General features: G+C 57.6%; 57 protein-coding genes (1 of these 57 running past the window's edge). 23 read left to right on the plus strand and 34 right to left on the minus strand.

Features of this window, described 5'->3' with window-relative positions; translation table 11 throughout:
* Positions 1–329: 329 nt before the first annotated feature.
* Together glpK and ACESQ2_RS03180 are read right to left on the minus strand one after the other, a co-directional pair.
* A complete protein-coding gene (glpK, locus tag ACESQ2_RS03175; protein WP_004126722.1) occupies positions 330–1841 on the minus strand; it encodes a glycerol kinase GlpK in 1512 nt (503 codons plus the stop codon).
* A 21-nt stretch (positions 1842–1862) separates the two neighbouring features.
* Entirely contained in the window at positions 1863–2714 is an 852-nt protein-coding gene (locus tag ACESQ2_RS03180; RefSeq protein ID WP_004855525.1) for an MIP/aquaporin family protein, read from the minus strand.
* A gap of 442 nt (positions 2715–3156) precedes the next feature.
* On the opposite strand from ACESQ2_RS03180, the gene zapB reads away from it, so the two are divergent.
* From zapB to ACESQ2_RS03200, 4 genes are all read left to right on the plus strand, one after another.
* Entirely contained in the window at positions 3157–3402 is a 246-nt protein-coding gene (gene zapB, locus ACESQ2_RS03185) for a septal ring assembly protein ZapB (protein ID WP_009652751.1), read from the plus strand.
* A gap of 151 nt (positions 3403–3553) precedes the next feature.
* Entirely contained in the window at positions 3554–4543 is a 990-nt protein-coding gene (locus ACESQ2_RS03190) for a sulfate ABC transporter substrate-binding protein (protein WP_004126718.1), read from the plus strand.
* 197 nt (positions 4544–4740) lie between these two features.
* Positions 4741–5496: a CDP-diacylglycerol diphosphatase gene (locus ACESQ2_RS03195; RefSeq protein WP_009652756.1), complete on the plus strand. Its 756-nt coding sequence runs from the start codon at positions 4741–4743 to the stop codon at positions 5494–5496.
* A gap of 73 nt (positions 5497–5569) precedes the next feature.
* Positions 5570–6874 carry an SLC13 family permease gene (locus tag ACESQ2_RS03200; protein WP_046876809.1) on the plus strand — a complete coding sequence of 435 codons (1305 nt, stop codon included), beginning with the start codon at positions 5570–5572 and terminating at the stop codon, positions 6872–6874.
* 94 nt (positions 6875–6968) lie between these two features.
* On the opposite strand, the gene tpiA is transcribed toward ACESQ2_RS03200, so the two are convergent.
* On the minus strand, positions 6969–7736 hold the full coding sequence (gene tpiA, locus ACESQ2_RS03205) for a triose-phosphate isomerase (RefSeq protein ID WP_004855521.1): 768 nt from the start codon (positions 7734–7736) through the stop codon (positions 6969–6971).
* Positions 7737–7844: 108 nt separating this feature from the next.
* Positions 7845–8444 (minus strand): DUF1454 family protein, encoded by a 600-nt coding sequence (locus tag ACESQ2_RS03210; protein WP_046876808.1) that lies wholly within the window; start codon positions 8442–8444, stop codon positions 7845–7847.
* Positions 8445–8556: 112 nt separating this feature from the next.
* Here ACESQ2_RS03210 and ACESQ2_RS03215 point away from each other — a divergent pair, with 112 nt between their 5' ends.
* On the plus strand, positions 8557–8985 hold the full coding sequence (locus ACESQ2_RS03215; RefSeq protein WP_004126694.1) for a DUF805 domain-containing protein: 429 nt from the start codon (positions 8557–8559) through the stop codon (positions 8983–8985).
* Here the strand turns inward: ACESQ2_RS03215 and fpr are convergent, their stop codons facing one another.
* The 7 genes from fpr to gmk form a co-directional block, all read right to left on the minus strand.
* A complete protein-coding gene (gene fpr, locus ACESQ2_RS03220; RefSeq protein WP_046876807.1) occupies positions 8986–9732 on the minus strand; it encodes a ferredoxin--NADP(+) reductase in 747 nt (248 codons plus the stop codon).
* A 96-nt stretch (positions 9733–9828) separates the two neighbouring features.
* Complete coding sequence (glpX, locus tag ACESQ2_RS03225; protein ID WP_373170156.1) at positions 9829–10839, minus strand: class II fructose-bisphosphatase; 1011 nt, start codon at positions 10837–10839, stop codon at positions 9829–9831.
* Between the two features lie 53 nt (positions 10840–10892).
* A complete protein-coding gene (gene recG / locus ACESQ2_RS03230) occupies positions 10893–12974 on the minus strand; it encodes an ATP-dependent DNA helicase RecG (RefSeq protein WP_224259896.1) in 2082 nt (693 codons plus the stop codon).
* Between the two features lie 2 nt (positions 12975–12976).
* On the minus strand, positions 12977–13666 hold the full coding sequence (gene trmH, locus ACESQ2_RS03235) for a tRNA (guanosine(18)-2'-O)-methyltransferase TrmH (protein ID WP_004855515.1): 690 nt from the start codon (positions 13664–13666) through the stop codon (positions 12977–12979).
* 164 nt (positions 13667–13830) lie between these two features.
* Complete coding sequence (gene spoT / locus ACESQ2_RS03240) at positions 13831–15951, minus strand: bifunctional GTP diphosphokinase/guanosine-3',5'-bis pyrophosphate 3'-pyrophosphohydrolase (RefSeq protein ID WP_004855514.1); 2121 nt, start codon at positions 15949–15951, stop codon at positions 13831–13833.
* An 18-nt stretch (positions 15952–15969) separates the two neighbouring features.
* Positions 15970–16245: a DNA-directed RNA polymerase subunit omega gene (gene rpoZ / locus ACESQ2_RS03245; RefSeq protein ID WP_004106927.1), complete on the minus strand. Its 276-nt coding sequence runs from the start codon at positions 16243–16245 to the stop codon at positions 15970–15972.
* A 54-nt stretch (positions 16246–16299) separates the two neighbouring features.
* Complete coding sequence (gmk, locus tag ACESQ2_RS03250) at positions 16300–16923, minus strand: guanylate kinase (protein ID WP_004126677.1); 624 nt, start codon at positions 16921–16923, stop codon at positions 16300–16302.
* Between the two features lie 257 nt (positions 16924–17180).
* Here gmk and ligB point away from each other — a divergent pair, with 257 nt between their 5' ends.
* A complete protein-coding gene (gene ligB / locus ACESQ2_RS03255) occupies positions 17181–18857 on the plus strand; it encodes an NAD-dependent DNA ligase LigB (RefSeq protein WP_046876805.1) in 1677 nt (558 codons plus the stop codon).
* 5 nt (positions 18858–18862) lie between these two features.
* On the opposite strand, the gene ACESQ2_RS03260 is transcribed toward ligB, so the two are convergent.
* The gene (locus ACESQ2_RS03260; protein WP_014227255.1) at positions 18863–19480 is read right to left on the minus strand and encodes a trimeric intracellular cation channel family protein; all 618 of its coding nucleotides are present in this window, start codon (positions 19478–19480) and stop codon (positions 18863–18865) included.
* Between the two features lie 274 nt (positions 19481–19754).
* On the opposite strand from ACESQ2_RS03260, the gene ACESQ2_RS03265 reads away from it, so the two are divergent.
* Positions 19755–21014, plus strand: coding sequence for a chloride channel protein (locus ACESQ2_RS03265; RefSeq protein ID WP_049069646.1), 1260 nt, complete (start codon positions 19755–19757; stop codon positions 21012–21014).
* 73 nt (positions 21015–21087) lie between these two features.
* Here ACESQ2_RS03265 and ACESQ2_RS03270 read toward each other — a convergent pair whose 3' ends face one another.
* Positions 21088–21951 carry a YicC/YloC family endoribonuclease gene (locus ACESQ2_RS03270; protein WP_004855510.1) on the minus strand — a complete coding sequence of 288 codons (864 nt, stop codon included), beginning with the start codon at positions 21949–21951 and terminating at the stop codon, positions 21088–21090.
* A gap of 123 nt (positions 21952–22074) precedes the next feature.
* On the opposite strand from ACESQ2_RS03270, the gene rph reads away from it, so the two are divergent.
* Positions 22075–22791, plus strand: coding sequence for a ribonuclease PH (rph, locus tag ACESQ2_RS03275; RefSeq protein ID WP_004106921.1), 717 nt, complete (start codon positions 22075–22077; stop codon positions 22789–22791).
* 65 nt (positions 22792–22856) lie between these two features.
* Positions 22857–23498, plus strand: coding sequence for an orotate phosphoribosyltransferase (pyrE, locus tag ACESQ2_RS03280; RefSeq protein WP_004855508.1), 642 nt, complete (start codon positions 22857–22859; stop codon positions 23496–23498).
* A gap of 152 nt (positions 23499–23650) precedes the next feature.
* Here pyrE and slmA read toward each other — a convergent pair whose 3' ends face one another.
* The 3 genes from slmA to coaBC all read right to left on the minus strand — a co-directional run bounded on the left by slmA (position 23651) and on the right by coaBC (position 26072).
* On the minus strand, positions 23651–24247 hold the full coding sequence (slmA, locus tag ACESQ2_RS03285; protein WP_004855507.1) for a nucleoid occlusion factor SlmA: 597 nt from the start codon (positions 24245–24247) through the stop codon (positions 23651–23653).
* A 177-nt stretch (positions 24248–24424) separates the two neighbouring features.
* Positions 24425–24883 carry a dUTP diphosphatase gene (gene dut, locus ACESQ2_RS03290; RefSeq protein ID WP_004855506.1) on the minus strand — a complete coding sequence of 153 codons (459 nt, stop codon included), beginning with the start codon at positions 24881–24883 and terminating at the stop codon, positions 24425–24427.
* Positions 24861–26072 carry a bifunctional phosphopantothenoylcysteine decarboxylase/phosphopantothenate--cysteine ligase CoaBC gene (gene coaBC / locus ACESQ2_RS03295; protein ID WP_014227252.1) on the minus strand — a complete coding sequence of 404 codons (1212 nt, stop codon included), beginning with the start codon at positions 26070–26072 and terminating at the stop codon, positions 24861–24863. The genes dut and coaBC overlap by 23 nt, the downstream gene beginning before the upstream one ends.
* A 175-nt stretch (positions 26073–26247) precedes the next feature.
* On the opposite strand from coaBC, the gene radC reads away from it, so the two are divergent.
* The 4 genes from radC (at position 26248) to mutM (ending at position 28563) form a co-directional block, all read left to right on the plus strand.
* Complete coding sequence (gene radC / locus ACESQ2_RS03300; protein WP_004126657.1) at positions 26248–26913, plus strand: DNA repair protein RadC; 666 nt, start codon at positions 26248–26250, stop codon at positions 26911–26913.
* Between the two features lie 216 nt (positions 26914–27129).
* The gene (rpmB, locus tag ACESQ2_RS03305) at positions 27130–27366 is read left to right on the plus strand and encodes a 50S ribosomal protein L28 (protein WP_002436699.1); all 237 of its coding nucleotides are present in this window, start codon (positions 27130–27132) and stop codon (positions 27364–27366) included.
* 20 nt (positions 27367–27386) lie between these two features.
* Complete coding sequence (gene rpmG, locus ACESQ2_RS03310) at positions 27387–27554, plus strand: 50S ribosomal protein L33 (RefSeq protein ID WP_003024094.1); 168 nt, start codon at positions 27387–27389, stop codon at positions 27552–27554.
* Positions 27555–27753: 199 nt separating this feature from the next.
* The gene (gene mutM / locus ACESQ2_RS03315) at positions 27754–28563 is read left to right on the plus strand and encodes a bifunctional DNA-formamidopyrimidine glycosylase/DNA-(apurinic or apyrimidinic site) lyase (protein ID WP_014227251.1); all 810 of its coding nucleotides are present in this window, start codon (positions 27754–27756) and stop codon (positions 28561–28563) included.
* A 123-nt stretch (positions 28564–28686) separates the two neighbouring features.
* On the opposite strand, the gene coaD is transcribed toward mutM, so the two are convergent.
* The 7 genes from coaD to rfaQ form a co-directional block, all read right to left on the minus strand.
* Positions 28687–29163: a pantetheine-phosphate adenylyltransferase gene (coaD, locus tag ACESQ2_RS03320; protein WP_004106901.1), complete on the minus strand. Its 477-nt coding sequence runs from the start codon at positions 29161–29163 to the stop codon at positions 28687–28689.
* Positions 29164–29165: 2 nt separating this feature from the next.
* Positions 29166–29936, minus strand: coding sequence for a glycosyltransferase family 2 protein (locus ACESQ2_RS03325; RefSeq protein WP_038423862.1), 771 nt, complete (start codon positions 29934–29936; stop codon positions 29166–29168).
* Positions 29936–31210 carry a lipid IV(A) 3-deoxy-D-manno-octulosonic acid transferase gene (gene waaA, locus ACESQ2_RS03330; protein WP_014227249.1) on the minus strand — a complete coding sequence of 425 codons (1275 nt, stop codon included), beginning with the start codon at positions 31208–31210 and terminating at the stop codon, positions 29936–29938. Before waaA ends, ACESQ2_RS03325 begins: the two co-directional genes overlap by 1 nt.
* A gap of 92 nt (positions 31211–31302) precedes the next feature.
* Positions 31303–32292 carry a glycosyltransferase gene (locus tag ACESQ2_RS03335; RefSeq protein WP_014227248.1) on the minus strand — a complete coding sequence of 330 codons (990 nt, stop codon included), beginning with the start codon at positions 32290–32292 and terminating at the stop codon, positions 31303–31305.
* A gap of 30 nt (positions 32293–32322) precedes the next feature.
* Positions 32323–33417, minus strand: a complete 1095-nt coding sequence (locus tag ACESQ2_RS03340; RefSeq protein ID WP_373170157.1) for a glycosyltransferase — start codon at positions 33415–33417, stop codon at positions 32323–32325.
* 2 nt (positions 33418–33419) lie between these two features.
* Positions 33420–34547 carry a glycosyltransferase family 4 protein gene (locus ACESQ2_RS03345; protein WP_102803687.1) on the minus strand — a complete coding sequence of 376 codons (1128 nt, stop codon included), beginning with the start codon at positions 34545–34547 and terminating at the stop codon, positions 33420–33422.
* Positions 34544–35620 (minus strand): putative lipopolysaccharide heptosyltransferase III, encoded by a 1077-nt coding sequence (gene rfaQ, locus ACESQ2_RS03350; RefSeq protein WP_025107815.1) that lies wholly within the window; start codon positions 35618–35620, stop codon positions 34544–34546. Before rfaQ ends, ACESQ2_RS03345 begins: the two co-directional genes overlap by 4 nt.
* A gap of 111 nt (positions 35621–35731) precedes the next feature.
* Here rfaQ and ACESQ2_RS03355 point away from each other — a divergent pair, with 111 nt between their 5' ends.
* On the plus strand, positions 35732–36694 hold the full coding sequence (locus tag ACESQ2_RS03355) for a polysaccharide deacetylase family protein (protein WP_046876800.1): 963 nt from the start codon (positions 35732–35734) through the stop codon (positions 36692–36694).
* Positions 36695–36715: 21 nt separating this feature from the next.
* Positions 36716–37798: a glycosyltransferase family 9 protein gene (locus ACESQ2_RS03360; RefSeq protein ID WP_046876799.1), complete on the plus strand. Its 1083-nt coding sequence runs from the start codon at positions 36716–36718 to the stop codon at positions 37796–37798.
* Positions 37799–37824: 26 nt separating this feature from the next.
* Here the strand turns inward: ACESQ2_RS03360 and ACESQ2_RS03365 are convergent, their stop codons facing one another.
* The 5 genes from ACESQ2_RS03365 to rfaD form a co-directional block, all read right to left on the minus strand.
* Positions 37825–38991, minus strand: coding sequence for an O-antigen ligase family protein (locus tag ACESQ2_RS03365; RefSeq protein WP_345911806.1), 1167 nt, complete (start codon positions 38989–38991; stop codon positions 37825–37827).
* Entirely contained in the window at positions 38969–39877 is a 909-nt protein-coding gene (locus tag ACESQ2_RS03370) for a sugar glycosyltransferase (protein WP_014839787.1), read from the minus strand. The genes ACESQ2_RS03365 and ACESQ2_RS03370 overlap by 23 nt, the downstream gene beginning before the upstream one ends.
* Positions 39877–40848, minus strand: coding sequence for a lipopolysaccharide heptosyltransferase RfaC (gene rfaC, locus ACESQ2_RS03375; RefSeq protein WP_025107811.1), 972 nt, complete (start codon positions 40846–40848; stop codon positions 39877–39879). Before rfaC ends, ACESQ2_RS03370 begins: the two co-directional genes overlap by 1 nt.
* A gap of 3 nt (positions 40849–40851) precedes the next feature.
* Complete coding sequence (gene rfaF, locus ACESQ2_RS03380) at positions 40852–41910, minus strand: ADP-heptose--LPS heptosyltransferase RfaF (RefSeq protein ID WP_014227240.1); 1059 nt, start codon at positions 41908–41910, stop codon at positions 40852–40854.
* A 115-nt stretch (positions 41911–42025) separates the two neighbouring features.
* Positions 42026–42970, minus strand: a complete 945-nt coding sequence (rfaD, locus tag ACESQ2_RS03385; protein WP_014227239.1) for an ADP-glyceromanno-heptose 6-epimerase — start codon at positions 42968–42970, stop codon at positions 42026–42028.
* Between the two features lie 340 nt (positions 42971–43310).
* Between rfaD and kbl the strand changes: the two genes are divergently transcribed.
* The 3 genes from kbl to ACESQ2_RS03400 all read left to right on the plus strand — a co-directional run bounded on the left by kbl (position 43311) and on the right by ACESQ2_RS03400 (position 46498).
* Positions 43311–44504 carry a glycine C-acetyltransferase gene (gene kbl / locus ACESQ2_RS03390; protein WP_014227238.1) on the plus strand — a complete coding sequence of 398 codons (1194 nt, stop codon included), beginning with the start codon at positions 43311–43313 and terminating at the stop codon, positions 44502–44504.
* A gap of 9 nt (positions 44505–44513) precedes the next feature.
* Positions 44514–45539 (plus strand): L-threonine 3-dehydrogenase, encoded by a 1026-nt coding sequence (gene tdh / locus ACESQ2_RS03395; RefSeq protein WP_004855475.1) that lies wholly within the window; start codon positions 44514–44516, stop codon positions 45537–45539.
* A 161-nt stretch (positions 45540–45700) separates the two neighbouring features.
* Positions 45701–46498 carry a glycosyltransferase family 2 protein gene (locus ACESQ2_RS03400; RefSeq protein ID WP_049069640.1) on the plus strand — a complete coding sequence of 266 codons (798 nt, stop codon included), beginning with the start codon at positions 45701–45703 and terminating at the stop codon, positions 46496–46498.
* On the opposite strand, the gene ACESQ2_RS03405 is transcribed toward ACESQ2_RS03400, so the two are convergent.
* From ACESQ2_RS03405 to gpmM, 3 genes are read right to left on the minus strand one after another with little or no spacing between them, the layout of a single operon-like run.
* Positions 46495–47430 (minus strand): divergent polysaccharide deacetylase family protein, encoded by a 936-nt coding sequence (locus tag ACESQ2_RS03405; protein WP_025107809.1) that lies wholly within the window; start codon positions 47428–47430, stop codon positions 46495–46497. The genes ACESQ2_RS03400 and ACESQ2_RS03405 overlap by 4 nt on opposite strands.
* 3 nt (positions 47431–47433) lie before the next feature.
* Positions 47434–48705 carry a murein hydrolase activator EnvC gene (gene envC, locus ACESQ2_RS03410; RefSeq protein WP_025107808.1) on the minus strand — a complete coding sequence of 424 codons (1272 nt, stop codon included), beginning with the start codon at positions 48703–48705 and terminating at the stop codon, positions 47434–47436.
* Between the two features lie 9 nt (positions 48706–48714).
* Positions 48715–50259, minus strand: coding sequence for a 2,3-bisphosphoglycerate-independent phosphoglycerate mutase (gene gpmM, locus ACESQ2_RS03415; protein ID WP_014227235.1), 1545 nt, complete (start codon positions 50257–50259; stop codon positions 48715–48717).
* 245 nt (positions 50260–50504) lie between these two features.
* Between gpmM and ACESQ2_RS03420 the strand changes: the two genes are divergently transcribed.
* The 5 genes from ACESQ2_RS03420 (at position 50505) to cysE (ending at position 53744) form a co-directional block, all read left to right on the plus strand.
* Positions 50505–50936, plus strand: a complete 432-nt coding sequence (locus ACESQ2_RS03420; protein ID WP_004126582.1) for a rhodanese-like domain-containing protein — start codon at positions 50505–50507, stop codon at positions 50934–50936.
* Positions 50937–51047: 111 nt separating this feature from the next.
* Positions 51048–51299 carry a glutaredoxin 3 gene (grxC, locus tag ACESQ2_RS03425; RefSeq protein ID WP_004106850.1) on the plus strand — a complete coding sequence of 84 codons (252 nt, stop codon included), beginning with the start codon at positions 51048–51050 and terminating at the stop codon, positions 51297–51299.
* Positions 51300–51358: 59 nt separating this feature from the next.
* Positions 51359–51826, plus strand: coding sequence for a protein-export chaperone SecB (gene secB / locus ACESQ2_RS03430; RefSeq protein WP_004106849.1), 468 nt, complete (start codon positions 51359–51361; stop codon positions 51824–51826).
* A complete protein-coding gene (gene gpsA, locus ACESQ2_RS03435; RefSeq protein WP_004855462.1) occupies positions 51826–52842 on the plus strand; it encodes an NAD(P)H-dependent glycerol-3-phosphate dehydrogenase in 1017 nt (338 codons plus the stop codon). The genes secB and gpsA overlap by 1 nt, the downstream gene beginning before the upstream one ends.
* Positions 52843–52922: 80 nt before the next feature.
* Positions 52923–53744, plus strand: a complete 822-nt coding sequence (cysE, locus tag ACESQ2_RS03440; RefSeq protein ID WP_004106845.1) for a serine O-acetyltransferase — start codon at positions 52923–52925, stop codon at positions 53742–53744.
* A gap of 104 nt (positions 53745–53848) precedes the next feature.
* Here cysE and trmL read toward each other — a convergent pair whose 3' ends face one another.
* From trmL to lldR, 3 genes are all read right to left on the minus strand, one after another.
* Positions 53849–54322 (minus strand): tRNA (uridine(34)/cytosine(34)/5-carboxymethylaminomethyluridine(34)-2'-O)-methyltransferase TrmL, encoded by a 474-nt coding sequence (gene trmL, locus ACESQ2_RS03445; RefSeq protein WP_286115227.1) that lies wholly within the window; start codon positions 54320–54322, stop codon positions 53849–53851.
* Between the two features lie 125 nt (positions 54323–54447).
* The gene (gene lldD / locus ACESQ2_RS03450) at positions 54448–55683 is read right to left on the minus strand and encodes an FMN-dependent L-lactate dehydrogenase LldD (protein WP_373170186.1); all 1236 of its coding nucleotides are present in this window, start codon (positions 55681–55683) and stop codon (positions 54448–54450) included.
* On the minus strand, positions 55683–55874 hold the 3' end of the coding sequence (gene lldR / locus ACESQ2_RS03455) for a transcriptional regulator LldR (RefSeq protein WP_049069638.1). The gene runs 582 nt beyond the window's last position; only the last 192 of its 774 coding nucleotides appear in the window; its start codon lies off the right edge, out of view; the stop codon is at positions 55683–55685. Before lldR ends, lldD begins: the two co-directional genes overlap by 1 nt.

Here is a 55874-nt window from a genome sequence, read left to right on the forward strand (position 1 = left end):
CTTAGCCGGGCTACGGGGTTGTGCGGTCTGTGGGCTGTAGCCCGGGTAAGGCGTTTACGCCGCAACCCGGGGATACTCCGGGATTCATACATCGGCGCGGCTTCTCCCCGGCTCGCGCTGCGCTTAGCCGGGCTACGGGGTTGTGCGGTCTGTGGGCTGTAGCCCGGGTAAGGCGTTTACGCCGCAACCCGGGGATACTCAGGGATTCATGACTCGACGCGGTTTCTCCCCGGCTCGCGCTGTGCTTAGCCGGGCTACGGAATTGTGCGGTCTGCGGGCTGTGTAGCCCGGCTAAGGCGTTTACGCCACCAGCCGGGAATACTCCCATCTTACGCTTCGTCGTGCTCTTCCCACGCCAGCGCGCGTTTTACCGCTTTCTTCCAGCCGCTGTAGCGATAGTTACGCTCGGTGGTTTCAATCCCCGGACGGAACTCGCGCTCGATGACCGCTTTCTCCTGCAGTTCATCCAGGTTTTGCCAGAAACCGACCGCCAGACCGGCCAGATAGGCTGCACCCAGCGCGGTGACTTCGCGGACTTCCGGGCGTTCCACGCGGGTGCCGAGAATATCGGACTGGAACTGCATCAGGAAGTTGTTGGCGACCGCGCCGCCGTCAACGCGCAGGGCGTGGAGACGGATCCCGGAGTCAGCCTGCATCGCTTCCAGCACGTCGCGGGTCTGATAGGCAATCGACTCCAGGGTGGCGCGAATAATATGGTTGGAGTTCACGCCGCGGGTCAGGCCGAAGATCGCGCCGCGGGCATACGGGTCCCAGTACGGGGCGCCGAGGCCGGTAAACGCCGGAACGACGTACACGCCGTTGGTATCCTTCACTTTGGTGGCGAAATATTCGGAATCGAACGCGTCGCTAATCAGCTTCATCTCATCGCGCAGCCACTGAATAGAGGCGCCCGCCATAAACACCGCGCCTTCCAGCGCATAGTTCACCTCACCGCGCGGGCCGCAGGCGATAGTCGTCAGCAGGCCGTGCGTTGACGTCACCGCTTTCTCGCCGGTATTCATCAGCATAAAGCAGCCGGTACCGTAGGTGTTTTTCGCCATCCCCTCTTTCACGCACAGCTGGCCGAACAGCGCCGCCTGCTGGTCGCCGGCGATGCCGGCGATCGGAATACGCGTCCCGCCCTTACCGCCGATGTTGGTCTGGCCGTACACTTCGGAAGATTTGCGCACTTCCGGCAGCATGGCGCGCGGGATATCCAGCGCGTCGAGCATTTTGTCGTCCCAGTCCAGCTCGTGGATATTAAACAGCATGGTACGCGAGGCGTTGGTGTAGTCGGTTACGTGAACGCGTCCCTGGGTCATTTTCCAGATAAGCCAGGTGTCTACGGTACCGAACAGCAGCTCGCCGCGTTTAGCGCGTTCGCGCGCGCCTTCGACGTGGTCGAGGATCCACTTCACTTTGGTGCCGGAGAAGTAGGGGTCAACCACCAGGCCGGTGGCCTTGCGGATGTACTCTTCCATGCCGTCGCGCTTGAGCTGTTCGCAGATCTCGGCGGTACGTCGGCACTGCCAGACGATGGCGTTATAAATCGGCTTTCCGGTTTCGCGCTCCCAGACGATGGCGGTTTCACGCTGGTTGGTGATGCCGATCGCCGCGATTTCATCGGAGCTGATATCGGCTTTTGCCAGCACTTCGACCAGCGTAGAGCTTTGCGATGCCCAGATCTCCATCGGGTCGTGTTCAACCCAGCCTGGACGCGGATAAATTTGTTCGAATTCTCGCTGAGAGACGCTGACGATATTGGCATCGTGATCCATTACCACGGCGCGGGAGCTGGTGGTGCCCTGGTCGAGCGCTACGATATATTTTTTGTCGGTCATAGTATGAGTCCCGTAGTCAGATTACAGCGAAGCTTTGTGTTGCGTCGTAGAGGGGGATGCGGCTTCTTTCTCTTCGACGACGCAGGTGTCGCAAGGCAGGTGGCGGCCAATCAGCTTGCGGTAGCAGAATGCGCCCAGCGCAGCACCGACGATTGGCGCACACAGCGGCACCAGGAAATAAGGAATATCTTTGCCGCCGGTGAAGGCGACGTTGCCCCAGCCTGCCAGCCAGGCGAAGGCTTTCGGTCCGATATCACGCGCCGGGTTCATGGCGAAGCCGGTCAGCGGGCCCATGGATGCGCCGATGACGGCGATCAGCAGACCAATCAGCAGCGGCGCCAGCGGGCCACGCGGCACGCCGTTACCATCGTCGGTCAGCGCCAGAATGACGCCCATCAGGATAGCGGTAATCACCATTTCTACCGCGAAGGCCTGCACAAAATTGATATGCGGATTCGGATAGGTGGAGAAAATGCCTGCCAGCTCGAGACTTTCGACGCTACCGCGCACCATATTGTGGGTATGTTCGAAATCGAAGAAAAGATTGTAATAAAGCCCGTAAACTAAAGCCGCAGCGCAAAAGGCGCCAGCGAATTGCGCAACGATAAAAGGAACAACTTTACGACCGTCAAAGCAGGCGAACAGCCACAGCGCGATGGTGACCGCCGGGTTAAGGTGCGCACCGGAAACCCCTGCGGTCAGGTAAATCGCCATGGCGACGCCCAGACCCCAGATGATGCTGATTTCCCACTGACCGAAGCTGGCTCCCGCGACCTTAAGCGCAGCGACGCACCCAACGCCGAAAAAGATCAACAACCCGGTACCGAGGAACTCTGCGATGCACTGGCCTTTTAGTGTTGATGTTTGGCTCATAATCGAATCCTGAAGCGTAGTGATGATTATTGTATGTGTGAAGGTCGCAGGCGACCACGCTGCCATGTAGGCATAGTGTTAATTTATCGTTAACGAACAAAAACGAGAAATATCGAAATTCAAATGTGTGTACCACGTCAAGAAAATGAGCGTTTTCGCGCCATAAACGCGTGTTCGGCCGTTTGCGGGAGCGTTTCACCGCACATTTTTTTACGTGTTGATTAACAATTACGAAAAAGTGCCGGGTAAAAGCGGCGAACGGACCAGGTAAAGGCTGAAAAGTGTTGCAAACCGCAATCTACGCGGGTTGTCGCTGGACAGGGGAGGCGGGGCTTCATACAATCGACTACATCACCACTGTAGTGCGCTAATTTTCGTTAAGGCGTCAACGCGTATACGAAACGGACGGTTTCTATCAACGCCTTGCAAGTTCAGGAGAGGTATGACGATGTCATTAGAAGTGTTTGAGAAATTAGAATCTAAAGTTCAGCAGGCGATTGATACCATCACTCTGTTACAGATGGAAATCGAAGAGCTGAAAGAGAAGAACAACACGCTGGCGCAGGAAGTACAGAGCGCGCAGCACAGCCGTGAAGAGCTTGAGCGTGAAAACGGTCAGCTGAAAGAACAGCAGCAGGGCTGGCAGGATCGTCTGCAGGCGCTGCTGGGCCGCATGGAAGAAGTCTGATGCTTCCCGCCCCCTCCCGTTCGGGAGGGGGTAAACTCTCCCCCGCTCTATATACTCACAAGTTATAGCCAATCTTTTTTTATTCTTTAATCATCAGTCCGCTTTCTGGCACGCTTAATCCATCACAACACTACATAAAGAGAGCGGTGCGATGAATAAGTGGGGCGTGGGGTTAACTCTGTTGCTGGCATCCGCCAGCGTTCTGGCAAAAGACATTCAACTATTAAACGTTTCTTACGATCCAACGCGCGAGCTGTACGAACAGTACAACAAAGCCTTTAGCGCGCACTGGAAACAAGAAACCGGCGACAACGTGGTGATTCGTCAGTCCCACGGCGGCTCCGGCAAACAGGCGACCTCGGTGATCAACGGCATTGAAGCCGACGTGGTGACCCTTGCGCTGGCCTATGACGTCGATGCGATTGCCGAGCGTGGCCGAATCGACAAAAACTGGCTGAAGCGTCTGCCGGATAACTCCGCGCCGTATACCTCAACCATTGTGTTCCTCGTACGCAAAGGCAACCCGAAGCAGATTCACGACTGGAACGATCTGATTAAACCGGGCGTGTCGGTGATTACCCCGAACCCGAAAAGCTCCGGCGGCGCGCGCTGGAACTATCTGGCGGCATGGGGCTATGCCCTTCACCAGAACAATGGCGATCAGGCGAAGGCGCAAGAGTTCGTAAAAGCGCTGTTTAAGAACGTCGAAGTGCTGGATTCCGGCGCCCGTGGTGCGACCAACACCTTCGTGGAACGTGGGATCGGCGATGTGCTGATTGCCTGGGAAAACGAAGCCCTGCTGGCGACCAACGAACTGGGTAAAGACAAATTTGAGATCGTGACCCCGAGCGAATCGATTCTCGCCGAGCCGACGGTTTCCGTGGTGGATAAAGTGGTCGACAAGAAGGGCACTCGCCAGGTGGCGGAAGCGTATCTGAAGTACCTCTACTCGCCGGAAGGCCAGGAGATTGCGGCGAAGAACTTCTATCGTCCGCGCGATCCTGAGATAGCGAAAAAATACGCGAATGAGTTCCCGAAACTGAAGCTGTTCACCATCGATGACGTGTTTGGCGGCTGGACGAAAGCGCAGAAAGAGCACTTTTCCAACGGCGGCACCTTCGACCAGATCAACCAGCGTTAAATAGCCTCTCCTTATCCCCGCTTGCGCTGCGCTTAGCGGGGATACAACTCTTGTCGCCCGGACAGGCGTAAGCCGCGACCCGGGGCTGAGGAGTCTGGTAGCGCCGCCTCCGGGAAAACACACCGAACCTCTTCCTGTTTTCATTTGGTCATCAAACTGCGTTACTCTTCCGTTTCTGGCTGAGACAGGAAAAAATAATGCGAAGAGTACGATACCTTTTATTAGCGCTGCTGGTGGTCGTTGTGGCGGCGATGGCCGGCGGCTACTACTGGCTTCATTCCGGCAACCCTGATGCGTTGCGCAAAATTGTTCTGCAACAGTGCGTCCCCAATCAACAGCAGCACCAGAATCCCGCGCCCTGTGCGGAAGTGAACCTCAAGGGCGGCTATGTGCTGTTTAAAGACCGCAATGGCCCGCTGCAGTATCTGCTGATGCCGACTTACCGTATTAACGGCACCGAAAGTCCGCTGCTGCTTAATCCCCTGACGCCGAACTTCTTCTGGCAGGCCTGGCAGGGGCGCGAAATCATGAGCCAGCATCGTGGTTCCGCCGTATCGGATGACGCGGTCTCCTTGACCATCAACTCGCGCAGCGGACGGACGCAAAATCATTTCCATATCCATATCTCCTGCCTGCGTCCCGATGTCCGTACCCAGCTGGACAAGGACGCACCCGCTATCAGCAGCCGCTGGTTGCCGCTGCCCGGTGGACTACTGGGCCACGAATATCTGGCGCGTCGGGTCACTGAAACGGAGCTGGCGCAGCGCAGCCCGTTCCTGATGCTGGCCGAAGAGGTGCCGGAAGCGCGTGAACATATGGGCCGTTTTGCGCTGGCGATGGCAAAGCAGAGCGATGGCTCGCTGGTGCTGCTGGCCACCGAGCGTAACCTGCTAACGCTTAATCGCGCATCGGCGGAAGAGATTCAGGATCACAGCTGCGCAATCCTGCAATAACCCCACCATATCTGGCGTTTACCTGTCTTATCGTCCGTCGTATTCTTGCTGAAAAAATCGACAGGAGACAGGTATGTCGCTCTGGTTGTCCCATCCTCTGTTCCTTCCTTCTATCATCGTCGGCATCACTATTCTCCTCTGGGCGACTTCGCTACTGCCGGAGTTTATGACCGCGCTGCTGTTTTTTGCCGCAGCGATGATCGCCAAAATCGCGCCGCCGGAGGTCATTTTCGGCGGCTTTGCCTCATCGGCGTTCTGGCTGGTGTTCAGCGGATTTGTGCTGGGGATCGCCATACGCAAAACCGGGCTGGCGGACAGGGCGGCCCGGTCGCTCTCGTCGCGGCTGACCGACTCCTGGCCGCTGATGGTCGGCAGCGTGGTGCTGCTCAGCTATGCGCTGGCGTTTGTGATGCCGTCCAATATGGGGCGTATCGCGCTGCTGATGCCGATTGTGGCGGCAATGGCCAGGCGTGCCGGCATTGAAGAGGGGACGCGCCCGTGGTTTGGCCTGGCGCTGGCGGTGGGGTTCGGTACCTTCCAGCTGTCTGCCACCATCCTGCCCGCCAACGTCCCGAATCTGGTGATGAGCGGCGCGGCGGAGGGATCGTATGGTATCCATTTGAATTATCTTCCCTATTTACTGCTGCATACGCCGGTGCTCGGCTGGCTCAAAGGGGCTGTGCTGATCGCCCTGATATGCTGGCTGTTTCCCGGAAAACCGCACCCGCCGCGCGACATGACGCCGCTGCAGCCGATGAGCCGCGATGAGAAGCGCCTGGCGTGGCTGCTGGTGGTGGTGCTGACGCTCTGGGTGACGGAGAGCTGGCACGGCGTGGGGCCGGCCTGGACGGGGCTGGCGGCGGCGGTGATAACGCTGCTGCCGCGGGTCGGTTTTATCAGCGGCGAGGAGTTTTCCAGCGGCGTGAATATCCGCACCTGTATTTACGTCGCCGGGATTTTGGGGCTGGCTATCACCGTGACGCAAACCGGTATCGGCGGCGTGGTGGGGAATGCCCTGCTGCAGATTATGCCGCTGGATAAAGAGAGTCCGTTCACCAGCTTTCTCGCATTGACCGGCATTACCAGCGCGCTGAACTTTATCATGACCGCTAACGGCGTACCGGCGCTGTATACCACCTTCGCGCAGAGCTTCTCCGATGCGACCGGCTTCCCGCTGCTGAGCGTGATTATGATTCAGGTGCTGGGATACTCCACGCCGCTGCTGCCGTATCAGGCATCACCGATTGTGGTGGCAATGGGGCTGGGGAAAGTGCCTGCAAGGGCGGGAATGCTGCTGTGTATTGCGCTGGCGGCGGTAAGCTATTTGATCCTGCTGCCGCTGGACTACCTGTGGTATCAGGCGTTGGGGAAACTGTAGGCTGCACCGCTCGGGGATTTTCCCGGAACCTGGCCGGGCAACCGGGCGATAACCCCGGTTGCAAAGCGCGACCGGGGAAAGGCCTTAAAGCGAATTACGCTTTTTTCGCGGCTTCTGCTGCTTTAACGATCACCGCGAAAGCGTCAGCTTTCAGGGATGCGCCGCCAACCAGCGCGCCGTCGATGTCCGGCTGGGTGAACAGCTCTGCTGCGTTGCCCGCGTTAACGGAACCGCCGTACTGGATGATCACTTGTTCAGCCACTTTCGCATCAGCTTTAGCGATGTGGTCGCGGATGAATTTGTGTACCGCCTGAGCCTGAGCCGGGGTAGCGGATTTGCCGGTACCGATTGCCCATACGGGTTCATAAGCGATAACTGCGCCTTCGAATGCCGCCGCGCCCTGGGTTTTCAGAACGGCGTCGATTTGACGCGCGCACACTTCTTCCGTTTTGCCCGCTTCGTTTTCCGCTTCGGTTTCACCGATGCACAGAACCGGGATCAGACCCTGCTCTTTCAGTACCGCGAATTTCCTGGCGATAAACTCGTCGGACTCTTTGTGGTAGGTACGGCGCTCGGAGTGGCCGATGATGATGTATTCAGCGCCGATGTCTTTCAGCATTTCGGCAGAGGTTTCGCCAGTGAACGCGCCGGACAGGTTCAGGTCAACGTTCTGCGCGCCCAGGTGAATGTGGCTGCCCGCAGCGGCTTGTTTAGCCAGGTCGATGTACATCTCAGGCGGAGCAATGGCAACTGCACAGCCGGTTACGCCAGCCAGTTCGGTACGCAGGTTCGCGACCAGTTCGTTTACCATGTGGCGGCTGCCGTTCAGTTTCCAGTTACCCATCACTAAAGGATGTCGCATTTTTATTCTCCACGCTTTAAAGCGAATTAAGGAATATAGCCGCCCCCGCGGGCAGCATGGTCTGTGAAACAGTATAGAGATTCATCACTGGAAAGGCTTTGCTTTTTGTCATTTATTGTTGTTTTCCAGCGTTTCAGATAGCGCCAGCTTAATCGGTTCAACAGCGAAGGTCAGCCCCTTTTCGCCGTTGTCCGCCACCACATAGCGCACAGCACCTTCCGTTTCGGAGAAGTAACGTTTGCCTTTTCCGGCGGTCAGCAGTTTCTGCAGCTTCTGCTGGCTTTGCGTCAGGCTGAGCGTGGGCACGAACGCGCGCATCACGGCGCTCATATACTCCTGGGCTCTCGCTTTCGCCGCTTTCTGCTGCGGCCCCTGAATCGGTAGCCAGGTGATCTGCATCGATTTAATTTTGAGCGTGCCGCGTTCAAGCGCGGTCGACGCGTAAAGGTTCTCATTGATCTTCGTGGCGGCTCGGGTCAGGTTTGCCTGGTCTTTGCTGGCGGCGACGGCGCGAAATTCATTGAGCGATAGCTTCGGGTTATCGTTGTTGAATTTTTCCCGAAACTCGCTGATGGAAATATCAAAGGCCGGCGCGCCGGAGAGAAGATAGGGCGCCGTAGCGCTGGCGTCTGACTCGGCGGACAACGCTTTATGGCCGACGGATAATGCCGCCAGCCCAATTAAACATAAGGTTGCCCACTTCTTCATGCCCATCTTCCCTTTTTTTATCTGCTGACGATTAAAACGAGAACCGTCACGCTTGTCAAAAAGTCACGCCTTCAGGGTAAACTACGTCGGTGATGATGATAAGGAATAAAACATGACCCTACAGCAGTGGCTATTCTCAATTAAAGGGCGGATTGGACGTCGCGACTTCTGGATCTGGATCGCTATCTGGATAATGACCATGAGCGCGCTGTTCACGCTGGCCGGTAGTAACCTTCTCAATTTACAGACGGCGGCTTTTATTCTGGTGTGCCTGCTGTGGCCGACGGCGGCGGTGACCATTAAACGCCTGCACGATCGGGGTAAATCCGGGCTCTGGGCGCTGCTGATGATTCTGGCGTGGATGCTGCTGGCGGGCAACTGGTCGATGCTGCCTGGGGTCTGGCAGTGGGGCGTCGGGCGGTTTATACCGACGCTGATTATCGTCATGATGCTGATCGACCTGGGCGCGTTTGTCGGTACCCAGGGCGCGAATAAGTTTGGTAAAGAGACGCTGGACGTGCGCTGGAAAGCGGAATCCTGATTACCAGTAGTGTTCGGCGGTCATATGACCCGGCCGGCGACGCAGGTGCTTGCTCATCTGCCGGGTCTCTTTCAGCAGCTGCTGGGTGTCGCGCACCATCTGCGGGTTACCGCACAGCATGACGTGGCTGCTATCAGCGTTCATCGGCAGGCCGACGGCCTCTTCCAGCGCGCCGGTTTCAATCAGGAACGGGATACGTCCCGTGAGCATGCCCGGCGCGGTTTCCCGGCTCACGACCGACTGGATGCGCAGTTTGCCCGCATAGCGCGCTTCCAGCGCCTGCATCTGCGGCAGATAGCTGAGGTCGGCGGCATAGCGCGCGGCGTGCACCAGTACCAGGTTTTTAAAGCGATCCAGGTCCTTCCCTTCTTCCAGAATTGACAGGTACGGGCCAATCGCCGTGCCGGTGGCGAGCATCCATAGTGTGTCGCAATCCGGCACCTCTTCCAGCACGAAGAAACCGGCGGCCTCGCTGACCACCTGGACTTCATCGCCCGGCTTCAGAGCCGCCAGCCGCGGGCTGAGCTTGCCCTCCGGAACCGTCACCAGATAGAACTCAAGATCGGGGTTGCTGGGGGCGTTGACGTAGGAATAGGCGCGCTGCACGCGTTCTCCGTCTACGTCCAGCCCCAGTTTGGCAAACTGCCCAGCGGTGAAGGGCGCAACCGGTGCGTGAACGGTGAGGCTAAACAGTGCATCAGTCCAGTTCTGTACTTTTACCACTTTGCCCGTAACCCAGTTTGCCATAGCGACTCTCCTCTCAATCCTGTTAACGTATCTTCACCGCGACGAGAGCAGATTTCCAGCCCGAAAAGGCTGGAAAGCTCTATTGATCAAATGTTTTTACAGGATGTGCAGCTGAATATCCGGGTCTTTGCGATCGAGATAATGAATCGATTGAATACGGCGGATGGTGCGGGATTTACCGCGGATCAGCAGGGTTTCGGTGGTGGCCATATTGCCTTTACGGGTGATACCGTCCAGCAGATCGCCCTTGGTGATGCCGGTTGCCGAGAAAACCACATTGTCGCTGCGCGCCATATCGTCCAGGCGCAGCACTTTGCCTGCTTCAATGCCCATCGCCTGACAGCGTGCCAGCTCGTTTTCGCCGATGCGGCGGTTCTCTTCGCTGTCGCCCTTCACGTGGTGACGCGCCAGCAGACGGCCGTTCATATCGCCGTCCAGCGCGCGGATCACCGCAGCGGAAACGACGCCTTCCGGCGCGCCGCCGATACCGTACATGACGTCAACTTCGCTGTCCGGCATGCAGGTCAGAATAGAGGCGGCAACGTCGCCGTCGGGGATGGCGAACACGCGCACGCCCAGCTTTTGCAGCTCAACAATGACGTCGTCATGGCGCGGCTTGGCTAAGATGGTGACCGTTAATTCACTCAGCGGCTTATTCAGCGCGCGGGCGATATTATGCAGGTTTTCCGCCAGCGGCAGGTTCAGATCGATGGTGCCCTTCGCTCCCGGGCCGACGATCAGCTTTTCCATGTACATATCCGGCGCATTCAGGAAACAGCCCTTATCGCCTACCGCCATGACCGCCAGCGCGTTCGCCTGGCCCATCGCCGTCATGCGGGTGCCTTCGATGGGATCGACGGCGATATCTACCGCATCGCCGTGGCCGGTACCGACGCGCTCGCCAATGTACAGCATCGGCGCTTCGTCGATTTCGCCTTCGCCAATCACGATAGTGCCGTCGATGTTGATCAGGTTGAGCATAATACGCATGGCGTTGACGGCGGCGCCGTCGGCGGTGTTTTTATCACCGCGGCCTAACCATTTGTAGCCTGCCAGCGCGGCGGCTTCGGTGACGCGCGAAAATTTGATGGCCAGTTCTCGTTTCATAATCCACTCATCTGAATAAAAATTATGCGCAGCGTGGCGAGATGACGTCCGCGCTACGCGTTGGAATAGCGTTCGGTTTCCGGCATCCAGCGCTCTATCAGCGCCTGTGCCTGCTGGGGATAGCGTTCGTGAATATGGCGGGCGATGCGCTGAACTTCCGGGATCATGGCCTGATCGCGCAATAAGTCCGCGACTTTAAATTCAGCGTTGCCGGTCTGACGGGTGCCGAGCAGCTCGCCGGGGCCGCGAATTTCCAGGTCTTTTTGGGCGATGACGAAACCGTCATTGCTATCGCGCAGAACTTGCAGGCGCTTCTGGGCGGTTTTTGACAGCGGCGATTTATAGAGTAGCACGCAGTGGGAGGCTACCGCACCGCGCCCGACGCGCCCTCGGAGCTGGTGCAGCTGCGCCAGCCCCAGACGCTCCGGGTTTTCGATGATCATCAGGCTGGAGTTGGGCACGTCCACGCCGACTTCAATCACCGTGGTGGCGACCAGCAGATGCAGCTCGCCCCGCTTGAACGCGCTCATTACCGCCTGCTTCTCGGCGGATTTCATACGCCCGTGCACCAGGCCGATATTCAGCTCCGGCAGCGCGAGCTTCAGCTCTTCCCAGGTGGCTTCCGCCGCCTGAGCTTCCAGCAGATCCGACTCTTCAATCAGCGTACAAACCCAGTAGGCCTGGCGACCTTCGTGAGTGCAGGCGTGACGTACGCGGTCAATAATATCGCTGCGTCGCGTATCCGGAATGGCCACCGTCGTAACCGGCGTTCGGCCCGGCGGCAGTTCATCGATGACCGAGGTGTCGAGGTCGGCATACGCGGTCATCGCCAGGGTGCGCGGAATCGGCGTGGCGGTCATAATCAACTGGTGCGGATGAAATCCCTGCTGTTGCCCTTTCTCCCACAGCGCCAGCCGCTGATGGACGCCAAAACGGTGCTGCTCGTCGATAATCACCAACGCGAGGCCGTTAAACTGGACCTGCTCCTGAAAGATGGCGTGGGTGCCGACAATCATCTGCACCTGTCCGCTGGCGATAGCCTCCTGCTGCGCCAGGCGCGCTTTGCCTTTTTGTTTGCCAGCCAGCCAGCCAACCTCTACGCCCAGCGGTTCGAACCAGCTGCGGAAGTTATTGGCGTGCTGTTCAGCCAGCAGCTCGGTCGGCGCCATCAGCGCTACCTGTTTGCCGTGGGCGATGGCGCGCAGGGCGGCAAGCGCGGCGACCAGGGTTTTACCGGAGCCCACGTCCCCCTGCACCAGACGCATCATCGGCACGTCCAGCGCCATATCGCGCTCGATTTCAGCCGTGACGCGCGCCTGCGCACTGGTCGGCGTAAAGGGGAGGGAGGCCAGCAGCTTATCTTTTAGCGTGTCGTTAGCGCTGAGCGCGAGGGCGTGATAGCGCTGGGCGCCTGCCCGCAGCGCCAGCATGCTGAGGTTATGCGCCAGCAGCTCTTCCAGGATTAAGCGCCGCTGAGCCGGATGTTTGCCGCTTTCCAGCTCGCTAAGCTGTAACGTGGGCGGCGGGCGATGCAGCGTGCGCAAGGCGTCCGGCAGGCTCATCATCCCCTGCGCCAGCTCAGGCGGCAGTAGCTCGGCGATCGCGCAGGTTTCAAGCAGCTCCAGCGCCTGGTCGGTGAGCTTACGCAGCGTAGCCTGCTTGATGCCTTCAGTGGTGGGATATACCGGGGTCAGCGTTTCCTGTAAATCAGGGGTACTCATGTCGCCCTGAACCCGATATTCCGGATGGATCATCTCCGCCCCGTGCTTACCGCGCTTCGCCTCACCGTAGGCCAGCACGCGGCGCCCGGTTGCCAGGCTATTTTTCATCGCCGCGCTGAAGTTAAAAAAGCGCATGGTGAGGATGCCGGAGCCGTCGCTTATCTGGCAGGTCATCATCCGGCGGCCGCCGAAAGTGATGTTGCAGTTGAGGACTTCGCCTTCAACGGTGGCGTAAACGCCGGGCAGCAGTTCGCCGATGTGATACAGATGGGTGCGGTCTTCGTAGCGTAGCGGCAGGTGCAGAAGCAGATCCTGTACCGTATGCAGGCCGATTTTTGCCAGCTTACTGCTCTGGGCCGCGCCAACGCCCGTCAGGGAATTGAGCGGCACCGCATCCAGCAGACGGCCCTGCATGATTACTTCGCCGCCTGCATGGTGGCCCACCACGCGGCATCGGCTTCGACTTCGCCCTGCTCGTTGACGTGGGGGTAGGGAAGTCCCTTGCGTTTAGCGACCTTCGCCAGCACCGGATAGCCGCCTTCAAACAGCAGGCGCTGCTGGTCTTCTTCCGGCAGCATACTGTTCTCGCGCCGGTACATGCCGGCGTTCTGCCGCTGGCGCTGGGCTTCGTAGAGGATAAGCGCTGAGGCGACGGAAACGTTCAGCGACTGCACCATGCCAATCATCGGAATGATGATGTCCTGGTCCGCCAGGTCTAACGCTTCCTGCGTAATGCCGGTTTTCTCCTGCCCCATCAGGATACAGGTGGGACGGGTATAGTCGATTTCACGGAAATCGACGGCGTTATCAGAGAGATGGGTCGCCAGGATCTGCATGCCCTGGCCTTTTAAATGGGTGACGGCCTCGCCAATAGTACGGTGGGTTTTGACCTGCACCCAGCTATTGCTGCCGGCGGCCGCGGAGGCCATGGTACGCATACGGCTACCTGGCCAGATGGCGTGCACTTCATGCACGCCAACGGCGTCTGCGGTACGAATGACCGCAGAGACGTTATGAGGCTTATGGACCTGCTCCATGCAGACTGTCAGGTCAGGCTGGCGCCTGGCGAGCATCTCGCAGATACGCGCATAACGCTGTAAATTCATGATACTTCCATCCTTCGAATGACTCTTTAATCGCTGCGGATTACGCAGCCCATTCCTGGGCCTTGCCCCTTACCGGGCCGCTGTAAGCAGCGTTCAAATCTGCTCCCGGCAGATTTGTCATTCGCTTGCCGCCTTGACGCAATTCGAATGATTTTGTGGAAGAGCTAGTTTCGGTTACGGGTGACTTTTATTACATCCGGCATGACGCGAATTTTGCGCATGATATTCGCCAGATGCACGCGGTCGCGCGCGGTAAGGCGAATAAAGGCGCTGTAAACGCGGCCATCTTTCTCTTCCGTATTCAGGCTTTGAATATTGGAAGACGCGGTGTTGATCGCCGCGGTAAGATTCGCCAGGGCACCCTGATGGTTGAACATATCCACCTTGATTTCGGTGATAAATTCCTGCGCTGTCTCTTTGTCCCACTCGACCGCCATAAATTTCTCCGGCTCTTTCTGATAGCCGCGAATGTTACGACAGGACTCATGGTGAATAACCAGGCCTTTGCCCGGGCTGACGTGCGCGATAATCGGGTCACCGGGGATCGGGCGGCAGCATTTGGCGAAGGTGATCAGCACGCCATCCGCGCCTTTAATCGGCAGATGATTATGGCCGACAGGCGCTGGCTGTACAGGCACGGCGGTGGTTTCACCCTGCTGCAGGTTTTTTGCTACCACGACGCTCATGGCGTTGCCGAGGCCGATTTCGGCCAGCAGATCGTCAAGCGTGGTCAGCTTCATGCGCTCAAGTTCACGCTGAATGTTCTCTGGCGGGATCTCGGCCAGCTTGCGGCTACCGCCGAGGGCGTGATTGAGCAGGCGGCGCCCGAGGCTTACGGAGTCGTCGCGCTTAAGGTTTTTCAGCAGCTGGCGAATTTTGGCGCGCGCTTTCGAGCTGACGACAAAGTTCAGCCATGCGGCGTTCGGACGTGCGCCCGGCGCGGTGATGATTTCCACCGTCTGGCCGCTGGAGAGCGACTGCGACAGCGGATACGGCTGGCGGTCGACGCGGGCGCCGACGCAGGCATGGCCGATGTCGGTATGCACCGCGTAGGCGAAATCCACCGGCGTCGCGCCGGCGGGCAGTTCGACAATGCGCCCTTCCGGGGTGAAAACGTAAATTTCATCCGGGAACAGATCGGATTTCACGCTCTCAATAAATTCAAATGAACTACCGGCGCTCTGCTGGAGCTCCAGCAGGCTCTGCATCCAGCGCTGGGCGCGGATTTGCGCCGTGGTGCTGCTCTCGCCGCCGTGCTCTTTATAAGCCCAGTGCGCCGCCACCCCCATTTCCGCCATCTGGTCCATGTCTTCGGTACGAATTTGTACCTCAACCGGGACGCCGTGCGGGCCGATCATCGAGGTGTGCAAAGATTGATAGCCGTTCGCCTTTGGAATGGCAATATAGTCTTTGACGCGACCCGGACGCGGCTTGTAAAGGCTGTGCATCTGGCCAAGCACGCGGTAGCAGGTGTCGGAATCATGGACAATCACGCGGAAAGCGTAGATATCCATAATCGAGTGAAAGCGCTGCTCTTTGAGCACCATCTTGCAGTAGATGGAGTACAAATGCTTTTCGCGACCGCTAACGCGACAGGGAATTCCCGCTTCCTGCAGGCGCCCTTCGATTTCGGAGAGGATCTTTTGAATCATCTCCTTACGGTTGCCGCGCGCCGCTTTAACCACCTCTTTAATGACGCGGTAGCGGTTAGGATACAGCGCCTCAAAGCCCAGCTCTTCGAGCTCGGTTTTGATGTGATGGATACCTAAACGGTGCGCCAGAGGGCTGTAGATTTCCAGCGTTTCGCGGGCGATGCGGCGGCGCTTGTCCGGGCGCAATGAGCCCAGCGTGCGCATATTATGGGTGCGGTCAGCGAGCTTGATAAGGATGACGCGGATATCCTGCACCATCGCCATAATCATTTTGCGAAAGTTTTCAGCCTGGGCCTCTTTCTTGTCGCGAAACTTAAGCTTATCAAGTTTTGACACCCCCTCTACCAGTTCAGCAACGCTTTTACCGAAAAGCTGCTCCATGTCCTGGTAGGTGGCGGGGGTATCTTCTATCACGTCGTGCAGCAGAGCGGCCATCAGCGTTTCATGGTCGAGTTTCATCTCGGCCAGGATACAGGCTACCGCTACCGGGTGCGTGATATAGGGTTCACCGCTTGAACGTGTCTGGCCCTCGTGAGCGTCACGTGCAACGAGATAAGCCTGCCGAAGACGTTTAATTTGCTCTTCGGGCAGGTAGTTTTGAATCAGCTGATTCAGGCTTTCAAACAGATACAAGGGCGACCCGCAGTGTGATTAACGACGACCTTCAGCAATAGCGGTAACGGCTTGTAATTCAGCGGCTTCCTGCTCTTGCTGTTCCTGGCGCTCACGAACGTCGAGGATCTTGTTGTTGATCAGACCTTCTTCGATTTCGCGCAGTGCGATAACGGTAGTTTTATCGTTTTCTTCCGGTACCAGCGGATCCTTTCCGCCTACCTGCATCTGACGAGCGCGACGCGCGGCGACCAGTACCAGGTCAAAACGGTTACCAATTTTCTCTACAGCGTCCTGAACAGTTACGCGTGCCATACTTAAAATGCTCCACAGGTGAAGAAATGACTGGGCATGATACTGAATGTGGGTTCAGTCTGCCAACAGTTTGGTGATTAAAGCGCCATGTCGCTGCTTTTGGCGGCTCATGCGCAGACGTTCGGCGCGAATAATAATTTTCAGATCGCTCAGCGCGGTATCAAAATCATCATTCACAATCAGGTAATCATACTCCGCGTAATGGCTCATTTCTGCAACTGCCTGCGCCATACGTTTTGCGATAACCTCTTCGCTGTCCTGACCGCGGCCGCGCAGGCGACGATCAAGCTCATCTTTTGACGGCGGCAGGATAAAAATGCTGCGCGCGCCGGGCATTCTGTTGCGGATTTGCTGCGCGCCCTGCCAGTCGATATCGAGGAAGACGTCGACGCCGGTCGCCAGTACCTGCTCGATAGCTTCGCGCGAGGTGCCGTAATAGTTGCCAAAGACTTCTGCATGTTCAAGAAAAGCGTCTCTGCCAATCATCGTCCTGAATTCGTCGTGATTCACAAAGAAATAGTGTTCACCGTGCACTTCACCCGGGCGCGGAGCGCGCGTGGTATGCGAAACAGAAACCTGAGAGTCGTACAACGGTTGGGTTTTTAATAAAGCCTGAATCAGGCTGGATTTACCCGCGCCGCTAGGGGCGGAAACAATATAAAGCGTGCCTTGAGCCATGAGTGTCTTTTGTATGTGGTGGTCGAAATAGAGCTTACATACGAGCCTATTATACACGGCGGCACCGCGTGACGCAGTCCCTGTCACACTTTTTGCGTTCTTTCTTTCATTTTGCTTGCCGTTTCCCTGATTTCTCCGGGCGTTGCAGAAACAACGCAGAAAACCTGGATGCCTGCTCGCAGCGTTAAAAATCCCTCCTCGCGGACGAAAATACGCCTGCGGCACAATCGCCGACGAGAAAACAGGAGGGCATCGCGATGCAAAATGGAGTCTGGGCGCTGGTGCTGTGGATGCTGGTGGGATACGGGCAGGCAGCCTGCCCCGCGTGGCCGCAGGCCAGGGCCGATCGGGAGATTGAACGTCTCAGCCAGCAGATAACGGAATGGAAAAACGCCTACTGGCAGCAGGGGAACAGTACGGTAAGCGATGAGGTCTATGACCAGCTTGCGGAGCGGCTGGCGTACTGGCGGCGCTGCTTTACCGGCGAGGCTCCCGCTCACGATGCGTCGCCTCCCCTAAAAGGGGAGGCCAGACATCCGGTGGCGCACACCGGCGTGCGTAAACTGGCAAATCAAGCCGACGTGGCGCGCTGGATGCGCGGTCAATCCGGCCTGTGGGTACAGCCTAAAGTCGATGGCGTCGCGGTCACGCTCGTGTATCGGCAGGGGCGTCTGACCCAGGCGATAAGCCGGGGTAATGGCCTGGCCGGGGAAGACTGGACGGCCAGGGTCTTGCAGATCCCCTCCGTGCCTAAAGTCTCTGACGGCGTACTGGCGAATAGCGTTCTACAGGGTGAGCTGTTCCTGCTCCGCGAGGGGCACGTGCAAAAGCAGATGGGCGGCATGAACGCGCGGGCAAAAGTTGCCGGCATGATGATGCGCCGGCAGGCTGCGGCGGATCTTAATCAGCTGGGTCTCTTTATCTGGGCATGGCCCGATGGGCCGCAGGATATGAAACAGCGGCTGGCGCTGCTTCGGCAGGGCGGCTTTCTTTACAGCGCGCTTTTTTCGCACCCTGTCGCGGATGCGCAGCAGGTTGAACAGTGGCGCCAGCGCTGGTTCACTTCACCGCTGCCTTTTGCCAGCGATGGCGTCGTAGTGCGGCGGGAAAAAGCATCTCCCGGGCGCTTCTGGGTTCCGGGTCAGGGCGATTGGGTTATCGCCTGGAAATACCCGCCCGCCTCACGCGTCATGGAGGTTCGCCGTATCAGCTTTAGCATCGGGCGCAGCGGTAAAATAGCCGTGGTGGCGCATCTGGAGCCGCAGATGCTGGACGATAAGCGCGTGCAGCGGGTGAGCGTCGGTTCGGTATCCCGCTGGTACAATCTGGATATCGGTATTGGCGACCAGCTGCAAATCAGCCTTGCCGGGCAGGGGATACCGCGCATCGATTCGGTCGTCTGGCGCACGGCTCAGCGTAATAAACCCCAGCCACCGGCGGCGCGTTTCAATGCTTTAACCTGCTATTTTGCCACGCCCGAGTGTGCGGAACAGTTTCTTTCGCGGCTGGTCTGGCTCTCATCCCGATCGGTTCTCGATATTGACGGCGTGGGAGAAGTGCTATGGCGGTCCCTGCATGACGCGCGCAGCATGGAGCATCTCTTTTCATGGCTGGCGTTTACGCCGGAGCGGCTGCAAGCCATACCGGGGGTCTCGACGCTGCGCGGGCAGAGGCTGTGGCACCAGTTCAATCTTGCGCGCGAACGGCCTTTTCTGCGCTGGATCCAGGCGATGGGAGTCCCTATACCGAAGACGGCGTTTGCCCGGCTGAAGGAGGATGACTGGCGACGGATGCAGGAGCGAAACGAAGAGCAGTGGCGGCGCCTGCCGGGGATCGGGGCGGAAAGAGCGCGGCAGCTGGTGACGTTCTTACATCACCCGGATGTTGCCGCACTGGCGAAGTGGCTAAGCGGGCAACGCGTTCCGGGATTCTGAAAGCATTAATGTGCGCTATGGTTGTAGTTAAATACCGGCAGGCCCAGCTTCCAGCGCAGCGCCAGCATGCGGGCGGTAAAGCCGAACAGCAGGGTAGAGATCACCACCACATCGTGGTTGCTGACGTAATGCTGAAGCGCGATGTATAAAATCGCGGCGGCGAATGACACCCCGGCGTAAAGCTCTTTCTGGAACACCAGCGGGATACGCTTGCAGAACATATCGCGCAGCACGCCGCCAAAAACGCCGGTGATGACGGCGGCAATGGAGGCGATGACCGGGCCCTGGCCCATATCCAGCGCGATCTGGGCGCCAATGATAGAGAACACGATCAGGCCGAGCGCATCAAGCACCAGAAACAGACGGCGCAGATGCGGCATCACCGGCGCGGCAATCGTGGTCAGGACCGCAGCAATGGCGACAATGATGACGTACTCGGGGTGCTGCACCCAGCCCAGAGGATAGTGGCCGAGCAGAATATCGCGCACTGAACCGCCTCCGAGGGCCGTCGCGGTGGCAATGATAATGACGCCAAACGTATCCATACGGCGGCGCCCGGCAGCCAGCGCGCCGGTCATGGCTTCCGCCGTAATCCCAATCAGATAAAGAATATGAAGCAGCATAAATCCCCCACGGTGATGGCGGAAGGTTAACGATTTGTGCGCAAGATCACGATTGAGATTTTCTAAAGTGAATGAATTTAACCTGATTAAACTAATGCACGATCGGTTTAAATCGGCTGAATTTAACGGTTCATTTGTCATTTATTCATTTTTAGTAATTATAAAAAGTAATGTGAAAGCCGTCGATGCGTATCGATATTGAAAACGCGATGAATACCTGTTGTTTAACTCTCGACCTTTATCCTTTTATTTTCCTCCTTCAGGGCCTGAGAAAATGACTGCAGCAGCTGGCAATAAAAACTATCTCACCCGCCTGATTGCCGTTGTGCTGACGGGGCTGCTTGCCGGCCTCTCAGGCATGGTTCTGGCGCTGATTTTACACGCGATTCAGCACCTGGCCTTTGGCTACAGCCCCGGGCAGATCGTGAGCGCGGAGTCATTTCTACAGGGCGTCACGGATTCATCCTGGCCTCGTCGCCTCTCGGCAATCGTCGCGGGGGGAGCCATCGCAGGATTCGGCTGGTGGCTCCTTGGGCGCTATGGGCAGAAGCGAGTCTCAATAGCGTCAGCGGTGGCAAATCCTTCGGTGGCAATGCCTGCGGGTACTACAACGATTCATGCCCTGTTGCAGATCGTCACCGTGGCGCTGGGCTCTCCGCTTGGCCGCGAAGTCGCTCCGCGGGAAATGGGCGCGCTGGGGGCAGGGATGGTGGCGCGTAAGCTGGGACTGCTGGCGGATGAAACCCGAACGCTGGTTGCCTGCGGCGCCGGTGCGGGCCTGGCGGCGGTGTATAACGTTCCGCTGGCCGGTGCGTTATTCAGCCTTGAGGTAATGCTGCTGTCGTTTAGCTGGGAGAAAACGCTGGCGGCGATTATCACCTCGGCGATTGCCGCGTGGACGGCAACGCTCGGGTTAGGCGAGGAATCGCAATACCATTTTACTTCCGACATCCTGCCGCATTCATTTCTCTGGTGGGCGATTATCGCTGGCCCCATTCTTGGCGCCGGGGCCTGGCTCTTTCGCAAAGCGACCAGCACTGCTCGCTCGCGCGTTCGAAGCAACTGGCAGATGCCGGTTTTCTGTCTGCTGGCGTTTTCCCTGCTTGCCGTCCTCAGCCTCTATTTCCCCCAGCTTCCGGGAAACGGTAAAGGGCCTATGCAGTTGGCTCTCAGCGATGACCTGGGTTTCCCCGGGGCGGCGATGCTGCTGGCGCTGAAAATGGTGGTGATTCTGGCGGTGCTGCGCGGCGGCGCGGAGGGCGGCCTGCTGACGCCGGGGCTGGCGGTCGGCGGCCTGACCAGCCTGCTGCTGTGTATGCTCTGGCAACAGCTGCTTCCCGGCGGAGATTACGGCAGTTTTGCTCTCGTCGGCGCGGCGGCGTTTCTCGCTGCATCCATGCAGATGCCGCTCACGGCGGTCGCGCTGGTGATGGAGTTCACCCACATGGATCACAGCTATCTGGCCCCCACGCTGCTGTGCGCCGCAGGGGCATTTTTAACCTGCCGGATATTGGATAAGAACTACGCCTTCTGAAACGCAGCGAAAATACAAGGCCATGATTTACCATGGCCTTTTGTCCGTGCGTGGGTTGGCGAGCGAAAAACCGTTACTCGATGTTCTGGATCTGCTCGCGCATTTGTTCGATCAGCACTTTCAGCTCAATGGCGGAGTTCGTCACTTCGGCATTGATTGATTTAGACGCCAGGGTGTTCGACTCGCGGTTGAACTCCTGCATCATAAAGTCGAGGCGGCGACCGACCGCTTCTTTCTTCTTCAGGATATTCCACGTCTCTTTCACGTGCGCTTCCAGACGATCCAGCTCTTCGGCGACGTCTATACGCTGCGCCATCAGCACCAGCTCCTGCTCGAGGCGGTTGTTTTCCAGCTGCACTTCCGCATCTTCCAGCTTGGCAACCAGACGTTCGCGCTGCCACTGCAAAATTTCCGGCATATGGGCACGTACTTTAGCCACCTCGGCCGTCACGCCGTCGAGACGCTGTTCGATCAGCGCTTTCAGCGCCTGTCCTTCGGTTTCGCGGGCGATGATAAAGTCATCCAGCGCACCGTTTAACGCGCCCAGAATTTCGGCGGCAATGGCGTCCAGATCCTGTTCATGGGCCGACATCACGCCAGGCCAGCGCAGAATATCTACCGGATTGATTTCGCCTTCGTCGCTCTGCATTTTGACCCAGTTGGCGGCGTTAACCAGCTGCTTTGCCAGTTTTTCGTTAAGGATCAGCTCACCCTGCGCGCTCGGGTCCTGCTCAAAACGCAGGGTACATTCGACTTTACCGCGGGTCAGACGGGAGCGAATACGTTCACGCACCACGGGCTCCAGGCTACGGAACTGCTCCGGCAGGCGGAAGTAGGTTTCCAGATATCGTTGGTTTACCGAGCGCAGTTCCCACGCGGCGCTACCCCATTCACCCTTGATTTCACGCCGGGCGTAGGCGGTCATACTGCGGATCATAGACGTTCCTGTTTTTAAAGGAGAGTGGGGTGGATTATAGCTTTCGAGGCCTTATCAGGATAGGAATAAGCGCGCATTATCCGTATAATGCGCAGCCACATTCGTTTCAAGCCGGAGAACATCATGCGTCCAGCAGGCCGTAGCGCTAATCAAGTGCGCCCAGTAACCCTGACCCGTAACTACACAAAACACGCAGAAGGCTCCGTGCTGGTCGAATTTGGTGACACGAAAGTATTGTGCACCGCTTCTATTGATGAAGGCGTGCCGCGCTTTCTGAAAGGCCAGGGCCAGGGGTGGATCACCGCCGAATACGGCATGCTGCCGCGTTCTACCCATACGCGTAACGCGCGTGAAGCCGCAAAAGGTAAGCAGGGCGGACGCACCATGGAAATCCAGCGCCTGATCGCGCGTGCGCTGCGCGCGGCGGTTGACCTGAAAGCGCTGGGTGAGTTCACCATCACTCTGGACTGCGATGTGCTGCAGGCAGACGGTGGCACCCGTACCGCGTCTATCACCGGAGCCTGCGTGGCGCTGGCCGATGCGCTGAATAAGCTGGTCGCGGCCGGTAAGCTGAAAACCAACCCGATGAAAGGAATGGTGGCGGCGGTCTCCGTAGGCATCGTGAATGGCGAAGCGATTTGCGATCTGGAATACGTTGAAGATTCCGCGGCGGAAACCGATATGAACGTGGTGATGACCGAAGATGGCCGCATCATTGAGGTGCAGGGTACGGCGGAAGGCGAGCCGTTCACCCATGAAGAACTCCTCACCCTGCTGGCATTGGCCCGGGGGGGTATCGAATCCATTGTCACGACGCAGAAGGCGGCGTTGCAAAACTAGTTTTTAAGGCGACTGAGAAGTCGCCTTTTTTTTGTCCGTAGAAAAGTAAGATGAGGAGCGAATCCATGAAACCGTATCAGCGCCAGTTTATTGAGTTTGCGCTTAACAAGCAGGTACTTAAGTTTGGCGAGTTTACGCTGAAATCCGGGCGCAAGAGCCCCTATTTCTTCAACGCCGGCCTGTTTAATACCGGGCGCGATCTGGCACTGTTAGGCCGTTTTTACGCCGAAGCGCTGGTGGATTCCGGGATTGATTTTGACCTGCTGTTCGGCCCGGCCTATAAAGGCATCCCTATCGCCACTACCACGGCGGTCGCGCTGGCGGAACACCATGACCGCGATCTGCCTTACTGCTTTAACCGCAAAGAGGCGAAGACTCACGGCGAGGGCGGAAACCTGGTGGGGAGTGCGCTGCAGGGCCGCGTGATGCTGGTGGATGATGTGATTACCGCAGGCACCGCGATTCGGGAATCGATGGAAATTATTCAGGCCAACGGCGCTGAGCTGGCCGGCGTACTGATCTCTCTGGATCGTCAGGAACGCGGACGCGGCGAAATCTCCGCGATTCAGGAAGTTGAGCGCGACTACGGCTGTAAAGTAATTTCCATCGTGACGCTGAAAGACCTGATTAGCTATCTGGAAGAGAAGCCGGAAATGGCTGAACACCTGACTGCCGTTCGCGCCTATCGCGAAGCGTACGGCGTATAAACATCTGCCCGGCAGGCAACGGTCTGTCGGGTCGATTGCTGGCAAAACGGCCAGCCGAGGCGAGAAGAGCGCCTGGGTATCAATGCGGATAATGCCGGGCATTCCTGCGGGAAGAGATGCAGCCCTTCGGGCTGCACAGAGACCGGCGAGAATTATTTCAGCTGGGCGGCGACCAGCGGCCAGCGGGCGTCAAAATCGTCCGTCGGGCGATATTTAAACTCGCTGCGCACAAAGCGCGATAGCATCCCTTCGCAGAATGCCAATAGCTGGCTGGCCAGCAGGGCTTCATCGACGGTATAGCCTTCGCCTTCGCGCATTTTCTTTTCACGCAACACCTGACGCAGCTGAACTTCAATGCGCTCGAACAGCTGATTGATGCGGTCCTGAAGACGGTCCTGTTCAAACATCAGCGCATGGCCGGTCAGAATTCTTGTCAGCCCAGGATTACGCTCGCCAAACCCAAGAATCAACAGCACAATCAGACGCAGGCGCGCTGAGGTGTCTTTTTCATCTTTTAAAATCAAATTGATGCGCGTAATCAGGCTGTCTTCAATAAATTCAATCAGGCTGTCAAACATGCGGGTCTTGCTCGGGAAGTGCCGATACAGAGCCGCTTCGGATACGCCAACGGACGCCGCCAGTTTCGCTGTGGTAATGCGCTGACTTCCATCGCTGGATTCAAGCATTAGCGCCAGAGATTGAAGTATTTCTTCGCGACGATTCCTTTTCGCAGTTTGTTTTTCTGCCATGTTTTAAAATACCCCTGAAAAAAAGCACTTGTCAGGCAGGCACCCACAAAGCGACCGCAAGCTGTTGCCTGCGGTGATGTTATTGCATTAGTGCGCTTTGCGATGCTGGTTCCACTTCATCCTTCAGGCAGCCCTTTTGCCGGCAGCGCCCCGAAAGAGTTTTGTCTATCGCCGGGCTTATTGACGCCCTGAGTGACCGAAGCCGCCTTCGCCGCGATCGGTGGCGTCAAAATCTTCCACCAGGTTAAATTCTGCCTGCACAACGGGCACAAACACCATTTGCGCGATACGCTCGCCGGGTTCGATGCTGAAGCTCTGCTGGCTGCGGTTCCAGACGGAAACCATCAGCTGGCCCTGATAGTCAGAATCAATCAGACCGACCAGGTTACCCAGTACGACGCCGTGCTTATGGCCCAGTCCGGAGCGCGGGAGAATCACCGCCGCCAGAGAGGGATCGGCAATATGAATCGCCAGACCGGTTGGCACGAGGGTCGTTGCGCCAGGAGCCAGCTCTACGGCGTCATCGAGACAGGCTCGCAGGTCAAGTCCGGCGGAGCCGGAGGTGGCATAGGTCGGCAGCGGAAATTGCTGACCAACACGCGGGTCCAGAATCTTAACGTCGATTTTTTTCATCATAACGGGTAACGATCTCGTCGAGTAATAATTGGCCCAGGAGTTCCTTGCGCTCAAGTGGTAAGCGCTTATCTCCCTCCTGCCAGAAAAGGTGTAATGCATTGCTGTCGCTGTTAAATCCCTGATTTGGCTGAGAAACATCATTGGCGCAAATCAGATCAAGATTTTTGCGGGCTCGCTTTTGCCGTGCGTATTCTTCCACATTATTTGTTTCGGCGGCAAACCCAACGACGTAAGGGCGGTTGGCCTTAAGCGCGGCGACCCCTGCGACGATATCCGGATTTTTAACCATTTTCAGGGTTAATTCATCACCTTGTTTTTTGATTTTTTCTTCGGCGATGGCGACCGCACGGTAGTCAGCGACCGCCGCACAACCAATAAAAATATGCTGCTGAGGCGCGCTGTTTTGCACCGCGGCTTCCATTTCCAGCGCGGTGGTGACATCAATTCTGTGTACAAACGGCGGCGTAGGCAGCGAAACCGGGCCGCTCACCAGCGTGACGTTCGCCCCGCGGCGCGCGGCGGCGGCGGCAATCGCGAAGCCCATCTTACCAGAACTGTGATTGGTGATATAACGCACCGGATCCAGCGGCTCGCGGGTGGGGCCCGCGGTAATCATGATGTTCAGATGTTGCAAATCTTTGACAGGCGAGAAATGCTGCGCGGCCATATCCACAATGGTCAGCGGGTCCAGCATCCGCCCCGGGCCAACATCGCCGCAGGCCTGGCTGCCGCTGTCCGGGCCCCAGACCAGCAGACCGCGGGCGGCAATGACGTCCAGATTATGCTGGGTGGCGGCGGCGCGATACATCTGCTGATTCATGGCGGGCACGACGGCGACCGGCGACGGCGTCGCGAGACAAATCGTCGAAACGAGATCGTTGGCCATCCCTGCCGCGACGCGAGCGATTAGGTCGGCGGTGGCGGGGGCAAGAATGACCAGGTCGGCCCATTTCCCCAGCTCAATATGGCCCATCGCCGCTTCGGCGGCCGGGTCGAGCAGGCTGTCGGAAACCGGATAACCGGATACCGCCTGTAGACTTAATGGCGTAATGAAGGCTTTTGCGGCTTCCGTCATGGCGACGCGGACATCCGCGCCGCGGTCACGCAGGCGGCGCACCAGTTCCGGCGTTTTATAGGCAGCAATGCCGCCGCTCACGCCAAGAACGATCTTTTTACCAGCCAGACTCATCATGATTTTTTCCTGTTGCGGTACACCAGAATTCGCGCATCTTATCACAATCCTGACGGCATCGTGTGCCTCGCGGAGATACACTTTGCGAGGCGCTACGCAGGGATAAAACTTGCATCTCGGCGGCGCAAAAAGGCTGTGCCAGGATAGCGCGCAGTGGGAAGGAGATGCCGCGATGGAAATACAAGAATCCCTCATGCCGAGGGAAAAGATGCAGCGCTACGGTATCGAAGTTTTGTCGGATATTGAGCTGTTGGCGCTATTTTTACGTACCGGTACCCGCACGCAGGACGTGATGACATTTTCGCGGGAGCTGCTACAGCGTTTTGGCTCGCTGTACGGCCTGCTATCGGCGGAAGAGTCGCAGTTTGCTGAGGTGGAAGGCATTGGTCTGGCGAAATATGCGCAGCTAAAAGGGATTGCTGAACTGGCGCGACGCTATTTTAGCCTGCGAATGACGGAAGAACCCTCGCTGGTTACCCCGTCGATGACGCGGGAATTTCTGCAAAGCCAGCTGGCCGACGAAGAGCGTGAGATCTTCATGGTGATCTTTTTAGATAATCAGAACCGGGTATTGAAACATAGCCGCCTTTTTTCTGGTACTCTTAGCCACGTTGAGGTGCATCCGCGAGAAATCGTACGCGAAGCCATCAAAGTGAACGCCGCCGCGGTGATCCTGGCACATAATCATCCATCCGGTAGTCCTGAGCCGAGCAAGGCCGACAGGTTGATTACCGAAAGAGTGATAAAATGTTGTCGATTCATGGATATACGTGTGCTGGATCACCTTGTTATTGGCCGCGGAGCGTACGTATCTTTTGCTGAACGCGGCTGGATTTAGCCCCGATCGCGCGATCCATCGGGATCTTTGTCTGTTCGGGACTTGAGCACATCGCCGAGTCAGCGTATACTACGCCACCTTTGAGAATCTCGGGTTTGGCATTTGGGCCTGGCAATCGAGAGTTCGCTTAGAACTGCGATGACCGGGCTGTAAAGCCTGACGAGGCGCCAATACCCCATACGAAGCTCGAGCTAATTTGATTTTTGGAGAATAGACATGTCCCGAGTCTGCCAAGTTACTGGCAAGCGTCCGGTGACCGGTAACAACCGTTCCCACGCACTGAACGCGACTAAACGCCGTTTCCTGCCGAACCTGCACTCTCACCGTTTCTGGGTTGAGAGCGAGAAGCGTTTTGTCACCCTGCGCGTATCTGCTAAAGGTATGCGTGTTATTGATAAGAAAGGCATCGATACAGTTCTGTCCGAACTGCGTGCCCGTGGCGAAAAGTACTAAGTACTTAGAGGAAATAAGTCATGGCTAAAGGTATTCGTGAGAAAATCAAGCTGGTTTCTTCTGCTGGTACTGGTCACTTCTATACCACCACGAAGAACAAACGTACTAAGCCGGAAAAGCTGGAACTGAAAAAGTTCGATCCAGTTGTCCGTCAGCACGTTTTATACAAAGAAGCTAAAATCAAATAATTTTAGATTCCTTGTAAAGAAAAACCCCGCCTCGGCGGGGTTTTTTGTTATCAAGACTACGCTACCGTCTACACCGTTGGCGCTGGCGAACGTTTACCCCCTGCGCCAGGCGGAAGAGCATGCTGAACAATAATTGCCCTGAACCTCGTCGCTGAACGCGGTAAGATAGTGCATCCTGCCGTTTTTGTTCGAGAAAAGAATGCCTGAATTACCTGAAGTAGAAACCAGCCGCCGCGGCATTGAGCCGCACCTGGTGGGAGCCACCATCCTGCACGCCGTTGTGCGCAACGGGCGCCTGCGTTGGCCGGTCTCCGAAGAGATCTATCGTCTGAGCGACGTTCCGGTGCTCAGCGTACGCCGCCGCGCTAAATATCTGCTGCTGGAACTGCCCGACGGCTGGATTATCGTCCACCTTGGGATGTCGGGAAGCCTGCGTATCCTGAGCGAAGAGCTGCCCGCGGAAAAACACGATCACGTGGACCTGGTGATGAGTAACGGCAAGGTGCTGCGCTATACCGACCCGCGTCGTTTTGGCGCCTGGCTGTGGACCAAAGCGCTGGAAGGGCATCCGGTGCTGGCGCATCTGGGGCCGGAGCCGCTGAGCGATGAGTTCAACGCCGATTATCTGCAGGCGAAGTGCGCGAAGAAAAAAACCGCGATTAAGCCCTGGCTAATGGATAACAAGCTGGTGGTCGGGGTGGGCAATATCTACGCCAGCGAATCGCTCTTTTCGGCGGGCATTCACCCCGACAGGCTGGCTTCTTCGCTGTCGCGCGAGGAGTGCGAGCAGCTGGTGAAAGTGATTAAGCTGGTCCTGCTGCGATCCATCGAACAGGGCGGGACGACGCTGAAAGATTTCCTGCAAAGCGACGGTAAACCGGGCTACTTTGCCCAGGAGCTGCAGGTGTATGGCCGCAAGGGCGAGCCGTGCCGCATTTGTGGGACGCCGGTTATCGGCAGTAAACACGCCCAGCGGGCGACGTTTTATTGTCGCCAGTGCCAGAAGTAAAGTGCGGGGGTTGCCGTGAACCCGGCTTGCGCTGCGCTTAGCCGGGCTACAGGGCTGCGCTTGGTCCGGTAGCCCGGACAGATGCGCAGCATCGCCTCCGGGAAGAGCCCCGATGGCGCAGGATTACAGCTTCTTCAGCAGCGCCTGGTGAACGTTTGCCGGCAGAAAGTGAGATACGTCGCCCTGGTGGCGCGCCACTTCTTTCACCAGCGAAGAGGAGATAAACGACCACTCTTTGCACGGCATCAGAAACACGCTCTCCAGCGTCGGCATCAAATGACGGTTCATATGCGCCAGCTGCATCTCATATTCAAAATCCGCCACCGCCCGCAGGCCGCGAATTAAAATGTTCGCCTGCTGCGCGCGGGCAAAATTGGCCATTAAATCGCTGAAGCCAATAACCTCAACGTTGACCAGATGCGCCGTTGCCTGGGTGGCCAGCGCGATGCGCTCGTCGAGAGTGAACATCGGCTTTTTGCTCGGGCTGGCGGCGATAGCCAGCAGCACCTTATCGAACATGCTGGCCGCGCGGGTGACGATATCGATATGGCCGTTGGTGATAGGGTCGAAGGTTCCCGGATAGATCGCTTTTGTGCTCATAATCACACTTTCTCCGAGTAGCCGCGGCTCAGGGCCCACAGCTCGGTGTATTTATTAAACGTGTATTGCGCGTTGACCACCGCCAGCAGCCAACCTTGTTTCCCATCCAGAATGCCCCCGCGCAGCAGCAGCGTTTTCACAAAGGCGCCCAGCGTATGGCCGAAGATAGCGGCCAGCGAGGTCTTTTTGCCTCTCTGATGGCGCTCCTGCGCCCAGGCGGCGGCGTAGGCCAGCTGCTTTTGCTGAAAGCCGGAGAAATCACGGCAGGTCAGATGCAGCAGGTCGCCCGCGAGTTCGATAACCCGCGCACCCTGGGCATCGAGAGATTCGTGGACCAGATTATCGTTATAGCGGTAACGGTCGCGTTCGTACAGGCGCATCACGCGGTCGGGGTACCAGCCGCTGTGGCGCATAAAGCGGCCAAGGAAATAGTTGCGCCGGGCGATGCTGTATATCGCGCCAGTTTGCGGTGCGGCCAGCACGCTGCGGATAGACTGCGCAAGCTCCGGAGTGACGCGCTCGTCGGTATCGATCATCAGCACGTAGTCGCCGGTGGCGTAGGCCTGAGCGCGCTGGCGCTGAATACCGTAGCCCTGCCAGTCGCGATTGACATGCACCTGAACGCCCTGGCTGCGGGCGAGTTCGACGGTGTTGTCGCTGCTGCCGGAATCCAGCAGCACTATCTCATCGGCCCAGCTTACCGACGCCAGACAATCAGGCAGCAGATCCACCGCGTTTTTGGCGATCATCACGACCGAGAGTCGAGGCGACATTAGTGGCTCCGCTGCGGCAGATAGGGTTGCAATAACTGTAGCAGACGGGAGAGCGCGCCCTGGTTTTGGTGCAGAACTTCCACCGCATGGCGACCGTACCACAGACGGTAATCTTCATCGGTCAGCAGGTTAGACACCTGCGTTACCAGCGAGTCGGCGTCGGTGACGGTAATCAGTCCATCGTCCTGCTGCAGCTTGGCGCAGATATCTTTGAAGTTGAACGTGTGCGGACCCATCAGTACCGGTATCGCATGGGCGGCGGGCTCCAGCGGGTTATGGCCGCCGCGCTCCACCAGGCTACCGCCGACAAACGCGAGGTCGGCAATACCGTACAGCAGCATCAGCTCGCCCATGGTATCGCCAATCACCACCTGGGTACTGTTCGACGGGATTTCGCCGGTGCTGCGCAGGGTGTAGCTCATTCCCGCTTTCTGTACCATCTCGCGGGCGTCGCCGAAGCGCTCCGGATGGCGAGGGACAAGGATCAGCAGCAGGTTGGGGAAACGCTCCAGCAGCTGCTTATGCGCCTGAAGAATAATTTGTTCTTCGCCGTCGTGGGTGCTGGTGGCAATCCATACCTGGCGGTGCGGCGCCCACTGGCGGCGCAGGGTGATGGCGCGAGCCGCCAGCTCCGGCGTGACCGAAATATCAAACTTCAGGCTGCCGGTGACCGCCAGCTGATTGCGTTTCAGGCCAAGAGCGATAAAGCGGCTGGCGTCTTCTTCATTCTGCGCGGCGATAAGGGTAATGCGGCTCAGCAGCCGACGCATAAATTTCCCCAGTTTGGCATAGCCTTTCGCCGAGCGTTCGGAGAGGCGGGCGTTGGCGATTACCAGCGGGATTTTACGCTTGTGCAGCGTGGCGACCATGTTCGGCCAGAGTTCGGTTTCCATGACGATAACCAGCTTCGGCTGAACGGTATTGAAGAAGCGGTTCATCGCGCCGGGCAGATCGTAAGGCAGATAGACGTGATGCACGTCTTTGCCGAAAGCGGACATAGCGCGTTCAGAGCCGGTTGGCGTCATGGTGGTGACGGTGATCGGCAGATAGGGGTAACGGTGGCGTAGCGCGCGCACCAGCGGAATTGCCGCCAGCGTTTCACCTACGGAAACGGAATGCAGCAGGATGCCACCCGGTTCTACCTTGTTCTGGCAGAAGCCATAACGTTCCTTCCAGCGTTTACGATAGGCAGGGGCCTTACGGCTGCGTAACAGCAGTCGCAGCCACACCAGCGGCTGAATGAGGTAAAGTAGGGCGGTATAAAGCAATTCCAAGCGATTTATCCGTATTTATGTTTTTGCGGGCAAATTCTAAGCATTTAACCCGCGTAAAGCTATCTCTTTGGCGGAAACTAAGGGATTCAGTATTAAGCCGCGTCGCGATAGCGCTTGATGCGCAGATAGCGGCGTCCAAGACGCCAGCGTAGACGGAACGTACGGGCGTTTTTCCAGATCAGGCGCCAGATACCGCGGTCAAAGAACTCTTTAATGATAATATGCTTTTTTGACTCATCTTTCATGCTATCGAAGGTATGAATAATTCCCAGCCCCTCTTTGGCGATCTGCCAGCGGCAGGCGGAAATATCGCGAACCTTGTCCGGATAGCGCTGGTTGATGGCGTCCAGCATCTCAAGAATCTTCATATAGTGGCGCGCTGAACGCATCAGCGTGTCGTCGTTGTCCGGCTTATGCGACACCGATTCCGAGTGAATATAGTAATCGTAGAACTGTTCGCTGGTGTACTGCACGCGTTCTGCCGCCAGCAGCACTTCGGTGGTCCAGGGAATATCCTGATGGCGCAGGCCAGGCTCAAAGTGGAAGCGGTGGCTCGCGATAAACTCCCGGCGGTAGATATTCAGCCAGGTGACATGCAGGAACTTACGAGAATCCAGCGCCTGCTTTAACCAGACGTGGCCGGGCAAAACGCCGGTCGACTGCAGCCGGTCCAGCGGAAAAATAGGATGGATATCTTTTTTCGTCTCGTAGACGTAGCGGCCGTTGCAGGTGGCGACGTCTAGATTGCCCTTTTCCGCCATCTCCAGAAGCGTACGGTACATGCCCGGGTAAAGCTTATCGTCGATATCCGGGAAGGTCAGGTACTTACCCGTCGCCGCGGCGAGGCCGGTATTGCGCGCCACCGACACGCCCTGGTTTTCCTGCTCCAGCACGAGCACGTTTTGCAGGCGCTCTTTCCACTGGTCGATAACCGCAAGGCTGCCGTCCGTCGACCCGTCGTTCACCAGGATCAGTTCATAGCTTTCCAGCTGCTGTTGCTCAAGGCACTCAAAGAATTGCGCAAGGAATTTTTCGCCGTTATAGACGGCGGCTACGATGCTTAGTAAAGGCGTTTGACTCATAACTCATTCGATCCTGGTTGAATAACGGCGTCAGGCGCTGCGCAGCTGACGATACTGCTGACAAATCGATGCCACGCTGAACTTCTCCAGCGCCGCTGCGTCGATGGCCGGCGGGCTATGGTAAATGCTTTGCATCGTCTGAGCCAGCGCCGGGCTGTTGAGATCCGCCAGGCCACGCGACAGCTCGCCGGTGAGGATCTCGGTCACGCCGCCCGGGCAGCGGGTGCTGGCGACCGGCGTATCCAGCAGCAGCGCCTCAACCACCACGTTGCCAAAGCCTTCGCTATCGGAGCTGAGGACCAGCATCCGCGCGCCTTTAATCCACGGCAGCGGGTTTTTCTGGAAGCCCTTAAACAGGACGCGATCGGCAACCTGTAGCTGCTGCGCCAGCTGGCGCAGGCGCTGTTCTTGTTCCGGTTTTCCCTGCCCCAGCAGCACCAGCGGCGCATCGATACCGCTTTGCGCATAGGCCTCAATCAGGCGGTCGTGGCGTTTACCGGGATGAAAGCGGCCCACGTGGATAATATAGTCGCCGTCGGGGCGCTGGCTGGATTCTTCGGCCGCGGCGCGCAGCGCGGGGATATCAAACGGGTTATAGATGGTTTTAAGCTGGGCAGGGCGAATAGCGAACTGCTCGACCAGGTCTTGACCTACCGCATCGGAGACGGCGACGACGTTGCGTCCCCGGTAAACGCGCCCGATTTTCTGCTGTTTCAGCCAGCGGTCAAAACCGCTGCGGTGTCCGAGATAGGACGCGGAGAACACGCCGTGCAGGCAAAACCAGACGTTGCGCCCGTTCAGCAGGCGGCTGCGGGAGACAATGCGGTCGGTTTTATGCAGATTCGAGAGCACCAGATCGAAACGGCCCTGCTGTTCTGCTTTCTCGATTGCCGCATCAAGCTGGCGCGCGCGTCGGGACAGCTCCGTCAGCTTGCGCCACGGCTTGCGGCAGCGATCGGCGATGACCTGATAATCCAGCCCTTCCGGCAGCGGATAATCGCAGACGTCGCGCAGGGAAAAAAGTGATACCTGTTCACCCTGGCTAAGAAAATGCGCTGCCAGCGTCAGCACGACTTTTTCCGCGCCGCCGCCGGGCAGGCCGTCGATAACAAACAGTATGCGCATCGTTATTTCACCAAATCCTGATAGAGGGAGAGCAGCTGCGCCGAGAGACGTTCGCTGGTGCAGGTCATGATGCGCTCGCGGGCGCGTTCGCCTTGCGCAGAGCCTAACGCCCGGGTGGGCAGGGCGCTAACCGACTCCTGCAGGGCCGGGATATCCAGCGCATCGCAAACGTAGCCATTGCTGCCCTGAACAATAAACTCCGCGCCGCCGCAGCCGGTAGTGGTAATCACCGGCAGGCCGCAGGCCATCGCTTCGAGAATGACGTTGGGAAACGGATCGTACAGCGTCGGCAGCAGCAGGCCGTCGGCCATCTGATAGAACGGCAGGGTTTCCGACTGCATGCCGAAGAAGCGCACCCGCTCCTCGCAGTTCAGCGTTTTCGCCAGCTGCTGATAGCGGCCCTGCTCTTTATCTTTGCCCACCACCAGCAGGTAGCGGTTGGTCGGCGCGATGGCGCGGATCGCCGCATCCAGCCCCTTGCGCTCAAAGCCGGAGCCGACGTAGATCAGGCAGGTCGCCTGGCGCGGCAGATTCCATTTGGCGCGCAGCGCGACAAAGGCTTCTTCCGTCGGCGGCAGAAAACGCTGGTTATCGATAGCGTTATAGATAACGTGGATTTTTTCCGCCGGCAGGCCGAAGTCTTCAATAATCTCGCGTTTAATCATCTCCGCGTTGCAGATAACGCCGCGCAGGTGCGCGTCCTGGTACATGTCGCGCTCGGCCTGCATTACATAACGATGGTAGCGGTCGGCAAACAGCAGGCGGCTTTTCCAGCCGGGCAAAATGCGCGAGCGCTGCTGCAGCCAGCGGCGGTGCACGCCGTCTCCGGCGCGGTACAGGTCGCAGCCGGGGATACGCTCGTGGCTTTGCACCAGATCGAAGGCTTCGCGCTGCCACAGCTGGCGGGCGGCGTCGGCAAATCCTCGCTCGCGGCTGATCCGCCCCCATTTGCGCGGATTGCAGATGTGGATGTTCCACTCGGGCTTCACCGGCCCCTGCCATTCGCGGGTGATGACGTTCAGTTCAAGATCGCTGTCGTCGAGGGCTTCCAGCGCGCGGGAGACAAAGCGCTCCGCGCCGCCGTCCGGGCGATACTTCTGGCGTACCAGAGCCAGCCTGAATTTACTCATGCCAGTACCTTTTTCGCCGCCGCGATAACCGCGTCGGTGGGGATTAAATCGAGAAAGCGTTCGTTGGTGTTGGTATCAATGTCGTCAGGATCGGGAATCGCTCCGAAATCACCCGCCCAAATCACCTCGCCCTGCGCCTGCCATGGACGCCAGAAGGTGAGCTTGGAGGGGCCGAATAGCGCCACCAGCGGCGTACCGAGCGCGGCGGCCATATGCATCGGCACGGAGTCGACGCCGATAAACAGGCGGGCATGGTCGATGACGGACGCCAGCTGGCGCAGGGTGAGCAGCCCGGCGAGGGAGTGCAGGCGAGCATTGGGGCAGCCCGCCATAATGGTGTCGATCATCTGCTTCTCTCTGGCGTCAGGGCCGGAGGTCAGCACGACCGGGTAGCCTGCTTCAGAAAGCGCGTTTATCAGGGCGCTCATCCGCCCTTCGCGCCAGCACTTAAAGAACCAGCGGGAGGTGGGCTGAATGACGATATAGTTATCCTGAAATCCTGCCGGCAGCAGCGCGCGGCTGGCGCGCCAGTCCTGCTCGCTGTAGCCCATCGTCGCCGGCGCGTCAGCAATATCCAGCCCAAGCGGCGCCAGAATCGACAGATTCTGCTGCACGGTATGCAGCTGGTTATGCCGCTCGGTTGAAGCGAGGGCGGTATGGCAAAAACGCCAGGCCGGGTGGCGACGCTTCGGAAAGTCAAAGCCGATACGGATGGCCGCCCCGGTCAGTTTGGTGATGATCGCGCTGGGCCACTGATCGGCAAGATTGAGCACCATATCGTAGCGCTGCTGGCGGAGCGTGCGAATCAGCCGCCACTCCATCTTCAGCTGATGGCCGGCGCCCTGTTTTTTCCAGCGCCGGTCAATGCCGTAAATGTGGCGGATATCCGTATTCGCTGCGAGCATATCCCGGGTTTCTTCATAAAGCAGCACATCCACGCTGGCGGCGGGATATTGCTGCTTAAGCGCGTGAATAAGCGGCGTTATCAATAACATATCGCCATGATGGCGAAGCTTAATAACCAGGATTCGCGCCGGGTTCACGCGGCCGGAAGTGCGGGTTTCAGGCGTCATTCTCTATTCTTCATTCAGGGGCAGGGCTCCGATTCTAGGGGATCAGATAGATTGAGAGAAGCCTTGTCTTGCTCTACCATGACCCGATACGTATGGCCTGAGGACGTTTTCGTGCACAAACCCGCATTTCTCATCACGATTGATACAGAGGGTGATAACCTCTGGCAAAAACATGACAGCATCACCACCGAGAATGCGCGCTATCTACCGCGTTTTCAGCAGCTTTGCGAAAAGTATGCTTTTAAACCGGTCTGGTTGACCAACTATGAAATGGCTATCGACCCGGTTTATATCGAATTTGCCAAAGATGCGATCGCCCGGGGAACCGCGGAAATCGGTATGCATCTCCACGCGTGGAACAGCCCGCCGACCGATCCGCTCACCGATGACGACTGGCGACATAAACCGTATTTGATCGAGTACAGCGATGCGGCGATGCGGGCAAAAGTCGACTATATGACCCGCCTGCTGGAGGACACCTTTCAGACCAAAATGGTCAGCCATCGCGCCGGGCGCTGGGCGTTTGACGAGCGCTACGCGCGTCTGCTGGTGGAGTATGGCTATCTGGTGGATTGCTCGGTTACCCCGAGGGTGAACTGGAAGACGGCGAAAGGCGCGCCGCAGGGCGACGGCGGTACCGATTACCGTCATTTCCCGCAGCACGCCTATTTTCTTGACGAGAATGATATCCGTCGTGAAGGGCAATCATCGCTGCTGGAAGTGCCGATGAGCATTCAGTACAAGCATTCCGCGTGGATGAATAGCCTGAAGCAGGGCTACGATCGCCTGCGCGGCAAAGTACGCTCGCCGTCGGTACACTGGCTGCGTCCGATGGGCGGCAACGTTGAGACGATGAAAAAAGTGGTCGAACAAACGTTGACTCAGGGTAATGACTACGTCGAATATATGCTCCACTCTTCAGAGTACATGCCCGGCGGCAGCCCAACGTTTAAAAACGAGCAGGATATCGAGCGCTTATATGCCGATCTGGACGCTTTTTTCAGCTGGCTGGCGCCGCAGGTGAAGGGAATGACGTTGGCGGAGTACTACCAACAGAAACTCACACAGCGATAAAAGATCACAACCAGGTACCGTATGCGTATCGTGAAGCAGTTTACGCGGAAGAAAAATGCCTTCTTCCGCGAAATTAAGTTTAATTTAATTAACTATCGTTACAGAAATAAAAGCGCACGCCAGCCCTTTAATTCCGCGAAGATTCAGCATGTTTTATTATTGCGCCTGGATGACAAAGTTGGGGATATGGTCGTAACGACCGGCTGCGCAAAGCTTTTAGCTGACCGGGGCTATAAGGTTTCGGTTCTTACCGGGCCGGTTTGTAAGCAGATGCTTGCCGGTGCGGATTTTCTTGAGCAGGTTTATTTATATCAGCCGCGGATGGCGTTAAACGCACTGCGTGCGGCAGGATTTGACGCGGTCGTTGATTTTGATGACGTGAAAACCTACGAGCGTTTTAAACTGCTGGCTGATTTACGCCCTGGCTGCGTTATCGGTTTTAATAAACAAGAATATAAGCTTTACGATCACTCCATCCCTTTTCTGGATAGCAGCAGCCATATTTCCGCGCGCTATAAAGCCGTCGCCAGGCTATTTGGCATAGAACACCCTCATTACCACTATCATCTGCCCGGCGATGCTTTTGAGCGGGAAAGAGTCAAAACACTGCTGTCTCAGCACAAGGGGAGTCAGCTCTGTATTGCCATAAACCCGTTTACCGCCTCAACGGATAAAGACTTTTGCCGTCATCAGGTTTCTGCTCTGATTGAACGCTTATATACGCTCCCTTATAAAATCAGCGTCGTGATGGTCGGGCATAGCGAGAAAATTCGTCAGCTTAATCTGGAAACGGCGCTGCATCTGCCAGATAGCAATATTAATTCAGCGGTTGAGATTGTTCGCCATTGCGATCTGGTGATTACGGCGGATACCGCCATCGTGCATATTGCTCGCGCGTTCGACAAGCCCATGGTGGCGGTTTACAACAAACGTAAACTCAAAGATACCGGTTTGCCAGGCTATACCATTTGGGCGCCGGGTTATGACAAGGCCAGACAAATTGTCTGCGAAGAGACTAACGTCGCCGACATGACCATTGACGCGGTCTGGCCGGCGATCAAAGCGCAGGCGGATGCCCTGATCGCCGCTCGCCAGCAGGCATAAAAAAGGGCCCGCTGCGGGCCCTTCTCTTAGCGTTTCGCCTTCAGGCTGCCGCTCAGCGCGATGCCCAGCGGCAGCCAAAACAGCGGCCAGCTTTCGCGAGGGTTGCTGATGATAAACATGCCCTGCGAGGCCATAAAAATCAGCGCATAGATAAAAATCGCCAGCCCGTAGCGGCCATGCTGCTGTTTACGCCATGCCTGCCATAACCCTCCGGCAATCACCGCCAGCAGCAGCGCCAGGCCGATTATGCCGCCTTTCAACAGAGCACCAAGATAGACGCTGTGGGTGGTAGTGATATGCTCGCCGCTGTAGTTGGTAAAGTTCAGCTCGTAGTCAAAGCCCCGACCCAGCCACGGCTGGCTGGCCACTTCCTGGAGCGTATGGTGCCAGATACTCAAGCGCAATCCGCTTTGGGTGCCCAGCTCTTCAAAGCGCGCCAGCAGCAGGTCTCCCGTTGGCGTAAAGAAGAAAAGCGCGCCCAGAACCAACGCTAACGCGGCGACAATCAGAAGGTTGCGGCGGGTAAAGACGTGCAGGTGCAGGGTGCAAATAAACGCCACCAGCAGCGCGATAATCGGGCCGCGGCTTTGGGTCAGAAACAGCATCACCAGCATGATAGCCATCGGCACATACAGCAGGTGGCTGCCTTTCTCCTTCAGCAGCATCGCGCAAATAAGGATACCGATACCGCAATAGCCCGCCAGGTCGATCACGTTGGTCGGGCCGGGATTCTCCGGCGAAACCAGGCGTTCCTTGAGGACCAGCGTGAAGTCGATCGCCATCGTCCAGACGGAGAGTACCGTAATCCCGGCCACGACGCTCAGCAGCGCCAGATGTCGGGTCCGGGGATGGCCAAGTAGCGTTGTCAGCAGCAGAAGATAGAAAATTAAATAGGTGCCGTGGGTCACAGGGGAATCGATATGCTGCGGCGTCTGCCCCCAAATATTGCTCAGCGCATAGTACACGCAGAATACGACCAGCAGGCTATAAACCGGCCACCGCTGGCGGATGCTTTCCGCTATTGCCTGACGATTGTCTTTGTTAAGCAGTGAAAGCAAAAAGAGCAAAATAGATAAATGAAGGAGGTTATTTGTCCGGGTTGATACGCAGAAAATAGCGCTAAAAAACAGAAACAAAGTGAAGAAAACGGTGTAGCCCTGTCTGGCGTAATTACTTATTTTTAAAGTACTCATCAAAAGAAACCTTTTCGAAAATCGTTTCCGGAACCGCGCTTTCTAACGAGAAGTTGACGACCCGAATATGGTTTTGTTGCAGCACGTTGGCAGCGTGCGAAAAGGACGGCATGACCAGGTCATCCACCTTATTTGCCAGCCAGGAGGGGAGTTTATCCTGTTCCGTTTCGTAGAATCGCGGCTGGTTGAAATTACTCATATCCAGCCCGCTTATCAGAATGGTTTTAAATCCCAGCCACATCAGAATTTGCAGTGCCCAGTAGACCACGGTTCCGGCATCGAAAATGCCGTGACGAATGTCGGTGCTAAAGCAAATATCCTGCCTTTGCGGATGAAAGCGTAGCGCGGGGACGCCGCGCCAGGCCTGCTGTATCGCATTTTTGGCGACTTTAGGCTGATAAATTTTATAACAGGCGTCTTCAATTAATGCCAAACGACAGCGAAGCTCTGCGCCGTGGCGGTCGAGGATTTTGGCGATACCGTGCATGGTGGTGAAGAGCACAATGTCAGCCTGGCTAATCACCGAACGGATCACGTCCGGTTTTTTATCGTAAAACTCCATATCCACGATGGTATAGAGCGAAAATTTAATTTTATCAGAGAGATGCCAGGCGCCGTTCACCCCCATCACCGGAATACTTTTCGGCAGCAGCGTAAAATCGATGCGGCGCGTAGAGGGGCCGGTGGCGGTCAGCAGCACCTCGCCCTGAGCGCTATCCTTCAGTTCGCTGAGATTGACCAGCGGAACCGCTTTCCCTTTGTATTTCAGGGTGCGGATTTCGCCGCTCGCCGCGCGCGTGATATGGGTAAACGGCCAGAGATTTTCGTTATGGCGAAAGGCGCGTCGATGCGTGTAGCGATAGATCTGCTTAAATAATGAACCCATTAAGCCAGTTCCTGAGATTTCAACAGTTGCCGAACCCGGGACGCGGGAATATCGCCCGTGCTGCTGCCGCTTTCCGGGCGCACCACGTGCTGATTTTTACCGTAGCCGCCAATCAGCCCCGGATCGGTCGGGCCGTACAGCGTGAAGTTCGGTTTATCGAGCGCGGCGGTGAGATGGCTCAGCCCCGTGTCGACGGAAACGACCCCGCGCGCGCCGGCCAGCACCTGGGCTACCTGCTCCAGGCTCATGCGCGGCAGGACGTCGACAAAATCGTGCCCTTCCGCCAGGCGTCCGGCCCGCGCCTCTTCATGGGGGGCGCCCCACGGCAGTTTGATACGTACGCCGCTGTCGGCAAGCAGGGCGATAAGCGCCCGCCAGTTCTCTTCCGGCCAGTGTTTATCATCGCGCGTCGTGGCGTGGAGGAACACCAGATACGGCGCAGCGGACGGGTCAGCCTGACGCAAAAAATGGCGGGCGATCGCGTAGTCGCCCTGGGTTTCCGGCTTCGCGTAGCCGAGGCTTTTCGCGAACAGCTCGCGGGTGCGCTCAACGGCGTGCTGCTGTTTAGCGATATGGTGACGACGGTTGTAAAACAGGCTCGCCAGCGGCTCGCGGGCGGTCTGCCAGTCCATACCGTGCTTCACGCCGCGGGCCAGTCGGGTGACCAGAGCGGCGCTCTTCACCAGCCCCTGGGCATCGATGATAGCGTCGTACTTTTCCGCGCGCACGGCCTCGCGGAACGCCTTGCGCTCGGCTTTGATCGGCGCGGAAAACCACGCCTTGCGCCAGCGGCGAATCGCCACCGGGATGACCCGGTCGACGCTCTCATGCCAGGAAGGGATCTGCGCGAAGCCTTCTTCAACCACCCAGTCGAAACGAATGCCGGGAAAGGCCAGCGCGGCGTCGCTCAGCGCGGGCAGCGTGTGCAGCACGTCGCCCATGGACGAGGTTTTTACGATCAGTACCCGCATCCGTCAGGCTTCCTCTTGTTCCGTTTTTTCCAGCAGCAGGTCGTTTAATTCTTCCAGTACGCGCTGCGGCGTAATGTCGATCAAACTCTGATGATAGCCTTCGGCGGCGTCGCCTTTACGCACTTTGTGGTAGCCGCTGATCAGGCGGATCACGCGCGCTTTGTGCGATAGCGGTGGAGTGAAGTCCGGGCTGCTGGGCCCGTAGAGCGCCACCAGCGGACGGTCCAGCGCCGCGGCGACGTGCATCAGGCCGGAATCGTTGCTGACCACCGCTTTACAGGCGGCGATCAGAATAACGGCCTGCTCAAGCTGGGTTTCGCCGGCCAGATTGCGGCACCATGCCTGCTGTTCGGTCGTGAGCGCGGCGAGGATTTCATTGCCCGCTTCGTGGTCTTTCGCGGAGCCAAACAGTACGATCTGAAAGCCTTCGTCGATCAGCTGTTTCGCCAGCTCGGCGTAGTGATAGTGCGGCCAGCGTTTTGCCGGGCCGAACTCTGCGCCGGGGCAGAAGCCGATAATCGGGCGCTCGGCTGAGAGATTAAACGCGCTGCAGGCCTGCGATTTTTCGCCTTCATGCACCTGCAGCTGCGGCCAGAGAAGCGGCTGCGGCAGATCTTTCGCGCAGCGCATCACGCCTTTGTCGTAGGCCAGACCGACGTAGCGTTCGACCATCAGCGGCCAGGCGTCTTTATCCAGCTTACGGGCATCGTTCAGCAGGCCGTAGCGCATTTCGCCGAGCCAGCCTGTGCGATGCGGTATTCCCGCAAAGAACGGCACGAGGGCCGATTTAAACGAGTTGGGCAGCACGAAAGCGCGATCGTAGCGACGTTCGCGCAGGCTGTGCCCAAGCTTACGCCGTTCACCGATTTCCAGCGCGCCGTGGCCGAGCGGCATCGGGATCGCCTCGTTGACTTCCGGCATGCGCGATAGCAGCGGACGGCACCATGCGGGCGCCATCACGTCGATTATCGCCTGGGGATAGCGCGCCCTGAGCGTACGGTAAAGACTTTGCGACATCATCATGTCGCCCACCCATGACGGGCCAACCACCAATATTTTCATTCATTCCATCCTTCAAGCTGTCTCTGCGTTGGCTGCCTGCGTTCCCTCCGGTCACTGACTTTAGTCAGCTCCCGGAGAATCACTGAGTTGCCGCCTTGATACCGCTCGAATGATTTTATGAATTCGCATGATTGTCGCGATTGAGCCAGGCCATATATTCCGTTACGCCTTCGGCAACGGTCTTAAACGGTTTATCGTAGCCCGCTGCGCGCAGGTTAGTCAGATCCGCCTGGGTAAACGCCTGATAGCGGCCTTTGAGTTTATCCGGGAACGGAATGTACTCGATGCTGCCTTTCTGGTGATAAGCCAGCGTTGCGTCTGCAACGGCCTGGAAAGACTCCGCGCGCCCGGTGCCGAGGTTGAAGATGCCGGAAACGCCGTTTTCCCAGAACCACAGGTTCACCGCCGCGACGTCGCCGACGTAGACGAAGTCGCGCTTGAAGCCGTCGCTGCCTTCGAACAATTTCGGACTTTCGCCATTATTCAGCTGGGTGTTCAGATGGAAAGCGACGCTGGCCATGCTGCCTTTATGGCCTTCGCGCGGCCCGTAGACGTTGAAATAGCGGAAGCCGACAATCTGCGAGTTCGCTTCCGGCAGGATCTGACGGACGTATTCATCAAACAGAAACTTGGAGTAGCCGTAAACGTTGAGCGGCTGCTCGTATTCGCGGGATTCAATAAAGTCGCTGGTGCGGCCGCCGTAGGTCGCTGCGGAAGAGGCGTACAGGAACGGGATTTCACGCTCCAGACAGTAGTGCAGTACCTCTTTGGAATACTGATAGTTGTTATCCATCATGTACTTGCCGTCCCACTCCGTGGTGGAAGAGCAGGCGCCTTCATGGAAAATAGCGTCGATATCGCCGAACTCTTCGCCCGCCATAATCTGGATCAGAAAGTCTTCTTTATCCATGTAGTCGGCAATGTTCAAATCCACCAGATTGATGAATTTGGTCCCGTCTTTCAGATTATCTACGACCAGAATGTCGGTAATACCCTGGTCATTCAGCGCCTTAACGATATTGCTGCCGATAAAGCCTGCGCCGCCGGTAACGATGATCATAACTGTAACCTTTGAAGTTGGTAGTCCAGAGACAATCCGGACATGAATACTCCTATCATATCACTACATCGGAAAGGCTTCAGCCATTCGCCGATAAGGTAGAGAGGGACTCGTGATTTATGCTGCAAATAATTCATACAGTAATGCATCATCTCGTATCAGCGTATATCTTTAGGTAATATACCCGTCATACTTCAAGTTACAGGTACGTTGGTTTTCCTCGCTCACCCCAGTCACTTACCAGAGTAAGCTCCTGGGGATTCGCTGCGTCACCGCCTTCCTGAAACTCGAATTATTTAGGGTAATATGTGCCAAATTTTGCCGAATCTGGAGAGTTGCAATGCGTGGGGATTTCTACAAACAGTTAACCAATGACCTGGATACCGCGCGCGCGGAAGGGTTGTTTAAAGAAGAACGGATTATCACTTCGGCGCAGCAGGCGGATATCACCGTCGGCGGCAGCCAGGTCATTAACTTCTGCGCCAATAACTATCTCGGCCTCGCGAACCACCCGGAACTGATTGCCGCCGCGAAAAGCGGGATGGACAGCCACGGCTTCGGCATGGCCTCCGTGCGCTTTATCTGCGGTACCCAGGACAGCCACAAAGCGCTTGAGAAGAAGCTGGCCGATTTTCTCGGTATGGAAGATGCGATTCTATACTCCTCCTGCTTCGACGCCAACGGCGGCCTGTTTGAAACCCTGCTCGGCGCAGAGGACGCGATTATCTCCGATGCCCTGAACCACGCGTCGATCATCGACGGCGTGCGCCTGTGTAAAGCGAAGCGCTTCCGCTATGCCAACAACGATATGCAGGAGCTGGAAGCCCGTCTGAAAGAGGCGCGTGAAGCCGGCGCGCGCCATGTACTGATCGCCACCGACGGCGTGTTCTCCATGGACGGGGTGATCGCCAACCTGAAGGGCGTCTGCGATCTGGCGGATAAGTACGACGCGCTGGTGATGGTCGATGATTCGCACGCCGTGGGTTTTGTGGGTGAAAACGGCCGCGGCTCCCATGAGTACTGCGACGTGATGGGCCGCGTCGACATTATCACCGGTACGCTGGGTAAAGCGCTGGGCGGCGCGTCCGGCGGCTATACCGCCGCGCGTAAAGAAGTCGTCGAGTGGCTGCGCCAGCGCTCGCGTCCGTATCTGTTCTCCAACTCGCTGGCGCCGGCGATTGTCGCCGCCTCCATCAAAGTGCTGGAGATGGTGGAAGCGGGCAGCGAGCTGCGCGATCGCCTGTGGGCTAACGCGCGCCTGTTCCGTGAAAAAATGACCGCGGCAGGGTTTACCCTTGCGGGCGCCGATCACGCCATTATCCCGGTGATGCTCGGTGAAGCCACCGTGGCGCAGCAGTTCGCGCGCGAGCTGCAAAAAGAAGGTATTTACGTCACCGGATTCTTCTACCCGGTGGTACCAAAAGGCCAGGCGCGTATCCGTACCCAGATGTCTGCGGCGCATACCCCTGAACAAATTGAACGTGCGGTGGAAGCCTTTACCCGCATCGGTAAACAACTGGGCGTCATTGCCTGAGGGTGTGAGATGAAAGCGTTATCCAAACTGAAGGCGGAAGAAGGCATCTGGATGACCGACGTACCGGAACCGGAAGTCGGCCACAACGATCTGCTGATTAAAATTCGCAAGACCGCGATTTGCGGTACCGACGTGCATATCTACAACTGGGACGAGTGGTCGCAAAAGACCATTCCGGTTCCGATGGTGGTGGGGCATGAATACGTCGGCGAAGTGGTGGGTATCGGTCAGGAAGTTCGCGGCTTTAAGCTGGGCGACCGCGTTTCCGGAGAAGGGCATATCACCTGCGGCCACTGCCGTAACTGCCGTGCCGGGCGTACGCATCTGTGCCGCAATACGACGGGCGTCGGCGTCAACCGTCCGGGCTGTTTTGCCGAATATCTGGTGATCCCGGCGTTTAACGCCTTTAAAATCCCCGACAATATCTCTGACGATCTGGCGTCGATTTTCGATCCGTTTGGCAACGCCGTGCATACCGCGCTTTCATTCGACCTCGTCGGTGAAGATGTGCTGGTTTCCGGCGCCGGCCCGATCGGCGTGATGGCCGCCGCGGTGGCGAAACACGTTGGCGCGCGCAACGTCGTGATTACCGACGTTAACGAATATCGCCTGGAGCTGGCGCGCAAAATGGGCGTCACCCGGGCGGTGAACGTGGCGAAAGAGAACCTTAACGATGTGATGGCCGAGCTGGGCATGACCGAGGGTTTCGATGTGGGTCTGGAGATGTCCGGCGCGCCGCCGGCGTTTCGCACCATGCTCGATACCATGAACCACGGCGGGCGTATTGCCATGCTGGGTATTCCGCCGTCGGATATGTCTATCGACTGGACCAAGGTGATTTTCAAGGGGCTGTTTATCAAAGGGATTTATGGTCGCGAAATGTTCGAAACCTGGTACAAGATGGCCGCGCTCATCCAGTCCGGGCTCGATCTGTCGCCGATCATCACCCACCGCTTTGGCATTGATGATTTCCAGCAGGGCTTTGACGCGATGCGCTCCGGCCAGTCTGGCAAAGTCATTCTCAGCTGGGATTAATTCCGCCCCGGTCAGGATGGTAAAAAAGCGCCCACGGGCGCTTTTTTGAGAGTTATCCTACAATTTTGTGATACTTAATCCACTCCGCACTTTTTCTAAATCGATTTCTCGCCTATTCGTTTATACAGTCAGTTTAACCATGGTTTAACCCTATAAAGATTATGCTTAAACTTTCTGTATGCTTATTGACCTGTAATTCATCCCGCTTATTACGGGAGGTGTTACCGCCGCTGCTCAGGGTGGCTGATGAATTTATCGTCGTCGATTCAGGCAGTACGGATGCTACGCTGCAGATTTGCCAACAGTTCGGTCTCTCCGTTCACCATCATCCTTATACCGCTCACGGTACGCAGATGAATTATGCGACCTCTCTGGCCCACCACGACTGGGTGCTGTGTGTGGACAGCGATGAGATCCTTGACGACGAGGTGGTGGCGGCAATTCTGGCGCTCAAGGCCGGCGATGAGCCGGACCCCGCCTGCGCATGGCGTCTGCCGCGCTACTGGTTCGTGCTGGGTGAAGAGGTGCGCACCATTTATCCGGTATCATCGCCGGATTTCCCGGTTCGCTTGTTTAACCGCTCCGTCGCCAGGTTCAACGATCGGCCGGTAGACGATCAGGTGGTTGGCTTTACGCACTCTGCCCGGCTACCGGGATTCGTGCGCCACGATACCTTCTACTCCCTGCATGAAGTGTTTAGTAAGCTCAATAGCTACACCACGCGGCTGGTTAAACACCAGAAAATCAGGCCGTCTCTTGCGCGCGGAGCGATCAGCGCGGTTGGCGCTTTCTTTAAGTGGTATCTGTTCAGCGGAGCGTGGCGAAAGGGCAAGGTTGGCGTGGTCACCGGACTTTACGCGACCTTTTACAGCTTTCTTAAATACTTTAAAGCCTGGTATGCCCATCAGGACAAGCCGGAATCCGCGGCGGATAAGCACACGGACTCCCGGATGATTTAGTTGGTAGGCTTATCCCAGCCCTGCCACTTCAGCTGGTAATACTGCACCAGCGTGCTCTGAGTGATGCTTTCGCTCAGAATGGTAAAGAAGCGGCTGGCGTTGACCGGCTCCGGCGGACGCTTAGATTTGCACTGTTTCACGCCGCGGAACGGATTGCGCGGCGGCTGAACGGACGGCGGCGCGGTGTTCGGCGTTGAGGTATCCACCTGCGGCTCGTTGAGCAGGCTGCTCGGGCGAACCAGAGTGATATCCGGCGGCAGGTTATACACCATCTGCTGCAGCACGCGCACCGTCGTCGGGTGCGGGTGGCCGATAGCAATGGCGGAACCGTTGCGCCGCGCTAAAGCGATAGCGCGGTTGAACTGATAGCGGATATCCGCTTCGTTTTGGGTATCGTCGAGGAAAACCTTACGCTTAATCACCTTTACGCCGGTGCCCTGCGCCGCGCGCATGGCCTGGGTATTGCCGATGGTGACGCTATCGAGGAAGTAGAGATTGTAGCGCTCGAGCGCCTGCATCACCTTCTGCATGCCGAAGAGATTCGACGTCATGGCGCTGCCCATATGGTTATTCAGCCCCACGGCGTACGGAACCTTACCGTAGGCTTCGCGGATAATGCGCTCTATCTCGCTGCTGTTCATATCCGGGCGGAGGGTGTCTTTTTCCAGCGGCTGTTTGCTGAGCGGCGCCATTGGCAGGTGGATGAGCACCTCGTGGCCGAGATTATGCGCTTTGGTCGCCATTTCTCGGGCGTGGGGCGCATTAGGAAGGACGGCAACGGAGATCGTCGCGGGCAGCGCCAGCACCTGGTTTTCCGTTTGTGGACGATAGCCAAAGTCGTCGATAACAATGGAGAGTTTGCCGGCAAATACCGGCGACGCCATAACCAGCGTGCCGGTTACCGCGAGTGCAATTCTGCGAAATTGAAGCAAAACTTATCTTCCCAACCACGGCTGTGGATTGACCGCCTGACCCTGGCGGCGAATTTCGAAATAGAGCGACGGACGGCCCTGACCGCCGCTGCTGCCTACGAGAGCGATCGGCTGGCCCGCCCGGACCTGAGTGCCGACGCTGACCAGCGCGCTTTGGTTATAGCCGTAAAGACTCATGTCGCCTTTGCCGTGTTCAACGACCACCACCAGACCATAGCCCTGCAGCCAGTCGGCGAGAATAACCCGACCATCGGCAACGGCTTTGACCTCGGTGCCTTCAGACGCAGCGATAACCATCCCCTTCCAACGTAGTTCACCTTGCAGCTGTTCGCCATAGCGATGGAGAATTGAGCCGCGAACCGGCCAGAATGCCTGGCCGCGCGGTGAGCCAAGCCCGCCGGTGCGGGACATCAGCGAGCGTTCGCTTTCGGTAGGTTTGTAGGTGGTGCCTTTACGCGAGGCTTCCTGCTGGCGATCGCGCACATCCTGCGCTTCGCGGGCTTCGCGATCCGCCCGCGCTTTGGCCGCCGCCGCCGCCTGGGCGATACGGCCGCGCAGGCGTGATTCGTTAGCCCGCATCTCGCTGAGCTGCTGCTGGCCTTGCTGAATGGAGGATTCCAGGCTGGCGAGGGTCTTTTTACGTTCGTTGCGCGCCTGCTCCAGCTTGCTCTGCTGGGCGCGCTGTTCGTACACCAGGGTTTGTTGCTGGCTCTGTTTCTCTTCCAGCATCGATTTTTGCACCGCCACGTCTTCGCGGGTTTTCTTCAGCTGAGCGATGGTTTCCTGGCGCGCCTGGTTCAGATAGCCAAAGTAGGCCTGCAAGCGCTGATTACGCTGCCCCTCTTCGCCGCTGAGGATCATCTGGATGCCGGTATGCGGCCCCTGACGAAACGCGGCGTCGAGCTGCGCGGAAAGGTTACGCTCCTGCGAGGCGCGCTGACGCTCCAGCTTGGCCAGCGCGGCGTTCATTTCGTCGATCTGCTTATTCAGCTGGTTCAGCGTTTCCTGGGTTTCGCGCAGCTTGCGCGCGGCGGCGGAGATGGCCTCCTCCTGCGCTTTTAGCTGGGCGACCAGGGAAGCGCGCTGCTGCTGCTGCTGCTTAATCGCCCGCTGTTTAGCGGCGATATCGGCCTGAATGGATTTAAGCTGGTCGCGATCGTCGGCGTGAGCAGATGCGGCGCACAGCAATACGCCAGCGCTAAGCGCGCTGGCGTAAAAGACGGATCGAACTGCCGTTGCGATCCATGTAGTTGAATACGTCGCCTTTCCCCTCATGGGGAAGGATTATTCCACGATGAACAGCGGCTTGCCAGTCATCTCTTGCGGGATTTCCATTCCCATCAGCGTCAGCATGGTCGGCGCGATGTCGGAAAGTTTGCCGCCGTTGACCGCTTTGACGTTTTTATCGCCAACGTAAATCAGCGGAACCGGCAGGTTGGTGTGCGCGGTGTGCGCCTGGCCGGTGGCCGGATCGCGCATCTGCTCGGCGTTGCCGTGGTCTGCGGTGATCAGCAGCTGTCCGCCAACGGATTCAACGGCTTTGCTCACCTGGTCGATGCAGTCATCCAGCGCTTCGACCGCTTTAACGGCGGCTTCCATTACGCCGGTGTGGCCAACCATATCGCCATTCGGGTAGTTACAGATGATGGTGTCGAACTGACCGCCCTTGATGGCGGCAACCAGTTTTTCGGTCAGCTCAGCGGAGCTCATTTCCGGCTGCAGATCGTAGGTGGCGACCTTCGGTGAATTGATCAGAATGCGCTCTTCGCCTTTGAACGGCTCTTCAACGCCGCCGTTGAAGAAGAAGGTTACGTGAGCGTATTTTTCAGTTTCGGAGATGCGCAGCTGGGTTTTGTCGTTCTTCGCCATCCATTCGCCGAAGGTGTTCACCAGAGATGCCGGCGGATAAGCGCAGGCGACTTTGATGTCCGCGGCGTACTCGGTTAGCATGACGAAATCGAGGTTCACCACTTTCTTACGGGCGAAGCCGTCGAAATCGGCGTTAACGAAGGCGCGGGTAATTTCGCGCGCGCGGTCGGCGCGGAAGTTCATGAAAATCAGCGCATCGCCGTCTTCCATCGCCGCATCGGCCTGGCCTTCAGCGCGAATAACGGTCGCTTTCACGAACTCATCGTTTTCATCGCGCGCATAAGCGGCCTGCAGGCCCGCAACGGCGGTATCGGCCTGGAACTCGCCTTTTGCCAGGGTCATCAGATCGTAAGCCTGCTCAACGCGGTCCCAACGGTTGTCGCGGTCCATGGCGTAGTAGCGGCCAACGATCGAGGCAACGCGGCCTTTGCCCAGCGCGGCAAATTTGTCTTCGAATTTCGCCAGCGTCTTTTCAGCGCTGCGCGGCGGAGTATCGCGGCCGTCGAGGAAGGCGTGCAGATAGATTTTATCCGCGCCGCGTTCGGCTGCCAGCTCAACCATCGCCATGATGTGGTCTTCGTGGCTGTGGACGCCGCCCGGAGACATCAGGCCCATGATATGCACGGCTTTGCCTGCGGCAACGGCTTTATCGACCGCGCCGGTCAGTACCGGGTTGGCGAAGAAGGTACGTTCTTTGATTTCAACGTCCAGGCGGGTGAGATCCTGATACACGATACGGCCCGCGCCGAGGTTGACGTGGCCCACTTCGGAGTTGCCCATTTGACGATCCGGCAGACCGACTTCCAGGCCTGAAGCATCAATCAGGGTATGCGGACGTTTCGCCCACAGTGCGTCCATAACAGGGGTTTTGGCGCTGTAAATAGCGTTATCCTGCTGGTCTTCACGGTAGCCATAGCCATCCAGAATCACCAGTACCATAGGTTTTTTAGAAACCGACATTGCGACAACCTCATGCTCAAAGACAGAAAATTTGCGTAATTTTACTACAGCTGAATCGATCAAATCACCGTAAAAGATCAAAGAAAGAGGGCGGCCAGAGCGCATTGCCGCGGCGAGAGCGGTTTTTTTTCGTGACGGGCCGCAGAAAATACATTACATCGCGCTCACTGGCTGTATTTGCCGCAATGCACAGGTATACTCCTTCCCTGGTTTTTTTATCACTTAGTCGGGAGTTGTAACCCCCCATGCAAGAAATTATGCAATTCATCAGCCGTCACCCCGTCCTGAGCATCGCGTGGGTCGCGCTGCTGGTGGCGGTGCTGTTCACCACCTTTAAAGGGCTGATGTCGAAAGTTAAAGTCATCACCCGCGGTGAAGCGACGCGCCTGATCAACAAAGAAGATGCCGTGGTTGTCGACCTGCGTCAGCGTGACGATTTCCGTAAAGGCCACATTGCGGGTTCTATTAACCTGCTGCCGAGCGATATCAAAGCAAATAACGTCGGCGAGTTGGAAAAGCACAAAGCACAACCCATTATAGTGGTAGACGGCTCAGGTATGCAGGCGCAAGAACCCGCCAGCGCGCTGAACAAAGCCGGTTTTGAAAAGGTCTTCGTACTGAAAGAAGGCATCGCTGGCTGGAGCGGCGAGAACCTTCCGCTGGTACGCGGTAAATAATTTACCCGCGTCTTTATGGCGTAGCGCGGTTTTCCCTGCGGCGGCTATTCGTCAGCGGGAAAACAACGCCTGCGGCGTAAAACTCTCGGGGGTAAAAACAGGAGTGAAGTCATGGCCAATATTGATATCTATACCAAAGCGACCTGCCCGTTCTGCGTACGTGCAAAAGCGCTGCTGAACAGCAAGGGCGTGACGTTCAACGAGTTGCCTATCGATGGCGATGCTGCGAAGCGTGAAGAGATGATTCAGCGCAGCGGTCGAACGACGGTTCCGCAGATTTTTATTGATGCGCAGCACATTGGCGGCTGTGACGACTTGTACGCGCTTGATTCACGTGGTGGACTCGATCCCCTCCTGCGCTAATTTTTGCGCTCATCCCCATTGGACGGGCGTACTTAAGGACAACACGAAAGGGTTTTACTATGTCAGAACAAAACAGCACCGAAATGACTTTCCAGATTCAGCGCATCTACACCAAAGATATTTCTTTTGAAGCGCCGAACGCGCCGCAAGTTTTCCAGAAAGATTGGCAGCCGGAAGTTAAACTTGATCTGGATACCGCTTCCAGCCAGCTGGCTGAAGGCGTGTATGAAGTGGTGCTGCGCGTGACCGTAACCGCCTCTCTGGGCGAAGAAACCGCATTCCTGTGCGAAGTACAGCAGGGCGGTATTTTCTCCATCGAAGGCATCGACGGCACCCAGATGGCGCACTGCCTCGGCGCATACTGCCCGAACATTCTGTTCCCGTACGCGCGTGAGTGCATCACCAGCCTGGTTTCTCGCGGCACCTTCCCGCAACTGAACCTTGCGCCAGTGAACTTCGATGCGCTGTTTATGAACTATCTGCAGCAGCAGGCTGGCGAAGGTGCTGAACAACATCAGGATGCCTGATGAACGCGCTTAACGCTGCAATGACTGTGATCGGTGCCGGCTCTTACGGCACCGCTCTTGCCATCACCCTGGCAAGAAATGGCCACCACGTTGTGCTGTGGGGCCATGACCCGAAACATATTGCGACGCTGCAGCACGACCGCTGCAACGCCGCATTTCTTCCTGACGTTCCTTTCCCCGACACGCTGCATCTGGAAAGCGATCTGGCGACCGCGCTGGCGGCCAGCCGCGATATCCTCGTCGTCGTGCCGAGCCACGTTTTCGGCCAGGTGCTGCGGCAGATTAAACCGCTGATGCGCCCCGACGCTCGCCTGGTGTGGGCGACGAAAGGTCTGGAAGCGGAAACCGGGCGCCTGCTGCAGGACGTGGCCCGTGAAGCGCTGGGCGACGCTATCCCCCTGGCGGTGATTTCCGGCCCCACCTTCGCGAAAGAGCTGGCGGCAGGCCTGCCGACGGCGATCTCGCTGGCGTCGACGGATCCGCAGTTCGCTGACGATTTGCAAAGCCTGCTGCACTGCGGCAAGAGCTTCCGCGTCTATATCAACCCGGACTTTATCGGCGTGCAGCTCGGCGGGGCGGTGAAAAACGTCATCGCTATCGGCGCCGGCATGTCTGACGGCATCGGCTTTGGCGCCAACGCGCGTACCGCGCTGATTACCCGCGGGCTGGTTGAGATGTCGCGCCTCGGGGAGGCCCTGGGCGCCGATCCGGAGACCTTTATGGGGATGGCGGGCTTAGGCGATCTGGTGCTCACCTGCACCGATAACCAGTCGCGTAACCGCCGCTTCGGCATGATGCTCGGTCAGGGCATGGATGTGCAAAGCGCGCAGGAGAAGATTGGCCAGGTGGTTGAAGGCTATCGCAATACCAAAGAGGTTCGCGTTCTGGCGCAGCGTTTAGGCGTCGAAATGCCAATAACCGAGGAAATTTATCAGGTATTGTATTGCGGAAAAATTGCGCGCGAGGCAGCATTGACCTTATTAGGTCGTGCACGCAAGGACGAGCGTAGCAACTAACTGCGATGGAACCTGGATCACCTGAATGACCCGGCCAGCAAAGAACTGGCCGGTCATTATTATATCGTCTGGAGTCAGCAATGCCGTGTGAAGAACTGGATATCGTCTGGAATAATATTAAAGCCGAAGCTCGGGCTTTAGCTGACTGTGAGCCAATGCTCGCCAGTTTTTACCACGCCACGCTACTCAAGCACGAAAATCTCGGCAGCGCCCTGAGCTATATGCTGGCGAATAAACTGGCTTCTCCGATCATGCCCGCCATCGCGATTCGTGAAGTGGTGGAAGAGGCCTACGCCGCCGACCCGGAAATGATCGCCTCCGCCGCCTGCGATATTCAGGCGGTGCGAACGCGCGACCCGGCGGTGGATAAATACTCCACCCCGCTGCTCTATCTGAAAGGATTCCACGCGCTGCAGGCCTATCGCATCGGCCACTGGCTGTGGAATCAGGGGCGTCGGGCGCTGGCGATCTTCCTGCAAAATCAGGTTTCCGTATCGTTCCAGGTGGATATCCACCCGGCGGCGAAGATTGGTCGCGGGATCATGCTGGACCACGCCACCGGCATCGTCGTCGGCGAAACGGCGGTGATTGAAGACGACGTATCGATTCTGCAATCCGTGACCTTGGGCGGTACCGGTAAAACCAGCGGCGATCGTCATCCGAAAATTCGCGAAGGAGTGATGATTGGCGCCGGGGCGAAAATCCTCGGCAATATCGAAGTCGGGCGCGGGGCAAAAATCGGCGCGGGTTCGGTGGTGCTACAGCCGGTGCCGCCGCATACTACCGCCGCAGGCGTTCCCGCCCGCATTGTGGGCAAGCCGGAGAGCGATAAGCCCGCGATGGATATGGATCAGCACTTTAACGGCATACACCATACCTTCGAGTACGGCGACGGTATTTGATTGATTTCCCGGAGGCGATGCTGCGCATCTATCCGGGCTACAAAACCGAGCGCTGTCTGGTAGCCCAGACAGGCGCTACGCGCCGCCTCCGGGAGAAAGCGAGCTCAGCTGCGCAGCACCGCGCCGGGATAGCCCAGCTGGCGCCAGGCTTCATAGACCACCACCGACACCGCATTTGACAGGTTCATGCTGCGGCTGTCCGGCATCATCGGAATACGGATTTTTTGTTCTGCCGGCAGAGCATTAAGAATGCTGCCCGGCAGTCCGCGGGTTTCCGGGCCAAACAGCAGAAAATCGCCGTCCTGATAGCTTACCGCGCTGTGCGCCGGCGTGCCTTTGGTCGTCAGGGCGAACAGGCGCTGCGGCTTTGCGCTTTCAATAAAGGCGGCGTAATCACCATGGCGCTGGACGGCAGCAAACTCGTGGTAATCCAGACCTGCGCGGCGAAGACGCTTATCATCCCAGGCAAAACCCATGGGTTCGATAATATGCAGATTGAAGCCGGTGTTGGCGCACAGGCGGATGATATTCCCGGTATTTGGCGGGATTTCTGGTTCGAATAAGACGATGTTAAGCATGCTGCCCCCTTAATTGCGGGGGCAGAATAGCAGATATTTGGCTAACCCTCACCCCGCTCCTCTCCCGGAAAGGGAGCGGGAGAAAACCGGCGCCGGCCTGTGAGCCGGATGGCCTGACGAGGACGTTAACCCGCCTGCCGGACGGTTCCCTCTCCCTGTGGGAGAGGGGCAGGGATAACCGCCGCGTTTCCTGCTTTGATCGCATCAAAGGTCCGCAGCGCATCGGCGTTCTGGACTAAAGATTCACGGCTGATTTCGCCGATGGTTTTCGCACCGGTCAGCGTCATCGCCACTTTCATCTCTTTCTCGATCAGGTTCAGCAGATTGGCGACGCCCTGTTTGCCGTGCGTGGCCAGCGCATACAGATAAGCGCGGCCCAGCAGCACGCTATCGGCGCCGAGGGCAATCATCCGCACCACATCAAGGCCGTTGCGAATACCGCTGTCGGCAAGAATTGTAATATCGCCTTTAACCGAGTCGGCAATTGCGGGCAGGGCGCGAGCGGAAGAGAGCACGCCGTCGAGCTGGCGGCCGCCGTGGTTGGAAACAACGATCCCGTCAGCGCCGAAGCGCACCGCATCGCGGGCGTCTTCCGGATCGAGGATCCCCTTGATCACCATCGGGCCGTCCCAAAAGTCGCGGATCCACTCAAGGTCTTTCCAGGAAATCGAAGGATCGAAGTTATTCGCCAGCCAGCCGATATAATCCTCCAGACCGGTCGGCTTGCCGAGGTAGGCGGAGATGTTGCCCAAATCGTGCGGACGGCCGTTTAACCCGACGTCCCATGCCCACTGCGGATGGGTCACCGCCTGCCAGTAGCGGCGCATTGCCGCGTTCGGGCCGCTCATCCCGGAGTGAGCATCGCGATAGCGCGCGCCGGGGGTCGGCATATCGACGGTAAAGACCAGCGTTGAACAGCCCGCCGCCTTCGCCCGCTCCAGCGCATTGCGCATAAAACCGCGGTCGCGCAGGACGTACAGCTGGAACCACATCGGGCGCTTAATGGTCGGGGCGACCTCTTCAATCGGGCAGACGGAAACGGTAGAGAGGGTAAACGGAATACCTTTTTCATCCGCCGCGCCAGCGGCCTGCACTTCACCGCGGCGGGCGTACATCCCGCACAGCCCAACCGGCGCCAGCGCCGTTGGCATCGCCAGCTTCTCGTTGAATAAGGTGGTTTCCAGGCTCAGGTCCGACATATTGCGCAGAATGCGCTGGCGGAGCGCGACGTCGGACAGGTCCTCAACGTTGCGGCGCAGGGTGTGCTCGGCGTAAGCGCCGCCGTCGATATAGTGGAACAGGAACGGTGGCAGGATACGCTGTGCGGCGGCGCGGTAGTCGCTGGCGGCGGAAATAATCATCACAAGTTCTCCCTGGAATTTTCGTTATGGTCACCGGGCAGGCGGGTAATTCGCGCCTGGCGGGCCTGGTCTTCATCAAAGCGTTTGATGGTGGCGTGAACAAAGCCCAAATGGGCCATCATCGCCTGTCTGGCACCTTCCGGGTCACCGGCGATAATCGCCTCCATGACCGCCTGGTGCTGTTCGGTCAG

This window comes from Klebsiella sp. Q11 (genome assembly GCF_964241505.1).
Taxonomy (GTDB): Bacteria; Pseudomonadota; Gammaproteobacteria; order Enterobacterales; family Enterobacteriaceae; genus Klebsiella; species Klebsiella michiganensis.

Bases quoted from the DNA above. Each gene is read 5' to 3' on its own strand.
- glpK (WP_004126722.1), bottom strand. From the start codon at position 1,841: ATGACCGACAAAAAATATATCGTAGCGCTCGACCAGGGCACCACCAGC.
- ACESQ2_RS03180 (WP_004855525.1), bottom strand. From the start codon at position 2,714: ATGAGCCAAACATCAACACTAAAAGGCCAGTGCATCGCAGAGTTCCTC.
- zapB (WP_009652751.1), top strand. From the start codon at position 3,157: ATGACGATGTCATTAGAAGTGTTTGAGAAATTAGAATCTAAAGTTCAG.
- ACESQ2_RS03190 (WP_004126718.1), top strand. From the start codon at position 3,554: ATGAATAAGTGGGGCGTGGGGTTAACTCTGTTGCTGGCATCCGCCAGC.
- ACESQ2_RS03195 (WP_009652756.1), top strand. From the start codon at position 4,741: ATGCGAAGAGTACGATACCTTTTATTAGCGCTGCTGGTGGTCGTTGTG.
- ACESQ2_RS03200 (WP_046876809.1), top strand. From the start codon at position 5,570: ATGTCGCTCTGGTTGTCCCATCCTCTGTTCCTTCCTTCTATCATCGTC.
- tpiA (WP_004855521.1), bottom strand. From the start codon at position 7,736: ATGCGACATCCTTTAGTGATGGGTAACTGGAAACTGAACGGCAGCCGC.
- ACESQ2_RS03210 (WP_046876808.1), bottom strand. From the start codon at position 8,444: ATGAAGAAGTGGGCAACCTTATGTTTAATTGGGCTGGCGGCATTATCC.
- ACESQ2_RS03215 (WP_004126694.1), top strand. From the start codon at position 8,557: ATGACCCTACAGCAGTGGCTATTCTCAATTAAAGGGCGGATTGGACGT.
- fpr (WP_046876807.1), bottom strand. From the start codon at position 9,732: ATGGCAAACTGGGTTACGGGCAAAGTGGTAAAAGTACAGAACTGGACT.
- glpX (WP_373170156.1), bottom strand. From the start codon at position 10,839: ATGAAACGAGAACTGGCCATCAAATTTTCGCGCGTCACCGAAGCCGCC.
- recG (WP_224259896.1), bottom strand. From the start codon at position 12,974: ATGCAGGGCCGTCTGCTGGATGCGGTGCCGCTCAATTCCCTGACGGGC.
- trmH (WP_004855515.1), bottom strand. From the start codon at position 13,666: ATGAATTTACAGCGTTATGCGCGTATCTGCGAGATGCTCGCCAGGCGC.
- rpoZ (WP_004106927.1), bottom strand. From the start codon at position 16,245: ATGGCACGCGTAACTGTTCAGGACGCTGTAGAGAAAATTGGTAACCGT.
- gmk (WP_004126677.1), bottom strand. From the start codon at position 16,923: ATGGCTCAAGGCACGCTTTATATTGTTTCCGCCCCTAGCGGCGCGGGT.
- ligB (WP_046876805.1), top strand. From the start codon at position 17,181: ATGCAAAATGGAGTCTGGGCGCTGGTGCTGTGGATGCTGGTGGGATAC.
- ACESQ2_RS03260 (WP_014227255.1), bottom strand. From the start codon at position 19,480: ATGCTGCTTCATATTCTTTATCTGATTGGGATTACGGCGGAAGCCATG.
- ACESQ2_RS03265 (WP_049069646.1), top strand. From the start codon at position 19,755: ATGACTGCAGCAGCTGGCAATAAAAACTATCTCACCCGCCTGATTGCC.
- ACESQ2_RS03270 (WP_004855510.1), bottom strand. From the start codon at position 21,951: ATGATCCGCAGTATGACCGCCTACGCCCGGCGTGAAATCAAGGGTGAA.
- rph (WP_004106921.1), top strand. From the start codon at position 22,075: ATGCGTCCAGCAGGCCGTAGCGCTAATCAAGTGCGCCCAGTAACCCTG.
- pyrE (WP_004855508.1), top strand. From the start codon at position 22,857: ATGAAACCGTATCAGCGCCAGTTTATTGAGTTTGCGCTTAACAAGCAG.
- slmA (WP_004855507.1), bottom strand. From the start codon at position 24,247: ATGGCAGAAAAACAAACTGCGAAAAGGAATCGTCGCGAAGAAATACTT.
- dut (WP_004855506.1), bottom strand. From the start codon at position 24,883: ATGATGAAAAAAATCGACGTTAAGATTCTGGACCCGCGTGTTGGTCAG.
- coaBC (WP_014227252.1), bottom strand. From the start codon at position 26,072: ATGAGTCTGGCTGGTAAAAAGATCGTTCTTGGCGTGAGCGGCGGCATT.
- radC (WP_004126657.1), top strand. From the start codon at position 26,248: ATGGAAATACAAGAATCCCTCATGCCGAGGGAAAAGATGCAGCGCTAC.
- rpmB (WP_002436699.1), top strand. From the start codon at position 27,130: ATGTCCCGAGTCTGCCAAGTTACTGGCAAGCGTCCGGTGACCGGTAAC.
- rpmG (WP_003024094.1), top strand. From the start codon at position 27,387: ATGGCTAAAGGTATTCGTGAGAAAATCAAGCTGGTTTCTTCTGCTGGT.
- mutM (WP_014227251.1), top strand. From the start codon at position 27,754: ATGCCTGAATTACCTGAAGTAGAAACCAGCCGCCGCGGCATTGAGCCG.
- coaD (WP_004106901.1), bottom strand. From the start codon at position 29,163: ATGAGCACAAAAGCGATCTATCCGGGAACCTTCGACCCTATCACCAAC.
- ACESQ2_RS03325 (WP_038423862.1), bottom strand. From the start codon at position 29,936: ATGTCGCCTCGACTCTCGGTCGTGATGATCGCCAAAAACGCGGTGGAT.
- ACESQ2_RS03335 (WP_014227248.1), bottom strand. From the start codon at position 32,292: ATGAGTCAAACGCCTTTACTAAGCATCGTAGCCGCCGTCTATAACGGC.
- ACESQ2_RS03340 (WP_373170157.1), bottom strand. From the start codon at position 33,417: ATGCGCATACTGTTTGTTATCGACGGCCTGCCCGGCGGCGGCGCGGAA.
- ACESQ2_RS03345 (WP_102803687.1), bottom strand. From the start codon at position 34,547: ATGAGTAAATTCAGGCTGGCTCTGGTACGCCAGAAGTATCGCCCGGAC.
- rfaQ (WP_025107815.1), bottom strand. From the start codon at position 35,620: ATGACGCCTGAAACCCGCACTTCCGGCCGCGTGAACCCGGCGCGAATC.
- ACESQ2_RS03360 (WP_046876799.1), top strand. From the start codon at position 36,716: ATGCGTATCGTGAAGCAGTTTACGCGGAAGAAAAATGCCTTCTTCCGC.
- ACESQ2_RS03365 (WP_345911806.1), bottom strand. From the start codon at position 38,991: ATGAGTACTTTAAAAATAAGTAATTACGCCAGACAGGGCTACACCGTT.
- ACESQ2_RS03370 (WP_014839787.1), bottom strand. From the start codon at position 39,877: ATGGGTTCATTATTTAAGCAGATCTATCGCTACACGCATCGACGCGCC.
- rfaC (WP_025107811.1), bottom strand. From the start codon at position 40,848: ATGCGGGTACTGATCGTAAAAACCTCGTCCATGGGCGACGTGCTGCAC.
- rfaF (WP_014227240.1), bottom strand. From the start codon at position 41,910: ATGAAAATATTGGTGGTTGGCCCGTCATGGGTGGGCGACATGATGATG.
- rfaD (WP_014227239.1), bottom strand. From the start codon at position 42,970: ATGATCATCGTTACCGGCGGCGCAGGCTTTATCGGCAGCAATATCGTT.
- kbl (WP_014227238.1), top strand. From the start codon at position 43,311: ATGCGTGGGGATTTCTACAAACAGTTAACCAATGACCTGGATACCGCG.
- tdh (WP_004855475.1), top strand. From the start codon at position 44,514: ATGAAAGCGTTATCCAAACTGAAGGCGGAAGAAGGCATCTGGATGACC.
- ACESQ2_RS03400 (WP_049069640.1), top strand. From the start codon at position 45,701: ATGCTTAAACTTTCTGTATGCTTATTGACCTGTAATTCATCCCGCTTA.
- envC (WP_025107808.1), bottom strand. From the start codon at position 48,705: ATGAGGGGAAAGGCGACGTATTCAACTACATGGATCGCAACGGCAGTT.
- gpmM (WP_014227235.1), bottom strand. From the start codon at position 50,259: ATGTCGGTTTCTAAAAAACCTATGGTACTGGTGATTCTGGATGGCTAT.
- ACESQ2_RS03420 (WP_004126582.1), top strand. From the start codon at position 50,505: ATGCAAGAAATTATGCAATTCATCAGCCGTCACCCCGTCCTGAGCATC.
- grxC (WP_004106850.1), top strand. From the start codon at position 51,048: ATGGCCAATATTGATATCTATACCAAAGCGACCTGCCCGTTCTGCGTA.
- secB (WP_004106849.1), top strand. From the start codon at position 51,359: ATGTCAGAACAAAACAGCACCGAAATGACTTTCCAGATTCAGCGCATC.
- gpsA (WP_004855462.1), top strand. From the start codon at position 51,826: ATGAACGCGCTTAACGCTGCAATGACTGTGATCGGTGCCGGCTCTTAC.
- cysE (WP_004106845.1), top strand. From the start codon at position 52,923: ATGCCGTGTGAAGAACTGGATATCGTCTGGAATAATATTAAAGCCGAA.
- trmL (WP_286115227.1), bottom strand. From the start codon at position 54,322: ATGCTTAACATCGTCTTATTCGAACCAGAAATCCCGCCAAATACCGGG.
- lldD (WP_373170186.1), bottom strand. From the start codon at position 55,683: ATGATTATTTCCGCCGCCAGCGACTACCGCGCCGCCGCACAGCGTATC.